The 56,153-nt window shown below is 65.1% G+C and carries 52 protein-coding genes, 1 tRNA gene and 1 riboswitch (2 of these 54 cut by a window edge); of the genes, 20 read left to right on the forward strand and 33 right to left on the reverse strand.

Annotated features, from left to right (window positions below):
• Nucleotides 1–292: the beginning of a diguanylate cyclase gene (locus I6F21_RS24880; protein WP_225127963.1), read on the reverse strand. It extends 1,412 nt beyond the left edge of the window; the window shows 292 of its 1,704 coding nt (coding positions 1–292); it begins with the start codon at nt 290–292; its stop codon lies off the left edge, out of view.
• Nucleotides 293–401: 109 nt separating this feature from the next.
• On the opposite strand from I6F21_RS24880, the gene I6F21_RS24885 reads away from it, so the two are divergent.
• Nucleotides 402–1,091, forward strand: coding sequence for a YggS family pyridoxal phosphate-dependent enzyme (locus I6F21_RS24885; protein ID WP_036003069.1), 690 nt, complete (start codon nt 402–404; stop codon nt 1,089–1,091).
• A 79-nt stretch (nt 1,092–1,170) separates the two neighbouring features.
• Here I6F21_RS24885 and I6F21_RS24890 read toward each other — a convergent pair whose 3' ends face one another.
• Nucleotides 1,171–1,740, reverse strand: coding sequence for a L,D-transpeptidase family protein (locus tag I6F21_RS24890; RefSeq protein ID WP_036003068.1), 570 nt, complete (start codon nt 1,738–1,740; stop codon nt 1,171–1,173).
• Between the two features lie 203 nt (nt 1,741–1,943).
• On the opposite strand from I6F21_RS24890, the gene I6F21_RS24895 reads away from it, so the two are divergent.
• Nucleotides 1,944–2,630 (forward strand): response regulator, encoded by a 687-nt coding sequence (locus tag I6F21_RS24895; protein WP_008142830.1) that lies wholly within the window; start codon nt 1,944–1,946, stop codon nt 2,628–2,630.
• Between the two features lie 58 nt (nt 2,631–2,688).
• On the forward strand, nt 2,689–3,132 hold the full coding sequence (locus I6F21_RS24900; RefSeq protein WP_025033074.1) for a cyclic nucleotide-binding domain-containing protein: 444 nt from the start codon (nt 2,689–2,691) through the stop codon (nt 3,130–3,132).
• 148 nt (nt 3,133–3,280) lie between these two features.
• Here I6F21_RS24900 and I6F21_RS24905 read toward each other — a convergent pair whose 3' ends face one another.
• The 8 genes from I6F21_RS24905 to I6F21_RS24940 all read right to left on the reverse strand — a co-directional run bounded on the left by I6F21_RS24905 (nt 3,281) and on the right by I6F21_RS24940 (nt 13,047).
• Entirely contained in the window at nt 3,281–4,096 is an 816-nt protein-coding gene (locus I6F21_RS24905; protein WP_036003067.1) for an exodeoxyribonuclease III, read from the reverse strand.
• A 160-nt stretch (nt 4,097–4,256) separates the two neighbouring features.
• Complete coding sequence (locus I6F21_RS24910; RefSeq protein ID WP_036003066.1) at nt 4,257–5,015, reverse strand: outer membrane lipoprotein carrier protein LolA; 759 nt, start codon at nt 5,013–5,015, stop codon at nt 4,257–4,259.
• Between the two features lie 152 nt (nt 5,016–5,167).
• On the reverse strand, nt 5,168–7,648 hold the full coding sequence (locus tag I6F21_RS24915; protein WP_225144173.1) for a DNA translocase FtsK: 2,481 nt from the start codon (nt 7,646–7,648) through the stop codon (nt 5,168–5,170).
• 9 nt (nt 7,649–7,657) lie between these two features.
• A complete protein-coding gene (locus I6F21_RS24920; protein WP_225183547.1) occupies nt 7,658–8,872 on the reverse strand; it encodes an aminotransferase class I/II-fold pyridoxal phosphate-dependent enzyme in 1,215 nt (404 codons plus the stop codon).
• A gap of 325 nt (nt 8,873–9,197) precedes the next feature.
• Nucleotides 9,198–10,646 carry an ammonium transporter gene (locus I6F21_RS24925; RefSeq protein WP_036003055.1) on the reverse strand — a complete coding sequence of 483 codons (1,449 nt, stop codon included), beginning with the start codon at nt 10,644–10,646 and terminating at the stop codon, nt 9,198–9,200.
• Nucleotides 10,647–10,683: 37 nt separating this feature from the next.
• The gene (locus tag I6F21_RS24930; protein ID WP_008142813.1) at nt 10,684–11,022 is read right to left on the reverse strand and encodes a P-II family nitrogen regulator; all 339 of its coding nucleotides are present in this window, start codon (nt 11,020–11,022) and stop codon (nt 10,684–10,686) included.
• Between the two features lie 309 nt (nt 11,023–11,331).
• The gene (locus tag I6F21_RS24935) at nt 11,332–12,633 is read right to left on the reverse strand and encodes an ammonium transporter (RefSeq protein WP_225183548.1); all 1,302 of its coding nucleotides are present in this window, start codon (nt 12,631–12,633) and stop codon (nt 11,332–11,334) included.
• Nucleotides 12,634–12,708: 75 nt separating this feature from the next.
• Nucleotides 12,709–13,047 carry a P-II family nitrogen regulator gene (locus I6F21_RS24940; RefSeq protein ID WP_008142802.1) on the reverse strand — a complete coding sequence of 113 codons (339 nt, stop codon included), beginning with the start codon at nt 13,045–13,047 and terminating at the stop codon, nt 12,709–12,711.
• Between the two features lie 260 nt (nt 13,048–13,307).
• Between I6F21_RS24940 and I6F21_RS24945 the strand changes: the two genes are divergently transcribed.
• The gene (locus tag I6F21_RS24945) at nt 13,308–14,186 is read left to right on the forward strand and encodes a DUF4339 domain-containing protein (RefSeq protein ID WP_225151910.1); all 879 of its coding nucleotides are present in this window, start codon (nt 13,308–13,310) and stop codon (nt 14,184–14,186) included.
• 30 nt (nt 14,187–14,216) lie between these two features.
• On the opposite strand, the gene tesB is transcribed toward I6F21_RS24945, so the two are convergent.
• Nucleotides 14,217–15,080 carry an acyl-CoA thioesterase II gene (gene tesB / locus I6F21_RS24950; RefSeq protein ID WP_036003028.1) on the reverse strand — a complete coding sequence of 288 codons (864 nt, stop codon included), beginning with the start codon at nt 15,078–15,080 and terminating at the stop codon, nt 14,217–14,219.
• 205 nt (nt 15,081–15,285) lie between these two features.
• On the opposite strand from tesB, the gene I6F21_RS24955 reads away from it, so the two are divergent.
• Entirely contained in the window at nt 15,286–16,506 is a 1,221-nt protein-coding gene (locus tag I6F21_RS24955) for a ubiquinone biosynthesis hydroxylase (RefSeq protein WP_036024268.1), read from the forward strand.
• 67 nt (nt 16,507–16,573) lie between these two features.
• On the opposite strand, the gene I6F21_RS24960 is transcribed toward I6F21_RS24955, so the two are convergent.
• Together I6F21_RS24960 and I6F21_RS24965 are read right to left on the reverse strand one after the other, a co-directional pair.
• Nucleotides 16,574–16,771, reverse strand: a complete 198-nt coding sequence (locus I6F21_RS24960; protein WP_036003042.1) for a Trm112 family protein — start codon at nt 16,769–16,771, stop codon at nt 16,574–16,576.
• Between the two features lie 57 nt (nt 16,772–16,828).
• Nucleotides 16,829–17,359 carry a TetR/AcrR family transcriptional regulator gene (locus I6F21_RS24965; protein WP_225127953.1) on the reverse strand — a complete coding sequence of 177 codons (531 nt, stop codon included), beginning with the start codon at nt 17,357–17,359 and terminating at the stop codon, nt 16,829–16,831.
• 91 nt (nt 17,360–17,450) lie between these two features.
• Between I6F21_RS24965 and I6F21_RS24970 the strand changes: the two genes are divergently transcribed.
• Both I6F21_RS24970 and I6F21_RS24975 read left to right on the forward strand, forming a co-directional pair.
• The gene (locus tag I6F21_RS24970; protein ID WP_036003036.1) at nt 17,451–17,801 is read left to right on the forward strand and encodes a hypothetical protein; all 351 of its coding nucleotides are present in this window, start codon (nt 17,451–17,453) and stop codon (nt 17,799–17,801) included.
• Between the two features lie 353 nt (nt 17,802–18,154).
• The gene (locus I6F21_RS24975) at nt 18,155–20,656 is read left to right on the forward strand and encodes an EAL domain-containing protein (RefSeq protein WP_225183549.1); all 2,502 of its coding nucleotides are present in this window, start codon (nt 18,155–18,157) and stop codon (nt 20,654–20,656) included.
• 136 nt (nt 20,657–20,792) lie between these two features.
• Here I6F21_RS24975 and I6F21_RS24980 read toward each other — a convergent pair whose 3' ends face one another.
• Complete coding sequence (locus tag I6F21_RS24980) at nt 20,793–21,470, reverse strand: LON peptidase substrate-binding domain-containing protein (RefSeq protein WP_036003016.1); 678 nt, start codon at nt 21,468–21,470, stop codon at nt 20,793–20,795.
• Between the two features lie 105 nt (nt 21,471–21,575).
• Nucleotides 21,576–22,499 carry a thioredoxin gene (gene trxA / locus I6F21_RS24985; protein WP_025033093.1) on the reverse strand — a complete coding sequence of 308 codons (924 nt, stop codon included), beginning with the start codon at nt 22,497–22,499 and terminating at the stop codon, nt 21,576–21,578.
• A 271-nt stretch (nt 22,500–22,770) separates the two neighbouring features.
• On the opposite strand from trxA, the gene I6F21_RS24990 reads away from it, so the two are divergent.
• From I6F21_RS24990 to I6F21_RS25020, 7 genes are all read left to right on the forward strand, one after another.
• Nucleotides 22,771–22,845: transfer RNA gene (locus I6F21_RS24990), tRNA-Gly, on the forward strand.
• Between the two features lie 272 nt (nt 22,846–23,117).
• Nucleotides 23,118–23,372 (forward strand): hypothetical protein, encoded by a 255-nt coding sequence (locus I6F21_RS24995; protein WP_036003012.1) that lies wholly within the window; start codon nt 23,118–23,120, stop codon nt 23,370–23,372.
• The gene (locus I6F21_RS25000; protein WP_225183550.1) at nt 23,369–23,710 is read left to right on the forward strand and encodes a hypothetical protein; all 342 of its coding nucleotides are present in this window, start codon (nt 23,369–23,371) and stop codon (nt 23,708–23,710) included. The genes I6F21_RS24995 and I6F21_RS25000 overlap by 4 nt, the downstream gene beginning before the upstream one ends.
• Nucleotides 23,704–24,012: a hypothetical protein gene (locus I6F21_RS25005; protein ID WP_225183551.1), complete on the forward strand. Its 309-nt coding sequence runs from the start codon at nt 23,704–23,706 to the stop codon at nt 24,010–24,012. The genes I6F21_RS25000 and I6F21_RS25005 overlap by 7 nt, the downstream gene beginning before the upstream one ends.
• A complete protein-coding gene (locus tag I6F21_RS25010) occupies nt 24,009–24,995 on the forward strand; it encodes an NAD(P)-dependent oxidoreductase (RefSeq protein WP_225183552.1) in 987 nt (328 codons plus the stop codon). Before I6F21_RS25005 ends, I6F21_RS25010 begins: the two co-directional genes overlap by 4 nt.
• A 381-nt stretch (nt 24,996–25,376) precedes the next feature.
• Complete coding sequence (locus tag I6F21_RS25015; protein WP_036003007.1) at nt 25,377–26,651, forward strand: PQQ-dependent sugar dehydrogenase; 1,275 nt, start codon at nt 25,377–25,379, stop codon at nt 26,649–26,651.
• 191 nt (nt 26,652–26,842) lie between these two features.
• Nucleotides 26,843–27,439 carry a c-type cytochrome gene (locus I6F21_RS25020; protein WP_225142298.1) on the forward strand — a complete coding sequence of 199 codons (597 nt, stop codon included), beginning with the start codon at nt 26,843–26,845 and terminating at the stop codon, nt 27,437–27,439.
• 86 nt (nt 27,440–27,525) lie between these two features.
• On the opposite strand, the gene panE is transcribed toward I6F21_RS25020, so the two are convergent.
• From panE to I6F21_RS25040, 4 genes are all read right to left on the reverse strand, one after another.
• On the reverse strand, nt 27,526–28,449 hold the full coding sequence (gene panE, locus I6F21_RS25025) for a 2-dehydropantoate 2-reductase (RefSeq protein WP_225183553.1): 924 nt from the start codon (nt 28,447–28,449) through the stop codon (nt 27,526–27,528).
• Between the two features lie 99 nt (nt 28,450–28,548).
• Nucleotides 28,549–29,157: a 2-hydroxychromene-2-carboxylate isomerase gene (locus I6F21_RS25030; RefSeq protein ID WP_193374950.1), complete on the reverse strand. Its 609-nt coding sequence runs from the start codon at nt 29,155–29,157 to the stop codon at nt 28,549–28,551.
• A gap of 101 nt (nt 29,158–29,258) precedes the next feature.
• Nucleotides 29,259–30,608: an MATE family efflux transporter gene (locus tag I6F21_RS25035; RefSeq protein ID WP_225183554.1), complete on the reverse strand. Its 1,350-nt coding sequence runs from the start codon at nt 30,606–30,608 to the stop codon at nt 29,259–29,261.
• An 88-nt stretch (nt 30,609–30,696) separates the two neighbouring features.
• Nucleotides 30,697–31,293: a DUF2239 family protein gene (locus I6F21_RS25040; protein WP_109141984.1), complete on the reverse strand. Its 597-nt coding sequence runs from the start codon at nt 31,291–31,293 to the stop codon at nt 30,697–30,699.
• Nucleotides 31,294–31,444: 151 nt separating this feature from the next.
• Here I6F21_RS25040 and I6F21_RS25045 point away from each other — a divergent pair, with 151 nt between their 5' ends.
• A complete protein-coding gene (locus tag I6F21_RS25045; protein WP_036002974.1) occupies nt 31,445–32,110 on the forward strand; it encodes a glutathione S-transferase in 666 nt (221 codons plus the stop codon).
• 30 nt (nt 32,111–32,140) lie between these two features.
• On the opposite strand, the gene ggt is transcribed toward I6F21_RS25045, so the two are convergent.
• Complete coding sequence (ggt, locus tag I6F21_RS25050; RefSeq protein WP_225183555.1) at nt 32,141–33,892, reverse strand: gamma-glutamyltransferase; 1,752 nt, start codon at nt 33,890–33,892, stop codon at nt 32,141–32,143.
• Between the two features lie 100 nt (nt 33,893–33,992).
• Here ggt and I6F21_RS25055 point away from each other — a divergent pair, with 100 nt between their 5' ends.
• Nucleotides 33,993–35,378, forward strand: a complete 1,386-nt coding sequence (locus I6F21_RS25055) for an MFS transporter (protein ID WP_225157718.1) — start codon at nt 33,993–33,995, stop codon at nt 35,376–35,378.
• Between the two features lie 121 nt (nt 35,379–35,499).
• On the opposite strand, the gene purH is transcribed toward I6F21_RS25055, so the two are convergent.
• The 3 genes from purH to I6F21_RS25070 all read right to left on the reverse strand — a co-directional run bounded on the left by purH (nt 35,500) and on the right by I6F21_RS25070 (nt 40,480).
• Nucleotides 35,500–37,092: a bifunctional phosphoribosylaminoimidazolecarboxamide formyltransferase/IMP cyclohydrolase gene (gene purH / locus I6F21_RS25060; RefSeq protein ID WP_225183556.1), complete on the reverse strand. Its 1,593-nt coding sequence runs from the start codon at nt 37,090–37,092 to the stop codon at nt 35,500–35,502.
• Between the two features lie 24 nt (nt 37,093–37,116).
• A riboswitch (ZMP/ZTP riboswitch) is annotated at nt 37,117–37,198 on the reverse strand.
• A gap of 59 nt (nt 37,199–37,257) precedes the next feature.
• A complete protein-coding gene (locus I6F21_RS25065; RefSeq protein WP_225183557.1) occupies nt 37,258–38,976 on the reverse strand; it encodes a heparinase II/III family protein in 1,719 nt (572 codons plus the stop codon).
• 157 nt (nt 38,977–39,133) lie between these two features.
• Nucleotides 39,134–40,480, reverse strand: coding sequence for a transcription antitermination factor NusB (locus I6F21_RS25070; protein WP_225183558.1), 1,347 nt, complete (start codon nt 40,478–40,480; stop codon nt 39,134–39,136).
• A gap of 188 nt (nt 40,481–40,668) precedes the next feature.
• Here I6F21_RS25070 and I6F21_RS25075 point away from each other — a divergent pair, with 188 nt between their 5' ends.
• Nucleotides 40,669–40,878 carry a DUF1674 domain-containing protein gene (locus I6F21_RS25075; RefSeq protein ID WP_036024240.1) on the forward strand — a complete coding sequence of 70 codons (210 nt, stop codon included), beginning with the start codon at nt 40,669–40,671 and terminating at the stop codon, nt 40,876–40,878.
• Between the two features lie 49 nt (nt 40,879–40,927).
• Here I6F21_RS25075 and cysN read toward each other — a convergent pair whose 3' ends face one another.
• The 4 genes from cysN to I6F21_RS25095 all read right to left on the reverse strand — a co-directional run bounded on the left by cysN (nt 40,928) and on the right by I6F21_RS25095 (nt 46,684).
• The gene (gene cysN, locus I6F21_RS25080; RefSeq protein ID WP_225183559.1) at nt 40,928–42,823 is read right to left on the reverse strand and encodes a sulfate adenylyltransferase subunit CysN; all 1,896 of its coding nucleotides are present in this window, start codon (nt 42,821–42,823) and stop codon (nt 40,928–40,930) included.
• Complete coding sequence (cysD, locus tag I6F21_RS25085; protein WP_036024260.1) at nt 42,823–43,785, reverse strand: sulfate adenylyltransferase subunit CysD; 963 nt, start codon at nt 43,783–43,785, stop codon at nt 42,823–42,825. The genes cysN and cysD overlap by 1 nt, the downstream gene beginning before the upstream one ends.
• Before the next feature lie 5 nt (nt 43,786–43,790).
• On the reverse strand, nt 43,791–44,810 hold the full coding sequence (locus tag I6F21_RS25090; protein ID WP_225144191.1) for a sulfotransferase family protein: 1,020 nt from the start codon (nt 44,808–44,810) through the stop codon (nt 43,791–43,793).
• 155 nt (nt 44,811–44,965) lie between these two features.
• The gene (locus I6F21_RS25095) at nt 44,966–46,684 is read right to left on the reverse strand and encodes a methyl-accepting chemotaxis protein (protein ID WP_109141992.1); all 1,719 of its coding nucleotides are present in this window, start codon (nt 46,682–46,684) and stop codon (nt 44,966–44,968) included.
• 202 nt (nt 46,685–46,886) lie between these two features.
• Between I6F21_RS25095 and I6F21_RS25100 the strand changes: the two genes are divergently transcribed.
• Nucleotides 46,887–47,474 (forward strand): thermonuclease family protein, encoded by a 588-nt coding sequence (locus I6F21_RS25100; protein ID WP_225183560.1) that lies wholly within the window; start codon nt 46,887–46,889, stop codon nt 47,472–47,474.
• A gap of 53 nt (nt 47,475–47,527) precedes the next feature.
• Here the strand turns inward: I6F21_RS25100 and I6F21_RS25105 are convergent, their stop codons facing one another.
• Together I6F21_RS25105 and acs are read right to left on the reverse strand one after the other, a co-directional pair.
• Complete coding sequence (locus tag I6F21_RS25105) at nt 47,528–48,043, reverse strand: L,D-transpeptidase (protein ID WP_036024233.1); 516 nt, start codon at nt 48,041–48,043, stop codon at nt 47,528–47,530.
• A gap of 442 nt (nt 48,044–48,485) precedes the next feature.
• Complete coding sequence (acs, locus tag I6F21_RS25110; protein ID WP_036024231.1) at nt 48,486–50,432, reverse strand: acetate--CoA ligase; 1,947 nt, start codon at nt 50,430–50,432, stop codon at nt 48,486–48,488.
• A gap of 392 nt (nt 50,433–50,824) precedes the next feature.
• Here acs and I6F21_RS25115 point away from each other — a divergent pair, with 392 nt between their 5' ends.
• Nucleotides 50,825–51,994, forward strand: a complete 1,170-nt coding sequence (locus tag I6F21_RS25115) for a DNA topoisomerase IB (protein WP_225113174.1) — start codon at nt 50,825–50,827, stop codon at nt 51,992–51,994.
• Between the two features lie 110 nt (nt 51,995–52,104).
• Here the strand turns inward: I6F21_RS25115 and I6F21_RS25120 are convergent, their stop codons facing one another.
• Entirely contained in the window at nt 52,105–52,560 is a 456-nt protein-coding gene (locus I6F21_RS25120; RefSeq protein ID WP_036002934.1) for an SRPBCC domain-containing protein, read from the reverse strand.
• Nucleotides 52,561–52,661: 101 nt separating this feature from the next.
• On the opposite strand from I6F21_RS25120, the gene I6F21_RS25125 reads away from it, so the two are divergent.
• Nucleotides 52,662–53,756: an adenylate/guanylate cyclase domain-containing protein gene (locus tag I6F21_RS25125; protein ID WP_225183584.1), complete on the forward strand. Its 1,095-nt coding sequence runs from the start codon at nt 52,662–52,664 to the stop codon at nt 53,754–53,756.
• A 92-nt stretch (nt 53,757–53,848) separates the two neighbouring features.
• On the opposite strand, the gene I6F21_RS25130 is transcribed toward I6F21_RS25125, so the two are convergent.
• The 3 genes in view from I6F21_RS25130 to tsaD are tightly spaced (at most 2 nt apart) and all read right to left on the reverse strand, a layout consistent with a single transcriptional unit that may run on beyond the window.
• Nucleotides 53,849–54,262 carry an EVE domain-containing protein gene (locus I6F21_RS25130; protein ID WP_036002930.1) on the reverse strand — a complete coding sequence of 138 codons (414 nt, stop codon included), beginning with the start codon at nt 54,260–54,262 and terminating at the stop codon, nt 53,849–53,851.
• A gap of 2 nt (nt 54,263–54,264) precedes the next feature.
• Complete coding sequence (locus I6F21_RS25135) at nt 54,265–55,245, reverse strand: NAD(P)H-dependent glycerol-3-phosphate dehydrogenase (RefSeq protein WP_225183561.1); 981 nt, start codon at nt 55,243–55,245, stop codon at nt 54,265–54,267.
• Between the two features lie 2 nt (nt 55,246–55,247).
• On the reverse strand, nt 55,248–56,153 hold the 3' portion of the coding sequence (gene tsaD / locus I6F21_RS25140; RefSeq protein ID WP_193375182.1) for a tRNA (adenosine(37)-N6)-threonylcarbamoyltransferase complex transferase subunit TsaD. It continues 162 nt past the right edge of the window; 906 of the gene's 1,068 nt are visible here — the last part of the coding sequence; the start codon falls outside the window, past its right edge; the stop codon is at nt 55,248–55,250.

The raw sequence follows: 56,153 nt of genomic DNA on the forward strand, positions 1-56,153 counted from the left end.
CGTCGCAGCTCTTGCTGATGCCGCCGGCGGAGGCGCGGATGAAGGCCTCCGATTTCAGAATGGTCTCGACCGACGAGATCACCTGGCGCTGCGCATCGGCGCTGTGCCTCGCCACCGTGGTGAATTCAGCCGCGGCCTGCGCAACTTGCCGCGCGCGCGTGTCTTCGAGGGAACGGATGCGCTCGATCATCAAGGGCGTCACGAGAATCACCGCGAGCAACGCAAGCCGCGCCCGGATACCGAGAACCTGCTTGAGTTTCGCGCGCTTGCGGTTGAGACTGACGCTTGCCATTTTCGCTACCCACCCCGCGGGCTAAGGTAAAGCGAAGGGTTCAAAAACTGTTTCTTGAACTCGGTAAAATTGGACCTAACTCGGGCTAAGGTCACAACCAAGAGACGTCATGACGGAAGCCAACGTCGCGCCGGTCACCGGCCATTCACCAAACGCGCTCGCCGCGGTCGAAGCCGAAATTGCACGCGCCTGCAGGGACGCGCAGCGTGACCGCGCCTCGGTCACGCTGATCGCCGTGTCCAAGACGTTCGCGGCGGATGCAATTATCCCGGTTATCGCCGCAGGACAGCGCGTATTTGGCGAGAATCGGGTGCAGGAGGCCAAAGCCAAGTGGCCGGCGTTAACGTCTGCTTACCCCGATATCGCGCTGCATCTGATCGGGCCGCTGCAATCCAACAAGGCGAAAGAGGCGGTTGCGCTGTTCGACGCCATCCATTCGGTCGACCGTCCGAGCATTTGCCAAGCGTTAGCCAAGGAAATCGAATCCCAGAACAGGCACCCGCAGCTGTTCGTCCAGATCAACACCGGCGAGGAGCCGCAGAAGGCCGGGATTGCCCCGGGCGAGGCCGATGCCTTCATTGCAAGCTGCCGCGACACCTACGGGCTGACGATCTCCGGATTGATGTGCATCCCGCCGGTCGACGAGCCGCCCGCCGCGCACTTTGCGCTCACCGCCAAGATCGCCGCGCGCAATGGCTTGACGAATCTCTCGATGGGCATGAGCGCCGATTTCGCGACCGCCATCATGCTCGGCGCCACCCATGTGCGCGTCGGCAGCGCGATCTTCGGTCATCGTTAGTTGCCGTTGGCGAGGGAGGATGCCGCCCGAACGCTGTCAATATCGTCGCAAGGGCTCCTCGCAATGACGGCGGTGTGCCTCACCCGATGATGATCTTTGTGCGCGGGCCCAGACGCCGCAGCAATTGCAGCATGGCGGATTTCGTCATGGAGACGCAGCCGGCAGTCGGGCCGAAATTGTCGCGGGCAAGGTGCAGGAACACCGCGCTGCCGCGGCCGGCGATGCGGGGCCGCGTGTTGTGGTCGATCTCGATGATGAAGTCGTAGAGATGGTCGGCGCGCCGGAGCCGGTCGCCGCCCTGCCCCTCGCCGAGCCGGATGCTCTGGTTGTAGCGGCGGTCCCGCGGATCCTCGCACCAGGCGTCCACGCCGGTGATCATCCGGGCCGGCAGGAACGTCCGGGGACGGCTGTGCCGGTCGCCCCGCCACCACAATTGCCTGGGCCGGAAGCTGCCTCTGGGGGTGCCGCCATCACCCTCGCGCTTGTTGGCGAGAATGCCGCCTCGCCCCAGCGCAACCGGAATGGTCAGCGCTCCCGCCGTCAGCCAGCCTCGGCGCGGATTGCCGGCAGCAGGCTTAACGCGGATCGCCGAGAGCGGCCCGGGGCCTCGATTCCTGATGTAACCGACTGAAGCTGCTTTGTTTTTCATGTGAACGTGCAATGTCGAATTCATTACAGGACATTCATCAAAACGTCCTGCTATTCTGAGTTAGAGTGCTTCTGGCTTGTGAATCGGTAACAGCCCACTACTTCAACACGAACAACAATAATCACGGCGACCTTAAACTTCCCCTCGCGGCTGGGTGCGGCATGGATGTGCCGCCGAGCCGGACCCCAAAAGGATGACCCCCCATGGCCAATGCCCGCAAGATCCTGATCGTGGATGACGATACCGATCTGCGCGACACGTTGGTGGAGCAATTATCGCTACACGAAGAATTCGAAGCCTCTGCGGTCGATACCGGCGCCAAGGGCGCCAGCGCCGCGAAGGCCAATTCCCCCGATCTGGTTCTGATGGATGTCGGCCTGCCCGACACCGACGGCCGCGAGGTTGTCCGCTCGCTGCGGAAGGGCGGCTTCAAGGCCCCGATCATCATGCTGACCGGGCACGACACCGATTCCGACACGATCCTGGGCCTGGAATCCGGCGCCAACGACTATGTGGCAAAGCCCTTCCGTTTCGCGGTGCTGCTGGCGCGCATCCGCGCCCAGCTCCGTCAGCATGAAGCCAGCGAGGACGCGGTGTTCTCGGTCGGACCCTACTCCTTCCGTCCCGGCTCGAAGATGCTCACCGCGGCCAATGCCCGGAAGGTCCGCCTCACCGAGAAGGAAACCGCGATTCTCCGCTTCCTCTACCGGGCCGGCCAGATGCCGGTGTCGCGCGAGACCCTGCTCCAGGAGGTCTGGGGCTACAATTCCGGCGTCACCACGCACACGCTGGAAACCCACATCTACCGCCTCCGCCAGAAGATCGAGAAGGACGCCGCCAACCCGGAGATCCTGGTGACGGAAGCCGGTGGCTACAAGCTGGTGCCGTGATACGCTTCGATGGCGTGCGAATCGTTTTAGATCGCACGCCTTCGAGCCTCGGACCTGAATGTCAATCGACGATGATGTAGCGCTTCTCGAGCGTGTCCCGACACTGCGCCTGTTGGGAGACGCCTCGTTGCGCATGCTGGCGATCGGCTCGGAGCAGCGTGATTTCGTCCGCGGCGACGTGCTGTTCAATCTCGGCGACGACGCCGACGCCGGCTTCGTGGTCCAGCGCGGCGCCTTCCGGGTTGAAGACGGCGCCGGCGCCGAAATGATCGCCGGTCCCGGCGCGTTGATCGGCGAGCTCGCGCTGGTGGTGCCGATGAAGCGGCCGTCGAGCGCGGTCGCGCTGGAGCATTCCTCCGTCATCCGCGTCGCCCGCAGCCTGTTCCAGCGCGTGCTCGAAAGCGATCCCGCTGCGGCGGTGCGCCTGCGCGACGAGTTCGCGGTGCGCTCCAGCCAGATCGCCAGCGATATTTTGATGGCGGGTGCGAAGCTGACGTCGTAGCTCTCTCCACTCGTCATTCCGGGGCGCGACGAAGTCGCGAACTATGGTGCGCAATTGCGCACCTGAGAATTCATTGAGCGGCAGAGTCAGTTGATGAATGGATTCCGGGCTCGCGCCAAGTGGCGCGCCCCGGAATGACGAGGGCGGCTCACACCTCCAGCGTCACCGTCACAGGCACGTGGTCCGATGGCCGCTCCCAGCTGCGCGCATCGCGCAGAATCCTGAAATCGCTGACTGCATCCTTCAGCGCGCGCGAGACCCAGATGTGGTCGAGCCTGCGGCCGCGATCGCCGATGGTCCAGTCGGCGGAGCGGTAGCTCCACCACGTATAGACCTTCTCCGACATCGGGATGCGCTCGCGCGCGACGTCGACCCATTCGCCGGCCGCGAGCGCCGCCTTCAGCTTCTCCGTTTCGACAGGCGTGTGCGAGACCACTTTCAGCAGCTGCTTGTGCGACCACACGTCGTTCTCGTGCGGGGCGACGTTGAGATCGCCGACCAGGATGTGGCGGTCCTCACCGCGCGGATGCAGCGGCTCGCACGCTTTCATCTCGTCGAGGAAGCGGAGCTTGTGGTCGAATTTCTCGTTCAGCGCGGGATCGGGAATGTCGCCGCCCGCGGGCACGTAGAAATTATGCAGCACCAGTGGTTTTGCGATGCCCGCCTTTTCACCGAACGACACCGAGATGTGGCGCGAATCCACCTTGTCGCAGAAGGTGCGGATGTCCTTCGATTCGAACGGGATCTTCGAGATGATGGCGACGCCGTGATAGCCCTTCTGACCGTTCAGCGCGACGTGCTCGTAGCCGAGCCGCTTGAAGCGCTTCAGCGGAAAAGCATCGTCGATGCACTTGGTCTCCTGCAGGCACAGCACTTCTGGCCGCGCGCTCTTGAGAAATTTCGCGACCAGGTCGATGCGTAGCCGCACCGAATTGATGTTCCAGGTTGTCAGGGAAAGACGCATAGGAAATGCGTCTTAGCATGGATTGGCGTGGGGAAAATGCTTGTCCACAGCGAGCTCTCGTAGGGTGGGCAAAGCGAAGCGTGCCCACCGTGATGGGCGTGAGGAGAGGTGGTGGGCACGGCGCAAGAGCGCCTTTGCCCACCCTACGGCAGCGGAGCGCTTAACCCCGCGACGGCGTGTTGTAATTGGTGAAATCGATCTTGAACATGTTGGGGTCGAGCTTCTTGCTCGAGTCCAGATTGTACACCGCAATCGTCGTGTCGTAGCCCTGCGGATCGGTGACGGTCCACTGCTTGAGCTGGCCGTCCTTGGCGCCGAACATCAGCAGCAAGCGGCTGGTGCCGACCAGGGCCTGCTTCTCCTCGATGGTGACGCTGACGAAGACGTCGTCGGCCGAGACGCCAACGACATTGGTGTCCCTCATCAGGTCGATGCGGTCGGACAATAGAAAGCGCAGCGGCGTCTGCGACAGCGGGTAGACGTCCTGGGTCGCGAGCTTGCGGTCGCGCACCACGAGCGAGGATCCGTCGGCGACGATGTCGATCGGGCTCGGCGCATCATATTCGAAGCGTACCTTGCCGGGTTTCTGGATGTAGAAGTCGCCCTGCGTCTTGCTGCCGTCGGGACCGACCTGGACGAAATTCCCGACCAACGTCTGCAGCGACGACAGATAGGCGCTGACCTTGGCCGCCTGCGCTTTCTGGTTGGCGTCGAAGGTCTGGAAGATGCTGCTCGGAACGTTGCGCCGCGGATCCGGGATCACCGGATTGGGCGGCGCCTGCGTCGCGCCGGTGACGGCCGGCCCACCGGCGGTCGCGCCGCCGTCACGCCCCTTCGGCGCGGGCTTCGGCACCGGCACGGTCTGCGCGAAAGACGCAGCGGTCACCATCGCGGCGGTGACGAGAAGCACGCCGGCCATGCGCGCGCTTCGCGCGGCGATCGTGGCAGCGAATCGAATGTCCGGATGTCTGATCAACGCGTCGTCCTGTGTGGCTGGGCGCCCTTTTACCGTGATTTCGGGCAAAAGCAGATATCGAATTTGCGTGAAATGTTGCTCAGAGGCTCCTCGCCTCACATATGGCTGTCTTCTTCCTCGACCAGAATCTCGCGCTTGCCGGCATGGTTGGCGGGACCGACGATGCCTTCCAGTTCCATGCGCTCCATCAGCGATGCGGCGCGGTTGTAGCCGATTTGCAGACGGCGCTGGATGTAGCTGGTCGAGGCCTTGCGATCGCGTTTGACGATCGCAACCGCCTGCTGGAAGAGATCGCCGCCGCCATCGCCGCCCATGCCGGTGGCGTCGAACACGGCACCGTCCTCGTCCTCGGTCGGCTCTTCGGCGGTGACGGCTTCGAGATATTCCGGCTGTCCCTGCGTCTTGAGGTGACGCACCACCTTCTCGACTTCCTCGTCGGAGGCGAACGGTCCGTGCACGCGGCTGATGCGGCCGCCGCCCGCCATGTAGAGCATGTCGCCCTGGCCGAGCAGCTGCTCGGCGCCCATCTCGCCGAGAATGGTGCGGCTGTCGATCTTGGAGGTGACCTGGAAGGCGATACGGGTCGGGAAGTTCGCCTTGATGGTGCCGGTGATGACGTCGACCGACGGACGCTGCGTCGCCAGGATCACGTGCAGGCCGGCGGCGCGCGCCATCTGCGCCAGACGCTGCACCGCGCCTTCGATGTCCTTGCCGGCGACCATCATCAGGTCGGCCATTTCGTCGACGATGATGACGATGTAGGGCAGCGGATCGAGCGAGAGCTTCTCTTCCTCGTAGATCGCCTTGCCGGTCTCCTTGTCGAAGCCGGTATGCACCGTGCGCGTCGGCTCCTCGCCCTTGGCCTTCAATTCGAGCAGGCGCGTGTTGTAACCGTCGATGTTGCGCACACCGAGCTTGGCCATGTTCTTGTAGCGCTCTTCCATCTCGCGCACGGCCCATTTCAGCGCGACCACCGCCTTCTTGGGGTCGGTCACAACAGGCGTGAGCAGATGGGGAATGCCGTCATAGACGGAGAGCTCGAGCATCTTCGGATCGACCATGATCAGGCGGCACTGGTCCGGCCGCAGCCGGTAGACCAGGCTGAGGATCATGGTGTTGATCGCGACCGACTTGCCCGAGCCGGTGGTACCGGCGATCAGCATGTGCGGGGTGCGCGCGAGGTCGATGATGACGGGGTCGCCGCCGATGGTCTTGCCAAGGCAGAGCGGCAGCTTCGCCACCGTGTCGGTCGCCTCCTTCGCCACCAGCAATTCGCGCAAATAGACTTTCTCGCGATGCGCGTTCGGCAGCTCGATGCCGATCGCGTTGCGGCCGGGCACGACGGCGACGCGTGCCGACAGCGCGCTCATCGAGCGGGCGATGTCGTCGGCAAGGCCGATCACGCGCGAGGACTTGATGCCGGGCGCCGGCTCCAGCTCGTACAGCGTAACGACCGGACCGGGATTGGCCTTCACGATCTCGCCGCGCACGCCGAAATCCTGCAGCACGCCTTCGAGCGAACGGGAATTGTTCTCCAGCTCGGCCTTGCTGAGCGGCTGGCGATCGCCTGCCTTTGGTGCGGCCAGCATGGAGACGGACGGGAGGTCGAACTTGTCGGAGGATTTCTTGGAAGCGGGCTTCGGCGCGGCTTTTTTCTTCGGGGCGCGCGCGGCGGGCTCCTCCTCTTCCTCCTCCTCGTCCTCCAATTCGTCTTCGTGCTCGTCCTCGTAGCCCTCGTCTTGAGACTGCGGCGAGATCGACGGCGCCGAGCGGCCGCCGCCGAGATTCGGCTCCTGCCGGCTGAACTGGGCGGCCTTGGTCTTCGGTCCGCTCGAGACCAGCGAGCGGTAGGCCGCACCACACAGCCAGATCAGCCGCGCCTTGGCGCTCATCAATGCATGGAACAGCCAGCCCAGCGAGACCGAACCCCGATCGCTCTCCTCGTCTTCGTCGAGCGGCTTGTCGTCATCGGCGACCTCAGCGATCTCGTCGTCTTGCTCGCGCGCGCCGAGGCCGCAGGCGATCAGGAAGGTCGCTGTCATCGCGGCGAACAGGATCGTGCCCAGCACGATGCGATAGATCGTACCGGCCGGCCCGAAGATCACCGCGGGCGCGCGCACCAGCGCATCGCCGACCACACCGCCGAGGCCGGTCGGCAGCGGCCAGGCCCCGCCATGCTGAAAGCAACTGACGAAGCCTGCCGCGATCACCGTGCAGAGAATCCAGGAGCCGAGCCGCAGCGCCTCGCGGTCGAACGGCCGATGCGTCATCATACGCCAGCCCCAGACCGCAACGGTCAGGACCAGCATGATCGCGCCGAGCCCCAGGATCTGCATGGCGAGATCGGCGCCGATCGCGCCGGCATAGCCGAGGATGTTGCGGATCGGCCGCGAGGTCGCGTGGCTGAGACTGGGATCCTGCACCGACCACGTCATCAGCGCCGCCGCGGCGATGCCCGCCAGCGCGATCAGGCCGAGGCCGGCGAGCTCGCGCATGCGCCGCGCCAGCCCCTCGCGGATCGAGGGCGGCAGATGGCCGACCAGAGGAATGACGCGTTCGATTGCCGACATGCTCACGGGCCCCGCCTAACCCAGAGTCTCGACCAGCCGGTGCAGCGCCTGCGCCGTGGTCTCGCCGTCCTGCACCAGTGCGAGGCGGATATAGCCTGCGCCGGGATTGAATCCGTCAGGCTGCTGTCGCGCCAGGAAGCTGCCGGGCACCACGCGCACGCCGGCTTCCTTGAACAGCTTGAGCGTCACCGACACGTCGTCGCCGATCTCGGCGGTGTTGAGCCAGACGCAGAAGCCGGCATCGGGGCGGCGATAGCCGTAACGATTGCCGATGATCTGGTCGGCGAGGTCGAACTTGATCCGGTACAGCCGCCGATTCTCCTCGACATGCGCCTCGTCGCCATAGGCGACCGTCGCGACATGCTGCAGCGGCACCGGCACCTGGGGCGCGGCGATGTTGCGCAGCTCGAGGAACATGCCGATGAACCTCTTGTCGCCGGCGGCAAAGCCGACGCGCAGGCCCGGCAGGTTGGAGCGCTTCGACAGTGACTGGAACGCGACCACGCGCGTGAAGTCGGGGCCGGCGCATTCCAGCGCGCTGCCGGGTGCCTCGCGGGTGTAGATCTCGGAATAACATTCGTCGCTGAGGATCACGAAGCCGTAGCGGTCGGCGAGCTGCTTCAAGCGTTTGAAATAGCCGGGCCTCGCGACCGAGCCCTGCGGATTGGCGGGCGAAGCCAGGTAGAACGCCACCGTGCGCGCCAGGGTCGCTTCGTCGATGGCGTCGAGGTCGGGCAGGAAGCCGTTCTCGACCGTGGTCGGCAGATGGACCGGCTCGCAAGCGGCCGCAAGCGCGCCCGCGCCGTAGACCGGATAGAACGGGTTTGGCATCAGGATCGCGGGCTTGCCCGGACGCGGGCCGACATAGCGCGCGGCCGCGATCGCGGCGAGGAACAGCCCCTCGCGGCTGCCATTGAGGACGAGAATCTCGCTCTCGGGGTCGAGCGGCCGCGGCAGCTTGAAGCGCGTCGACAGCCAGGCCCCGGCGGCGCTGCGGAACGGATCGGTACCCTTGTTCGCGGGATAACGGCCGAAATCGGCGATGTGCTTGGCCAGCACCGGGCCGACAAAGTCGGGTACGGGATGCTGGGGCTCGCCGACCGCAAGCGAAATCAAGGGCTTGCCCGGCTGATGCGGGGCCAGCAGCTCGTTCAGCCGGACGAAGGGCGAGCGTTCGGAATCGGAGCCATTACCGCCCTGCGGCGCACGGGATGAAGCGGTCAGAGCCATTCGTTGGGCGCCAGTACTCTTGGAACGGCCGGTCGCTACCAAAGGCGCCGGCGGGAAGCGGTTCAGTTCACCATAGATAGGGCGAGGTTAAGACGCGATTAACCATCGGCCGCCGCCCGCGTCCAGAGCGGGAATAATGGGGCCGGAGACAGCGGCGTGCATGGACGGTCCCCCCTCCCCCGGAGGCGCCTGCAGGCGGAGCGATCAAAAGAAAGGGGCTCCAGCTTGCGCTGGAGCCCCTCAACGGTCAGGGCATTGCCGGGTATGTGCCCGAACCGTAGTTGTGGACGCGGTCCTCGAAGAGACCGCGCCCGGGAGGAGAGGGTCACATGTTGTAGGCGCGCTCGGTGTGCTCGGTGATGTCGAGGCCTTCACGCTCGCTCTCGACATTGGCGCGGAGGCCGACGATCACATCGACAACCTTGAAGAGGATCGCCGAGCCGACGCCCGACCACACCAGCGTGGTGCAGACGGCCTTGATCTGGGCGAGCATCTGCGTGGCGAAGTCGTAATCGGCGACCTTCGGCGGGATCGCCGAATAGTCGATGATGCCGGCGCCGCCGAGCGCGGGGTTGACCAGAATGCCGGTGCCGATGGCGCCGACGATGCCGCCGATGCAGTGCACGCCGAACACGTCGAGGGAGTCATCGTAGCCGAGCGCGTTCTTCACCACGGTGCAGAAGAACAGGCAGACCACGCCGACGACGAGGCCGAGGACGATCGCTCCCATGACGCCGGAGAAGCCGGCGGCGGGCGTGACGGCCACGAGGCCCGCGACGGCGCCTGAGATCACGCCGAGCACGGAGGGATGACCCTTGATGATCCACTCCGCGAACATCCACGACAGCGCGGCGGCTGCGGTGGCGACGAAGGAGTTGGTCATGGCGAGCGCAGCGCCGCCGCTGGCCTCGAGATTGGAGCCGGCATTGAAGCCGAACCAGCCGACCCAGAGCAGCGAGGCGCCGATCATCGACATGGTCAGCGAGTGCGGGGCCATCAGCTCCTTGCCGTAGCCGACGCGCTTGCCGATCAGGAGAGCGCCGACCAGGCCCGCGATACCGGCGTTGATGTGCACCACGGTGCCGCCCGCGAAGTCGATCGCGCCCATCTTGAAGATCCAGCCGGCATCGGCGTTGAGCTCGTCGAGCTTGGCCTGGGCCGCGGTCTTCGCCGCCGCGTCAGTAGCGGCAGCCAACGCTTTGGCCGCATCCTGGATCAGGTCCGGACCCTGCCAGTACCAGACCATGTGCGCGATCGGGAAATAGACCAGCGTCACCCAGAGCGGAACGAACAGCGCGATCGCCGCGAACTTCATGCGCTCGGCGAAGGCGCCGACGATGAGAGCGGGCGTGATCGCCGCGAAGGTCATCTGGAAGCAGACGTAAATCAGCTCCGAGATGTTGGCGTCGACCGAGAAGGTCGCGGCCTTCGTGTCGGTGGTGACGCCCATCATGAAGGCCTTGGAGAAGCCGCCAATGAAGTCGGAGCCGCCGGTGAAGGTGAGGCTGTAGCCGTATACGGCCCAGATCACGCAGACGACGCAGACGGTGTAGAACACCTGCATCAGGACCGAGAGCATGTTCTTGGAACGAACCAGACCGCCGTAGAACAGCGCGAGGCCGGGGATCGTCATCAACAGCACCAGCACTGTCGATGTCAGCATCCAGGCGTTGTCTCCCTTGTTGACCGTTGGCTCGGCGTAGGCTGCGGTCGCAGCGAACAGGCCAACTGCGAGAGCCGCCAGTCCCGCGCCATAGGGACGCTTGAACGTCATATTGTTTACTCCTGCTTGGATAAGGTTGAGCGCGAAATCAGAGGGCCGCGGCATCGGCCTCGCCGGTGCGGATACGCACCGCGTGGTCGAGGTTGATGACGAAGATCTTGCCGTCGCCGATCTGTCCGGTTTTCGCCGCGGACGTGATGGCATCGATGGTCTTGTCGACCTGGTCGGAGGCGACAGCGACCTCGATCTTGATCTTGGGCAGGAAGCTCACGGCATATTCGGCGCCGCGATAGATTTCCGTATGGCCCTTCTGGCGGCCATACCCCTTGACTTCCGTCACCGTGAGACCGTGAACGCCGATGGCGGTCAGGGCGTCACGGACTTCTTCGAGCTTGAATGGCTTGATGATCGCCATAACAATTTTCATGGGTCCTATCCCCGCTTGGGCCCGGTCCGGACGTGGCCGGGCGTTCTCGACTGGTTCGCCACGAGGGAGAAGTTTCACTACGCGGGCACAGCCGGACCCCTAGAATCAAATGCCGTGCCAGATCAGGCGGATTGCCTAACGGACTATGAAGACGGGGGTTTTCGCCTTTGGGGGGTGTTGCAATGCAGTGCGCTATTACGTCGCGCTCAAAACGTGGTCACGCCTGCTGAAAATAAGGGCAAGACAGGCTCCCGACACAATGTTGCTCACGTGTCGGGCAGCGAGGCGGTATTCACGTAGCGTCGGGACCTATTGCAGGGCTTCACCGTGCTGCGAAATATCCAGACCCTCAAGCTCGTGCTCACGGGATACGCGCAAGGGTACGAACAGGCCGACCAGCTTGAGCAGGATGAAGGTGACGCCCGCCGACCAGACGAAGGTCACGGCGACCCCATAGAACTGGATCAGGAGCTGCTGCGGATTGCCCTCCAGCAGGCCGGCGGTGCCGCCGATGGCGCTGGTGGCGAACACGCCGCCGAGCAGGGTGCCGGTCAGGCCGCCGATGCCGTGGACGCCGAAGACGTCGAGCGAATCGTCGTAGTCGAAGCGGTGCTTCAGCCAGGTACAGGCCCAGTAGCAGAGTGCACCGGCAATGATGCCGATGACGATGCCGTGCCATGGCGCGACGAAGCCCGAGGCCGGCGTGATGGTGCCGAGACCTGCGACCGCGCCGGAGATCATGCCGAGCACCGAGGGCTTGCGCCGCGTCGCCCATTCGATCGCGCCCCAGGTCAGCGCGCCCGCGCAGGCGGCCAGATGGGTCGCGATGATTGCCATCACCGCGCGTGAGTTCGCTCCGAGCGCCGAGCCGCCGTTGAAGCCGAACCAGCCGACCCACAACAGGCCGGTGCCCATCACTGCGAGCGACAGATCGAACGGCGAGAGATTCTCGGTGCCGTAGCCGTGACGGCGTCCCATCACCTTGGCTGCAACGAGGCCGCCGGTGCCGGCCGACAGATGCACGACGAGACCGCCGGCGAAATCGAGCACGCCCATGCTGGCGAGGAAGCCGCCGCCCCACACCCAATGCGCCAGCGGAATGTAGACGAAGATGAACCAGGCGACCGAGAACAGGAGATAGGCGGAGAACCGCATGCGGTCGGCGACCGAGCCGGCGACCAGCGCCACCGTGATGATGGCAAACGTCATCTGGTACAGCATGAACAGCGATTCCGGGATCGTCTTCGCCGCGGGGTTGACGCTGTCCATGGTCATGCCGGCGAGAAACCAGCGATCGAGCGTGCCGATCCAGGGGCCGTCGCCGACGAAGCACAGCGAATAGCCGAACGCCACCCAGAGGATTGAGATCAGCGTCACCGCGGCCAAGCTCTGCGCCATGGTGGCGAGCACGTTCTTCTTGCGCACCATGCCGGAATAGAACAGCGCAAGCCCCGGGATCGTCATCATCAGCACCAGCGCTGTCGCGACGATCATCCAGGCGGTGTCGGCGGTGCTGATCTCGTTTGCCGCCGCGCGCGCCGGCGCAGCAACGAGCGACGCAAATCCGATCGGCGCAGCCATGGCGGCTGCGCGGCGCAAATATCCCGCCATGTCGTTTCCCCCAGCACAGTCGTTACGTCGCACGCTGTGGCGTCGTTGCCCGGTGCGATCGAAGAATAATTTGTGTTAAAGCGCGTCGCTGTCGGTCTCGCCGGTGCGGATGCGCAGCGCGTGGTCGATCGGCGTGACGAAGATCTTGCCGTCGCCGATCTGGCCGGTGCGCGCCGTCGCGGTGATCACGGCGACCGCCTTGTCGGCGACGTCGGAAGCGACCGCGATCTCGATGCGCAGCTTCGGCAGGAAGTTCACGACATATTCGGCGCCGCGATAGATCTCGGTGTGGCCCTTCTGCCGGCCATAGCCTTTCACCTCGGTCACGGTCATGCCGTGCACGCCGATCGCCGTCAGGGCCTGGCGGACCTCATCGAGCTTGAAGGGTTTGATGATCGCGACGACGAGTTTCATGGTCAGGCCTATTCCCCGGGATGCGCCGCGCCGTATGTCCCCGGCGCTGCGTCAATCTGGCATCTTTCCGGGCAAATGGCACAAAAAAGTTGCAGATTGAAGCGGAAAAACGTTTGGCCAAGGGCGATCATGTGAACGGCCGCCTCTGTACAGGGCAGCTGTTCATCATTCACAATGCATTTTTGGCATGGATGCGGTGAACCCAGGCGTGAACCGAAGCGTCCCGGCCGGTACATACCTAAGTTCGAGGGGGACGTTCCATGGCGAGTTGGTTCTACGCATCCGAGGGTAAGCAGCAGGGGCCCTTTCCGGAAGGGCAATTCCGCGACCTCGTTGCCCAGGGCGTCGTGCGTCCGGACACCTTGGTCTGGACCGAGGGCATGGCCGGCTGGCAGAAGGCCGCCGAAATTCCCGGCCTGATCGGCGGCGGTGCGCCGCCGATGGTCCCGACGGGCGGAAGTGGCTATGGCGGCGCTGCCGGCTATGCAAGCGGTGGATCGCTCTCGGTCGATTTCAGCATCCTTGAATTCACCTGGCGCAGCATCGTCCTGCTGATCGGAATGATCTTCGTCATCCCGGCGCCCTGGGCCTTCGTCTGGTACACCAGATGGATCGTCTCCTGCGTGAAGGTCCCTGGGCGGCCGAACCTCAGCTTCACCGGCAATGCGATGACATTGGTGCCGTGGTATTTCGGCTTCATCGTTCTCGCCATCGCGCTTGGCTTCGTCGGCAGCGAGATATTGAGCAACCTGCTGTTCATCGTGCAGATCGTGCTCTACTGGCTGCTGATCAAATGGATGGTCGCGAACCTCGCCTCCAACGGGCAGCCGCTGGGCCTCAGCTTCACCGGTTCGGTCTGGGCCTATATCGGCTGGAATCTGCTGTTCGCGATTTCCATCATCACCATCATCGGCTGGGCCTGGGTGGCCGCGGCTCAGATGCGCTGGTTCTGCCGCAACGTCGAGGGCACCCGGCGCGAGATCGTCTTCAAGGGCAGCGGCCTCGATATCCTCTGGCGCGGCATCGTGGCCGCCATCCTGATGTGCTTCATCATCCCGATCCCGTGGGTGTACCGCTGGATCATGAACTGGTTCGCCTCGCAGACCGAGCTCGCGCCGCGCGGCTCGCTCGGGGCATGATCTGAACGCTTCAGGCGCTGCTTGAAGCGATCAGGCCTTCCGTTCGCGCACCGAGCCTTCCTGCGCGACGGAGGCGACCAGCGTGCCGTCCGGCTTGAAGATCGAGCCGCGGGTCAGCCCCCGTCCCGATTGCGCGCTCGGCGAATCCTGCGCGTAGAGCAGCCATTCGTCGGCGCGGAACGGGCGATGGAACCACATCGCGTGGTCGAGACTCGCCGGCATCATGCGCTTGTCGAACAGCGTGCGGCCATAGCGCGCCATGATCGCATCGAGCAGCGAGAAGTCCGAGGCGTAAGCGAGCGCGCACATGTGCAGCGCCGGATCGTCGGGCAGCTTGGCGGCGGTCTTGATCCAGACGTGGATGCGGCCGTCGTCGATCTTCTGGCCGAAATAACGGCCGAGCTCGACCGGGCGCAGCTCGATCGGCCGATCGGATTCGTAGTAGCGGCGGATGAAGTCCGGCATCTCCTTGAACATCGGCTGCTTCGCCACCTCCTCCGCCGTGAGCTTTTCCGGCGGCGGCACGTCCGGCATCTTGTCCTGGTGGTCGAACGCAGTCTCCTCCTCGGCGTGGAACGACACCATGATCGAGAAGATCGCGTTGCCGTGCTGGATCGCGGTGACGCGGCGGGTCGAGTAGCTTTTGCCGTCGCGCAGGCGCTCGACCTGATAGATGATCGGGATCTGCGGATCGCCCGGCAGGATGAAATAGCAATGCAGCGAATGCGGCAGCCGGCCCTCCACGGTGCGGCAGGCCGCGACCATCGCCTGCCCGATCACCTGGCCGCCGAACACCCGCTGCCAGCTCGTCTTCGGGCTGTTGCCGCGGAACAGGTTCACCTCGAGCTGCTCGAGGTCGAGGATCCCGATGAGGTCGATCAGTCCTTTGGACATGATGGTGCTTTCCAGTGATGCCTCATTCCGGGGCGCACGCGGTGCGAACCCGAAAATCTCGAGCTGATAAACCTCCGGATTCCGGGTACGCGCGTTGCGCGCCCCGGAATGACGGAACGAAGGGCTAGCGGACCTCGTTTCACCGCACTGTTTCGCCCAGCTCAAGTCTGCTAGCAAGACCGAGAATTGTTCGGGAAGCTTTGGTATGTCGGTACAGGGTAGCATTGTCATCGGTGGCGGCGCGTTTGCCGGCCTTGCGCTGGCCTTGGCGCTACGCCAGGGGCTCGGGCCCGAGATCCCGATCATCGTCGCCGATCCCGCGCTCGGCACGCGGCCGAGCCGCGACCCCCGCGCCACCGCGATCGTCGCCGCCTGCCGCCGCCTGTTCGAGACGATCGGCGCCTGGGACGACGTCCGGGGCGAGGCCCAGCCGATCCTCGACATGGTCGTCACCGATTCCAAGCTCGAGGACGCCACCCGCCCGGTGTTCCTGAACTTCGCCGGCGACGTCGCGCCGGGCGAGCCCTTCGCGCATATGATCGAGAACCGCCGCCTGATCGACGCGCTGGTGGTGCGCGCCGAGGCCGACGGCATCGATCTTCGCGCCACCCCGGTCGCCTCCTACGATGCGCGCACCGACGGCATCGAGGTGACGCTCGGCGACGGCAGCGTGATCGCGGCGGGCCTCTTGGTCGCCGCCGATGGCGCGCGGTCGAAGCTGCGCGAGCGCGCCGGCATCGTCACTCATGGCTGGGAGTACGATCAGTCCGGCATCGTCGTCACCGTCGGCCACGAGCGCGATCACGAGGGCCGCGCCGAGGAACACTTCCTGCCGGCCGGCCCGTTCGCGATCCTGCCGCTCACCGGCAAACGCTCCTCGCTGGTGTGGACCGAGCGCCGCACTGAGGCCGCGCGCATCATCGCCCTCAGCGACGAGGAATTCCACGCCGAGCTCGAGCAGCGCTTCGGCCTGCATCTCGGCGAGGTCAAGGTGCTCGACAAGCCGCGGGCGTTTCCGCTGTCTTATTTCGTCGCGCGGTCCTTCATCGCCGAGCGCCTCGCGCTGGTCGGCGACGCTGCCCATGTCATCCACCCCATCGCGGGCCAGGGCCTCAACATGGGCCTGAAGGACGTCGCTGCGCTGGCGGAAGTGGTGGTCGATGCCGCGCGGCTCGGCCTGGATATCGGCGGGGCGGACGTGCTCGAACGCTACCAGCGCTGGCGCCGGTTCGACACCATGGCGATGGGCGTCGCCACCAACTCGCTGAACTTCCTGTTCTCCAACCAGTCGACGCTGTTGCGCACGGTGCGCGACATCGGCCTCGGCCTCGTCGACCGCGCCCCGCCGCTGAAGAACCTCTTCATCCGCCAGGCCGCAGGCCTCACCGGCGAGGTGCCGCGGCTGTTGAAGGGCGAGGCATTGTAAGGGCGAATGGTGAGTATCGAGTGGCGAGTGGACCCATTCGCCATTCGCCACTCCCCACTCGCTGTTATCAATCGATCTTGCGCGCCTCTTCCGGCAGCATGATCGGGATGCCGTCGCGAATGGGATAAGCGAGCTTGGCGCTGCGCGAGATCAGCTCCTGCCGCTCAGCATCGAATTCCAGCGGGCCCTTTGTCAGCGGGCAGACCAGGATCTCCAGCAATTTTGGATCGACGCTGGCTTCGGGACGTTCGGTGGGCGCGTTCATGGAAGTCTCCGGCACTTGCTTGCCTTTAGCATAGAAATTCGCGCCCGCCATCGCGCTTTAGGCGGAGACCATCGCCAGGAGCTCGTCGAGCATGGTCCGCAGCCGCGCGGCCGGGATTGACGGGCCTGACAGGGCGAAACCGAGAAATGTCCAGTACAGGATCTGCGCGCGGGCCTGCGCCGTTGCCGGGGCGAGTCCCCGCTTCTGCAGCAGCTCCTCGATATAATCGAGCCTGCGGCGATCGATGGCACGCACCGCCCCTTGCGCGCTCGCATCGAACGCCGCCCAATTGCGCACCGCGCGTTCGAGGTCGAGCCGCGCGCCGAAGGATCTCCGCAGCAGCATCTTGACCGGCTCGTCGCCGGCGGCTTCGACGTCGGCGATGATCCGCTCGGCCGCGATCTCGCGCCAGCGCCTCAGCACCGCGGCGTGAAACGCGGCGAGATCGGCGAAATGCCAATAGAAGCTGCCGCGCGACACGCCCATGGCCTTGGCGAGCGGCTCGGCCTTCAAGGCCGTGAAGCCGCTCTTGGCCAAGGCCTTGAGGCCCTGGCCAGTCCAATCGTCAGCGGAGAGCTGTTGGTTCATGTCGTTTCCCGAAAAGCGCACCATACACTAATGTATTGACAGGCGCTTGGCCAGACGCTATCGAAACATACATGAGTGTATGGAGGCGTCGATGCGGGATCTGCTGCTCCAATGTGCGGGCGTCGTGACCATCGCCGTTGCGCTCGTTCACGGCTACCTCGGCGAAGCCAAGGTCTTCGCCCGCGCGCGCATCGAGCCGGAGCGCCTCCGCACCTTGATCCGGCTGGTGTGGCAGGCCTCGACCGTGGCCTGGATCGGCGGTGGCGTGCTGCTGATCGCGGCGCCGTGGATGCAATCGGAGCCGGCTCGTCACTGGATCGTCGCGACCATGGCCTGCGTGTTCGGCTGCTCCGCCCTCGCCAACGCATGGGCGACGCGGGGCCGGCATTTCGGCTGGATGGCGCTCAGTGCGGTCGTCGTGATGTCGGTTGCCGGGTACTAGAACTCATCTAAAGCGGACCAGATCCGTTACCGATCGACCAGGCATTCTTCGGATGCCGTCATCGTCCTGGTCGTGCTCCACGTTGCTGGTGTGGCGCTGATAGGACTCCTGCAGCGCGATGATCACCGGACGCAAGCGCATCCGCGTCCATCTCCAGTAATCCGCAAACGCGCGCAGCGGGCTTCCGGCGCGACCGGCGCGCGGAACGTGTTAGCCCCACAGATCAAATTTTACGGACGGTGTTGGCAAGCCGCTAAGCATGCGATCAGGCGCGGCACAAAATTAACGCGAAGGGCGATTAGCCGGTCCAGCATCGACAAACATCAACAATATCGACGATGGGGCGAAACTGAATGTTCCGCGTTTTCTCCTGCCTTACGGCCGAACACGATTGGCGGCTCGTCGTGCTCGCTGCTCTGGTCTGCTTCGTTGCCAGCATCGTCGCGGTCAGCATCTTCCACCGCGCGATCGCAACGCGCGGGAGAACCCGGTGGATCTGGATCGCCATTGCCGGCGCGGCCATCGGATACGGCATTTGGGCTACGCATTTCGTCGCGATGCTCGCCTACGAGCCCGGGGTCACGACGGGCTACGGCATCGTATTGACGGCGTCCTCTCTCGCGGCGGCAATGCTGCTGACCTCGGTCGGCTTCGGCGTCGCGGTCGTCACGTCCGGCCCCTGGCGCGCGGCGGCTGGCGGCGTCATCATCGGTGGCGGCATTGCCAGCATGCACTATCTCGGAATGTGGGCGCTCGAAGTGCCGGGCCGAGTCTCCTGGTCCGTGGACCTCGTGCTCCTCTCCATCGTTCTGGGCATGTGTTTTGGCTACGCTGCGCTGGCGGCAGCGCTCACCCGTCAGGGTTATAGCGGCACGCTGGCAGCCGCCACCCTGCTGACGCTCGCCATCGTGTCGCATCACTTCACGGCCATGGGCGCCGTGCTGATCACACCGGATCCGGCGCTCGCGACCGATACGCTTTCGCTGTCTCCGGCCTTCCTCGCGCTCGCCATCGCCGGCGTCGCATTGTCCGTGCTGGGCATGAGCCTGATCGGAGTGCTGGCCGATCGTCGTCTGGCGACCAGAACCGCCAGGTTCGAGGAGATCATCAGCCAGCTCTCCATCGCCCGGCAGCAGCTCGAAGGGTCGCAGAACGAGCTCAAGGAACAGAAGCTGAGGCTGGACACGGCCATCAACCATATGGTCGAGGGCCTTTGCATGTTCGACGCCGGGAAGCGGCTCGTCATCTGCAACGAGCGTTACGCCCGTTTGTACCGGCTGCCGCCGGAACTGCTGCGTGCGGGAACTCCGCACCGCGACATCATCCGTCATCGCGTCACCAGCGGCATACTCGAAGGCGAGGCCAGCGATTTCGCCGCCGAACGGCAGATCGCCAGGCTCGAAGCACTGCCGATCCATGCCGTCTCGAGCCGCATCGATGCGTTCGCCGATGGGCGGCTGATCTGCGTGACGCGGCAGCCGATGGCCGGCGGCGGCTGGGTGGCTACGCATCTGGATGTCACCGAGCAACGCCGGTCCGAAGCGAAGATCACCTACATGGCGGAACACGATGCGCTCACCGAGCTGCCGAACCGCGTGCTGCTCAAGGCGCGTCTGGAGCCTGCACTTGCCGATACGCGTGGCGGAAATCTCCATCTGGCGGTTCTCCTGCTCGACCTCGACCGCTTCAAGGAGGTCAACGACACGCTCGGACATCCGGCGGGCGACCTGCTGCTGCGCTCAGTCGCGGCGCGCTTGCTGGATTGCATCAGGGAGACGACGTTCGTCGCCCGACTGGGCGGCGACGAATTCGCAATCGTCGACTACGTGACCAATCCGGCTGCGGACGCGGCCTCTCTCGCCGAGGCGATCCATGGCGCGCTCAGCGAGCCGTTCGATCTCGGCGATCATCAGGTCATTGTCGGCACCAGCATCGGGATCGCCCTTGCGCCCCGAGACGGCGCCGATTCCGACACGATCCTCAGGAGCGCAGATCTTGCCCTCTACTCGGCCAAGAGCGGCGGACGTGGTGCATTCCGCTTCTTCGAGCCGGAGCTGGACCGGCTCCTGCATGCGCGCCGCAACCTGGAGCGGGATCTGCGGAAGGCGCTTGCGAGGAGCGAATTCGAGCTCCACTACCAGCCGTTCGTCAATTTGAAGAGCGGCGAGACCTGTGGCTTCGAGGCGTTGCTGCGTTGGCATCACCCCGAGCGGGGTCTGGTCTCGCCCGGCGAATTCATTCCCGTCGCGGAGGAAACTGGCTTGATCCTGCCGCTGGGGGAATGGGTGTTGAGAACCGCCTGTGCCGAAGCGGCAAAATGGCGTTCCGACCTGAAGATCGCGATCAACCTGTCTCCAGCGCAATTCAGGAGCAAGGAGCTCGTGTCGACGATCGTGAGCGCACTGGCGGCGTCGGGGATTGCTTCAGACCGGCTCGAGCTCGAGGTCACCGAAACCGTCATCATGCATGACAGCGGGACCGTATTCGCAGCACTCAGCCAGCTGCGCGAGCTCGGGGTGCGGATTGCCCTCGACGATTTCGGCACCGGCTATTCGTCGCTCAGCTTTCTGCAGAAGTTTCCCTTCGACAAGATCAAGATCGATCGCAGCTTCGTCAGCGAGCTGTCCAGTCCGATGGAGGAGCCCCATCGGATCGCGCGGGCCGTGGTCCAGTTCGCCACGAGTCTCGGTAAGACGTCCACCGCCGAAGGCGTCGAAACCGCCGAGCAGCTGGACATCCTGCGCCAGGAGGGCTGCGTCGAGGCCCAGGGCTTCCACCTCAGCCCGCCGATACGGGCCTCGACGATCGCACGGCTTGCGGATCGAAAGGCCGAGGCCGGCGAGTTTGCCGCATAGAGCATGATCCGGACCCGAAGGGCCGCGTCAGCGCAAAGTGTGTAGCGGTTTTCCGAAAAGATCATGCTCAAACCAAAAAACCCAAAGCGCGATGAGGATTCATCCTAATCGCATCGCGCTTTGGGTCGCTTGACGATCACTGCAGCGGCGGGTCGCCGCTAGTGCGCTTCTTGGCGAGGTCCATCTCGGTGACGGCGATCAGGATCTCGGCGCGGGTCTTCAGGTCGGGCGCCTCAAGCATGGCCTGCTTTTCCGCGGGGCCGTAGGGCGACATCATCGCGAGCGCATTGACGAGGGCTTCATTGGGCGCGCTCTCGACGCCCTCCCAGTCGACCTTGAGGTTGTTGGCCTTCAGGAAGTCCGCCAGCACCGCCAGCAGCGCCTCGCGGTCGACCTCCTCCTCGCCGCGGCGCGCGGTGAAATCGTCGACGTAGGCGAAGAAGTCCACCTTGCACTGCCGATAGGGGGTGAGCACCTCGAGCTCCTCGACCACCTTGAAGCGCGAAACGCCGGTGAGCTCGAGGATGTAGCGGCCGTCGCCGGACTCGGCGAGCTGGGTGATGCGGCCGACGCAGCCGACGCGGAACAGCGCCGGCTTGTCGGAATCCTTCCGCGAGTGCGCGATGTCGGGCTGGATCATGCCGATCAGGCGATGGCCGTCGCGGAAGGAATCGTCGACCATCGAAAGGTAGCGCGGCTCGAAGATGTTGAGCGGCATCTGGCCGCGCGGCAGCAGCAGCGCGCCCGGCAGCGGGAAGACCGGAATGATCTCCGGGAGGTCGGCGGGCCCGCGATATTCGATGTTGATCGGCATCTGCCCGGTCCCCTGGCGTTGCTAGCGCATGATCCGGATCCGAAGGACCGCGTTAGCGCAAAGTGTGGAGCGGTTTTCCGAACAGATCATGCTCAAAAAAGGGCGTTACGAAAACAGGATCGTCGACAAACGTTTGCGGCCTTCGACGGTTGCATCATCCGTGCCGCCCCAGGCCTCGAAGAACTGCACCAGCTGCTTGCGGGCGCCGTCGTCGTTCCATTTGCGGTCGCGCTTGATGATCTCGAGCAGCTGCTCGGTCGCCGCCGCGCGGTTGCCTTGGGCGTTGAGCGCGGTGGCGAGGTCGAATCGGGCCTGATGATCGAGCGGGTTTGCGGCGACTTTCTGTTCCAGCTCGGCAACCGGTCCGAGCGATTTCGCCTGCTCGGCGAGATCGATCGCGGTCTGCACCGCCTTCACGGCCGGGTCGTTGCGCTTGGATTCCGGCACCATGGCCAGCGTCTGCTTGGCCTGCTCCATCGCGCCGGAAACGGCGTAGCACTTCGCAAGGCCCGCAAGCGCCGCGATGTTGGTGGAATCATGCTGCAGCGCCTCGGCATAGATCTGCGCCGCCGCCGCCGCGTCGCCCTCGGCGAGCACCGCGTCGGCCTCCTGCACGATCTCGGCGACGTTGACCTCGCCCGGCGCGGTGACGCCCTTGGTCAGCCGCTCGATGAAGGCGTTGACCTGGCTCTCCGGCACCGCGCCCATGAAGCCGTCGGCCGGCTGGCCGTTGACGAAGGCGATCACGGCCGGGATCGACTGGATGCCCATCTGGCCCGGGATCGCCGGATGATGGTCGATGTTCATCTTGACCAGCTTGACCTTGCCCTTGGCCGCCTTCACGGCCTTCTCCAGGACGGGGGTGAGCTGCTTGCAGGGGCCGCACCATTCCGCCCAGAAATCGATCAGCACGGGCTGGCGCTTCGATTCCTCGATGACGTCCTTCACGAAGGTCTGGGTGGTGGTGTCCTTGATCAGGTCGGCCGCAGCCGGGCCCGCCGCTCCGTTACCCTGGTCGATGATCGTCACGGGATTCCCTCGTCATGTCTGGAATGGCGGCTCTTTAGCACGCCGCCGCGTCATATGCTTGTGGTCGGCTCCTAAATTGGGCCGAATGGGCCGAATTTCAATCCAGGCACCCCGATTCCCCGGTTCCGAGACGTTTCCGGTCGATTTGGCCGGCTTCGGGCTCCATACGGGGTCCGAATTGCGAATTGAGGCCGCCTGTAGCTGTTGCATTCCCCTCCCGCTTTTGGCATACGACAGCCGTTGTCGGCGCGTCACGCGACCGACACAGGATGCGGGTGTAGCTCAGTGGTAGAGCACGACCTTGCCAAGGTCGGGGTCGAGGGTTCGAGCCCCTTCGCCCGCTCCAGTTTTTCCTAGGCTGGCCTAGGAAGCGCTCTCCAACCTCGGAGAGCATTGTATGAGCCTCAAAGACTCCAAAGGGCAAGCGCGAGCTGTTGTTGGGCATGAGCCGCCTCGTACGGCGATTTGCTGTCCGCGCTTGCGAGAGCGGCCTCAAACCGAGGCCGGAGCAATTTTGAAGGTCTTTCGGTAGTTTACGGGCAAGTGAAGACGCCGGGAAGGCAGCAACTCAATGGATTCTCAGGCCTTGGTTCACTATATTTGGGGAGAGGAGTTTCCATGTCTGCTCAGCGCTCCGCCACCAAGGCCCAGTATACCGCTGGTGTAATCCAGCGGTTGGCGGCCGCTAACAACGTGGCAGTGATCGCGACATCGAACGATGTCTTTGCCCATCACGTGACGCGGCTCTCCGGCGATGACGTGAATTTCGATCCTATCGAGAATACCATCGTCGCACTCCAGCGCGCCGGGATTTTGGATCGTGTCCAAGCGGTGCGTCTTCAAGCGCGCTATCTTCGCGAAAGCCGTCTGTGACGTTTGATCCGTTTGGAGATTTTGCGACGCGCGGTTATTTGCGCAACGTCGCGAAGGCCAAAGATCCCGGAATCGTTCAGCGCCTCCTGCACAATTCCTTTCTGACCGGCATCGATGCAGCCTTGGATCATCTCAAGGCGCAGCCTTCCCTAAGCTACGCCGATGTCCTCCAAACACACAAAACGCTCTTTGAAGGAGTGTTCCCCTGGGCTGGAGAGGACCGTCATACGAACGCGTCCCACACCTTCGTAAAGAAGGGCTCTGTGATCTTCGCCCATCCCAATGACATCCGCAAAGCTATCGACTACTGGACGGCAATGGCCGCACTATCATGCTGATCCATGCGGAACTTGCGCGGCGTGCAGGCATCAGCATCGATTGGGCCGCCACGGACAAAGTTCAGTATCTCGCAGCCCTGACGCAGGAGCTCGAAGAGCCGGGCAAGGGCAAACTTGATGCTTACCTTAAGCCATTCATCCGCAAGGGCTCGGAGAGCAACATCGCCGACGGGATCAAGGCCGCGCCGGGCCTGGACGGCGGCAACGCAGACACAGTCGCAGGCGAGACGAGCAATCCAATGCTCCAGGCGCAATACGAAGAGCAAAAAGCCAAGCGCAACGGCGGGCGAGACTTGCAATGACAATCCTGGTCACCGGTAGCGCTGGCCATCTCGGGGAGGCGGTCCTGCGGACGCTCCGTGGGCGCGGGTCGCCCGCCCGCGGCGTCGATCTCAAGCCCTCCCCCTTCACCGATGCCGTCGGCTCCATCGTCGATCCCGCCTTCGTGCGGCGCCAGATGGACGGCGTCACCGCCGTGGTCCACACCGCGACGCTGCACAAGCCGCATGTGGCGACCCATTCCAAGCAGGATTTTGTCGACACCAACGTGTCAGGAACGCTGAACCTGCTCGAGGCGGCAGTCGCGGCCGGCGTGAAGAGCTTTGTCTTCACCAGCACCACCAGCGCATTCGGCTCGCAGCTGCGGCCCGAGGCGGGACAGGCGGCGGTGTGGGTCACCGAGGAGCTGCCATCGGTGCCGAAGAACATCTACGGCACGACCAAGCTGATGGCCGAGAACCTCTGCGAGCTGTTCTTTCGCGAGCGCGCGCTACCGATCGTGGTTCTGCGGACCTCGCGCTTCTTTCCGGAGGACGACGACGATCCGGCGATGCGATCGGCCTACACGCTGGACAACGCGCAGGCCAACGAGCTGCTCTACCGCCGGCTGGATATCGCGGACGCAGTGAGCGCGCATCTGCTCGCCGTCGAGCGTGCGCCCGGCATCGGCTTCGCCCGCTACATCGTCTCGGCGACGAGCCCGTTCGAGCAACGTCATCTCGGAGCGCTGGCGCGCGATGCCGCCGGCGTCGTGCGCGAGCTCTATCCGGAGTGCGCGCAGCTCTATGCGGCGCGCGGCTGGCGGCTCTTCCCCGCGATTGACCGGGTCTATGTCAACGAGCGCGCGCGGCGGGAGCTCGGCTGGCGACCCGAATTCGACTTCACGCATGTGCTGCGCAGCCTGCGCGATGGCCGCGACGTCCGCAGCACGCTGGCGCGTGAGGTCGGATCGAAAGGCTACCACGACACGCTGTTCGACGACGGACCCTACCCCGTCGCCCCGTGAGCGCCGCGATTATTTTACTCGACGCTTCAAATGATTGTCCGGCGTCACCGCGCGCGGATCAACTTGCGCAGTTCTACTGTGCATGGGGTTGTTTTCGCACTTTTGTATGCCCACCCCGGCGGACCGCCTGACGACGTTGCGCGCGCGCTGTTGATTCCGCGTTGCAGCGCGAGGCGCGGTCGTCGCAGCGTTCATCCGTTCATTGACATTCCGTCTCAATTTTTGCTGCGCGCAGCCGCGCTGCATCCGGCGCGCTTCTCACGATGGGCAGATGTGCTACCCTTTTTGCGTCTGTCGTCCCGACGGGCTCAAGACTTCGCCTCTCGACTAGCAAAACAAAATAACGCGCAGCCCTGACGGCTGCCTTAGGGGAGTGATGCGATGACATCGATGTTCCATCGATCCGTGTTGGCGCTTGCAGCCGTGGCCCTTCTCGCGGGGACCGGCGCCGGCAACGCGCAGCAGCAGGACAAGAACAAGCCGCTGAAGAAATACGATTCCAGCACCAAGGAGTTCTGGACCCATCCGCCGGATGACTGGTTCCTCGGTGACGAGACCGAGGCGCAGAAGGGCCTCGCGCCGCCGTCGGGCCCGCCGACCGGCGCCTCCGACGCCGAGCTCGCCAACATCGTCAAGAAGATCAAGCTGCCGCCGGGCTTCAAGATCGAGGTCTACGCCTCGGGCGTGCTGGCCGCGCGGCAGATGGCCTGGGGCGACAAGGGCACGTTGTTCGTCGGCTCGTTCGGCCTCGGCAACGTCTATGCCATCAAGGACAACAACGGAAAGAAGGAGGTCAAGACCGTCCTCAAGGGCCTCAACATGCCCACCGGTCTCGCCTTCAAGGACGGCGCGCTCTACGTCATCGCCGTCGACAAGCTGATCCGCTACGACAACGCCGAAGCCAATCTCGACAATCTCGGCCAGGGCAAGGTCGTCTATGACGACATGCCGTCCTATGCCGCGCATGGCTGGAAATACATCGCGGTCGACAAGGAAGGCTGGTTCTTCCTGCCGTTCGGCCCGCCCTTCAACATCGGCATTCCGCCGACCAGCGTGTCGCAGATCCGGCGCGTCGATCCCAAGACCGGCAACGCCGAAATCTGGGCGCTCGGCGTCCGCAACTCGGTCGGCGGCGACGTCGATCCGCGCACCGGCAAGCTCTGGTTCACGGAGAATGCCCGCGACTGGATCAGCGATGATCTGCCCTCGGACAAGCTGAACATGATCAACCGGATCGGCGAGCATTTCGGCTATCCCTATTGCCATCAGGGCAATCTGCCTGACGACAAGTTCGCGATGGGCCACAAATGCTCCGAGTTCACGCCGCCCGTACTGAACCTCGGTGCCCATGTCGCACCGCTCGGCATGAAGTTCTACACCGGCGACCAGTTCCCCGCCGACTACAAGAACAACATCCTGATCGCGGAGCACGGCTCCTGGAATCGCCACAAGTACCAGGGCGCGCGCATCGTGCGGGTGATCGTCGGGCCTGACGGCAAGAACCCGAAGCGGGAGGTCTTCGCCTCCGGCTGGCTCGAGGGTGACCAGGGCTATCTCGGCCGTCCCAACGACATCATCATCGCCAAGGACGGATCAATCCTTGTGGCCGACGATTGGGCCGGCGCGATCTATCGCATCAGCTACAGCAAGAAGTAGCGCGACCTGACGGAGAAAGCTGCGACCGGGTGACGGCCGCAGCTTCTTCCGTTTCAGTGCCTCATGCTGTCGTTCCGGATTGCGCTGCAGCGCAAGTCCGGAACCCATAACCCCGGCTCGTGGTTATGGATTCCGGGCTCGTGCTCCGCACGCCCCGGAATGACGAGCTCGATAGATCGGAATCCTCCCCCATGCGCCGGCAGATCATTTCGCACGCAATCAGCGCGGTTGCGCTCCTGACGCTCGACGCCTTCATCCCGGCTACGGCCGCCGACAATGCCGCGATCAAGGAGAAGGCCGCCGCCTGCTCCGGCTGCCACGGCGAGAACGGCATTTCGCAGACCGAGAACATCCCCTCGCTCGCCGGCCAGCCCGATCAATTCCTGCAATGGCAGCTCGTGTTCTTCCGCGCCGGCGCGCGCAAGAACGATCAGATGCAGCCGATCGTGGAAGGGATCACCAACGAGGACATCCGCAATTTCGGCGCTTACTTCGCCTCGCTGGCGCCGCCGAAGGGACCCGAAGACGGGGATCCCGACCTGTCGAAGAAGGGGGCGCAGGTGGCCGCCGGCCGCCGCTGCGCCTCATGCCATACCGACAGCTATGCCGGCACCAAGGCGGTGGCGCGGCTCGCGGGGCAACGTGAGGAATATCTCGTCAAGGCGCTGCACGATTACAAGGCCGGCCAGCGTGTCGGCGGCGGCGTCGCCGCGATGGCCGACGTCGCCTATCACATGAGCGATGAGGAAATTACCGCCGTGTCGCACTATCTCGCGCATTTGAAATAGCGCTGAGCTGTTTCGGCAATCGCAGCTCGTCATCCCGGGCTCGCGCGGCGCGCGCCCCGGGACGACACCGAATGTGTGGTTACGCCCTACCCCGCCCGCTGCCTCTCATATGCCTTCAGATGCGTATACGCGATGCGCAGCTTCGGCACCGGCACCTTGGCCGCGTCGGCGCGCGCGATGAGATCGCCGATGACGTGGTCGGCCTCGACAGGCAGGCCCGCCTTGATGTCGCGGAACATCGATGCCGTCAGCGGCGAGCCCTCGGTGGTGAGATTGCCTTTGACGCGATCGAAGAACGGGCCGCCCGGCGGATAGCCGGACGCCGTGGCAACCGCGCTGGTCTCATCCAGCATGCCGAGCAGGAACTCCCGGCCGCCGGGCGCGGCGAGGATATTGCCGACGGAAGTCCGCATCAGGCTGGTGCTTGCAGCGAGCGAGGACAGGAACACCCACTTCTCCCACATGTCCTGCATGATGTTCTGGCTGGCGCTGGCGCCATGGATGCCGCTCTTGAAGGCCTCGTCGATCGCCTTCACCCGGTCCGACATCCCGCCGTCGCGCTCGCCGTAGCTGAGCGACTGCATCGGCTGGAGCTGCACCACCTCGCGCTTCTCGTTCAGCGTGGCCGCAATGGCGCAGAGGCCGCCGAGTACGCGCTCCTTGCCGAACTTCGTGTCCAGCGTGTCGAGATGCTTCATGCCGTTGAGCATCGGGATGATTGCGGTGTTCGGCCCCACCGCGGGGGCGAACGACTTGATGGCATCGTCGAGGTCGAATGCCTTGCAGCTGAGCAGCACGACGTCGAACGTGTCCTTGATTGCGTCGGCCTGAACCGTCGGCGGGTTCTTCAAGGTCACATCGCCGTTCGGGCTCTTGATGACGAGGCCAGCGCTCGCGAGCTCGCCGGCTCGGCGCTGCCTAACCAGGAAGGTGACGTCGCGGCCGGCCTGCAACAGCCTGCCACCGAAATAGCCGCCGATGGCGCCGGCGCCGACCACGAGGATGCGCATGGGAGAACTCCGCTTTTACTATTGGCGAATGGCGAATAGGGAGTAGCGAATAGTGGGCGCGATTTCCACTCGCTATTCGCTACTCGCCATTCGCGCGCTTCACTTTCCCGACACCATCTCCTCGACCTCGCGCAACTGCTCCTTGCCGAAGAACATTTCATTGCCGACGAAGAAGGTCGGCGAGCCGAAGGCGCCGCGGGCGACCGCCTCCTCGGTGTTCTTGATCAGCTTGGCCTTCACCTCGGGTTCCCCGGCGCGGGCGAACAGCTTTTGCGCATCGAGACCAGACGACGCCAGCGCCTTCGCCGCGATCTCGGGATCGTCCATCTTCTTCGGCTCGCGCCACATGTGGTGGAAGGTGGCCTCGACATATGTCTCGAACACGCCCTCGAGCTGCGCTGCGATCGCTGCGCGCATCAGGTTCAGCGTGTTGACGGGAAAGTGCGGATTCCAGACATAGGGCTGGACATGGAAGCGTTTGATGAAGCGCTCGGTCTCGACCTGCTGGAACTCCCGCTTGTTCTTGATGCCGGCGAGCGTCTCGGCCGGCGACTTGTTGTTGGTCGACTTGAAGATGCCGCCGAGCAGGATCGGCACATATTCGAACTTGACGCCGATCCGCTGTTCGATGGCTGGAATCGCCAGATGGCTGAGATAGGCGTTGGGGCTACCGAAATCGAACAGGAATTGCGGGGCGGTGCGGGTCAAAATCATTCTCCCTGGCCTGGCTTTCTGAGCGGCTTTTTCTCATTGTGGCGCAGGCCGCGCCACAGGTCTATCGTTTAATGACGGTCATAATACTTTGACCGTCAGATCAGGCGCTGCATCGCCCGCTTGCGCCACACCAGATGGTAATAGCCCATCTGCAGAATCAACATGGCGCAGAACACGATGGGATAGGCGGCCCACACGCCGGTCAGGCCGACCGTGTGGCTGAGGATGATTGCAGCCGGCAGCTCGATTGCGGCGATCGCGAAGATCGACAGCAGCATCGGCGTCAACGCGACGCCGGCGCCGCGCATTGCGCCCGAGAACACCGTGGCGAGCCCGAACGGCACCGAGCTCCACAAGGCGATGTTGAGCAATCCCTTCGCCAGATCCAGCACGGCGCCCTCGGTGATGAAGATACCGAGCACCGCGCGTGGCGCGAGGTAGATCAGCGCCACCAACCCGCCGGTCAGGACGATATTGAACGCAAGGCCCATCCGCACGATGCCGTCAAGCTGGGCCCGGTCGCCGCCGCCGACGGCCTGGGCGCCGAGGATCGAGACCGCGATCGAAATCGACATCGCCGTGAACTGGGTGTAGCCCATCACCTGGTTGACGGCGCCATAGGCCGCGGTGGCATTCGAGCCGAAGCCGTTGACGAGGCCGAGCAGCACAAGCTCGGCGATCGCCATCACCACCATGCCGATCGCGCTCGGCAGGCCGATCCCGAGGACTTTGCCGAGCACGGCGCCGTTTAGTCGGAGGTGACGCAGCAGCGTCGCATCCGGCGCGAGCGCGTGCTTTCTCCGCAGCAGATAGGCAGCCAGCACGATCAGCGTCAGCGTGTTCGCGATCGCAGCCGCCCAGGCAGCACTGGTGATGCCGACGGCCGGCAATCCGAACGTGCCGCGGATCAGCATCGGCGTCAGGATCAGGCCGATCGCCGTCGACAAGGCCAGCGCCAGCAGCGGCGTCACTCCATCGCCGACGCCGCGGATCATCGCCGTCATCAGCAGGAAGATGAAGCCGAGCGGCATCGTCAACAGCATGATGCGCGCATAGGCGCTGGCTTCATCGAGAATGTCCGCGGGCGTGGCGAGCATCACCATCAGGGGCCGGCTGAAGATCCCGCCAACGAGTGCAGTCGCTATCGAGAGCAGCAGGCCGACGGCGAGTGTCGTGCCGACGATGATCTTGATCCGGCCATGCTCGCCGGCGCCGAAGGCCTGGCCGATCAGCACGGTGGCGCCGGTGCTGAGGCCCATGACGAAGGCGAACAGGAAGAACATCACCGGGAAGAACGCCGAGACCGCGGCGAGCGCGCCGACGCCGACCATCTGGCCGAGATAGACGTTGCTGACGGTGCCGAACAGCGATTGCAGCGCGTTGCTCAGCATCAGGGGTGCGAGAAAGCGGAGGAATGTGGTCCAGAGCGGCTTTGCGGCAGACATGGCATTGGCCTTTCATCAGGGCGTGCGAAGCCGTTGCCGCGCAATGCGCGGCTCGGCCGTCGATGGGGCGCGAGAAGCGGCGCGCGGTTTAAGCGCGGTCGCTGTAGGCGAGCTTGACGATGTGGTCGCGGATGTCGGTCGGCCAGTCGGCGATCAGGCCGGTGAAGCGTCGCCGGTCATCCGCGAACAGGGCGCGCGAGGCTTCCTCGAACTGCGGCAGATCGCCGGCCATGGTCGACATGAAGTGGTAGGCCGCATCGCGCGCCTGCCGCTCGCGGTCCTTGTCGCCGCTGGCGCGCCTGGCTTCGTCGACGAGCTTGCGCAGCGCGACCGAAGCGCCGCCGGCCTGTGCGTTGAGCCACTCCCAGTGCCGCGGCAGCAAGGTCACCTCGCGCGCGACCACGCCGAGCTTCGGCCGGCCGCGACCGCGCGGCTCTGCGGGTGCTTCGGTCGCCTCAGCCGACGGCGGGACAAGCTTCGCCAAGCGCGCCAACACCTCGCGATCTCCACCACGCAGATCGAAGTCGATCGATCGGCCCGTGGCGTCCTCGAAGATGATGATTGGCTCGTCCGGCTGTGACGCCACCCGCTTGACGACCAGCGCAACCTCTCCAGCCGGCCCGGACACCAGGCGGCGTTGTCCCTGGAAAGCGGTGAAAAATTTCTGCATTGGAATCATTGCCATTTTGACGATGCTGGGTTTCTTAATACCCGGGTAAATTACTCGCGTCAATATACCCGGATAAAAATCTCAGCAGCGACGGCTCGACAATGTGTTCCCGGGCTGGCACCAACGGCGCGGCCGATGACCACGACCAAGCCTTGAGGACCCCGCGATGCTGACCGTTCACCACCTCAACAATTCCCGCTCGCAGCGCGTGCTGTGGCTGCTCGAGGAGCTGGGCGTTCCCTACGAGATCGTGCGCTATCAGCGTCAGCCGGACATGCGCGCGCCGAAGGAGCTGCGCGCCATCCATCCGCTCGGCAAATCGCCCGTCATCACCGACAACGGCAACACCATCGCCGAATCAGGCGCGATCATCGAATATCTCATCGCCACCTACGGCAACGGGCGGCTGATCCCGCCGCCGAACACGCCGGAGCGGCTGCGCTACACCTATTGGCTGCACTATGCGGAAGGATCCGCGATGCAGCCGCTGCTGCTCAAGCTGCTGTTCACGCTGATGCCGAAACGTGCGCCGGCCTTGCTGCGCCCGCTGGTGCGCAAAGTCTCCAACCAGGCGCTGACCGCGCTGGTCAATCCGCAGCTGAAGCAGCACATGGACTATTGGGAAGGCGAGCTCGGCAAGAGCGAATGGTTCGCCGGCAGCGAGTTCACCGCGGCTGACATCCAGATGAGCTTTCCGCTCGAAGCCGCCCAAGCTCGCGGCGGCCTCGAGCAGGGCCATCCCAAGGCGATGGCGTTCCTGGAGCGCATCCACGCCCGGCCTGCATATGCGCGCGCGCTGGAGAAGGGCGGGCCGTATCAGGTCGGGCGGTAAGCTCCCTTACTCCGTCATTCCGGGAGCAGGTTACTGCCCCGCCGCCTCCGCGCCGCGCGTGCGCGGATCGGCTGCGCCCAGCGTTCCGTTCGGCGTCACCAGAATCGAGTTGGCAGATGTCTGGCCCATCGGCTCGACGACGAGGTGCCCCATCGCCTTCAGCTCGAGCAGCACGCCCTCGGGAAAGCCGCGCTCGACGCGCACTTCATCCGGCAGCCATTGGTGGTGCAGCCGCGGCGCTGCGACCGCGGCCGCAACATCCATCTCGTAGTCGAGCACGTTCACGATCACCTGCAGCACGGTCGAGATGATGCGGCTGCCGCCGGGCGAGCCCGTCACCAGCACCGGCTTGCCGTCCCTCAGCACGATGGTCGGTGACATCGACGACAGCGGCCGCTTACCGGGACCGGGAAGATTCGCTTCGAAGCCGACCAGGCCATAGGCGTTGGAGGCGCCGATTGCCGCGGTGAAATCGTCGAGCTCGTTGTTGAGCAGCACGCCGGTGCCGTCGGCGACGAGGCCGACGCCGTAGCTGAAGTTCAGCGTGTAAGTGTTGCTGACGGCGTTGCCGCGGGCATCGACGACGGAAAAATGCGTGGTGTTGCTGCCCTCACGCGGCGCGGCAGGAGAGGCCACGAGCTCTTTTGACGGCGTGGCGCGTTCGGGGGAAATGTGCGCGCGCAGCTTCGCGGCATAGTCCTTCGCAATGAGGGTCTCGATCGGCGCGTTGACGAAGGCGGGATCACCGAGATAGCGGGCGCGATCGGCATAAGCGCGCTTCATGGCTTCGATCAAGAGATGCAGCGACGCCGCCGATCCCTGCTTCAGATCGGCCAGAGGGAAGCCCTCGAGGATGTTGAGCGTCTCCATCAGCACGACGCCGCCGGATGAGGGTAGCGGCATCGACACGATGTCATAGCCGCGGTAGCTGCCACGCACCGGCGTGCGGATGACCGGCTGATAGGCCTTGAGGTCGGCCGGCGTCATGATGCCGCCGGCATCGGTCACGGCCTTGGCGAGCTTCTCGGCGACCGGCCCCTCGTAGAATCCCCGCGGCCCCTGTGCAGCGACGGCCGCCAGCGTTTCGGCGAGATCGCCCTGCACCAGCCGATCGCCTTCGCCCAGCGGCGTGCCATCCGGACGCGAGAATATCCTGGCCGAAGAAGGCCAGCGTGCCAGCCGCCGGTGCCAGCCCGGCAACGTATCGGCCATGTCGTCGCTGACGATGAAGCCATCGCGTGCGAGCGCGATCGCAGGCGCCAGCAGTTGCGCCAGCGTGAACTGACCCGAGCCGTATTTCTCGAGCGCGAGCGCAAGGCCGGCGACGGTGCCGGGCACGCCGATGCCGAGCGCGGAATCCCGTGACTTCGTCGCGTCGGGCTTGCCGTCGGCGCCGAGGAAGATCTGCGGCGTGGTCGCGGCCGGCGCGGTTTCGCGATAGTCGATCGTGATGTCTTCATTGCGATCGGCGGAATGGATCACCATGAAGCCGCCGCCGCCGATATTGCCGGCACGCGGATAGGTCACGGCCATCGCGAAGCCGGTCGCGACCGCAGCGTCGATGGCATTGCCGCCGCGCCGCAGGATGTCGGCGCCGATCTGCGCGGAGATCTTCTCCTGCGCCACCACCATGCCGTGCTCGGCGGCGACGGCGCGCACTGCCTCGCGTGCGGGCGGAACATAGCCCTGCCGTGCATCCTGAGCGGTCGCAGGGGCGAGACCGAGCACCAGGACGGCAATGGCGGCTAAAAATCTCCGCCGTGTCGAATATGACGACATCATCGAATTCCCGCCGTGGCGTTGCACCGGTTCACACCCGTCACTGTAATGCTATACCGTTTGCTCTAAGAGAGGCAAAACTGTTCGTGATGGGTGCTGCGTGATGACGACAATCGCTCCGGATGCGCGCATGGCCGGCGTGGCGCGGACCTATCCGCCGCGCGCCGCCGTCGTGAGTTGGATCTTCTTCGATTGGGCCGCGCAGCCATATTTCACGCTGATCACGACCTTCGTGTTCGCGCCCTATTTCGCGACGGCCATTGCGCCAAATCCCGCCGCCGGTCAATCCTTGTGGGGCTTTGCGATGGCGGCCGCGGGCCTTGCGATCGCGCTGTTGTCGCCGGTGCTCGGCGCCATCGCCGACGCTTCGGGCCGCAGGAAACCGTGGATCGCAGGTTTCGGTACGGTGCTGGTGCTGGCGTCCTGCACGCTCTGGATCGGCAAGCCCGGCGATCATGCGGTCATTCCGCTTGTGCTCACCGCAGTTGCGCTCGCCAGCGTTGGTGCGGAATTTGCCACGCTCTTCAACAACGCGATGATGCCGACGCTGGTGCCGCCGGAGCGAATCGGTCGTCTCTCCGGCACCGGCTGGGCCACGGGCTACATTGGCGGCATCGTCAGCCTGATCATCGTGCTCGGCCTGCTCGCCGCCAATCCCGAGACCGGCCGCACGCTGCTCGGCGTCACGCCGCTCTTCGGCCTCGATCCCCTCACACGTCAGGGCGATCGTGCCGCGGGGCCGCTGACTGCGCTGTGGTTCATCATCTTCGTGACGCCGATGTTCCTGTTCACGCCGGATTATCCGGCGAAGCGCCCGCTGGGCGAGGCGTTGCGCGAAGGCCTGTCGGAGCTGAAGCAGTCGATCAAGAGTCTGCCGAGGCAGAAATCGCTCGCGGCATTCCTGCTCGCCAACATGATCTACACCGATGGTCTGGTGTCGCTGTTCGCCTTCGGCGGCATCTATGCCGCGGGCACCTTCGGCTGGCACACCATCCAGATCGGGACGTTCGGCATCATGCTCGCGATCGCCGGCGCGCTCGGCGCCTGGTTCGGCGGCAAGCTGGATGATCGTCTCGGGCCGAAGCGCGTCATCGCCGGCAGCCTGCTGGTCCTGCTGCTGTCGGTGGCCGCGATTCTCCTCGTCGACAAGGACAGCGTCCTGTTCGTCAAGACCGCGCCGCCGCAAGCGGGCGCTGCCCTGTTCTCGAGTACGGCCGAGCGCGCCTATCTCGTGCTGGGCTGCCTGATCGGTGCAGCCGGCGGCCCGCTCCAGGCCGCTTCCCGCACGCTGCTGATCCATCTCGCGCCGAAGGATCGCATCGCGCAATATTTCGGCCTGTTTGCGCTGACGGGAAAGGTGACGTCCTTCATCGGCCCGCTCCTGATCGGCCTGGTCACCGCGCTGACCGCCAGCCAGAAGGCCGGCATGGCCGTGCTGGTGGTGTTCTTCGTCGCGGGACTGGGGCTGTTGGTGCGGGTGCGGGATTAGCCCGCATCATGCAACTCTATCCTCGTCATTGCGAGGAGCACTTGCGACGAAGCAATCTAGACCTTCCTTGCGGAGACAGACTGGATTGCTTCGCTTCGCTCGCAATGACGAGTCGATGGACTCAATGCCTGAAGTGCCGCGTTCCCGTGAACACCATGGCGATGCCGTGCTCGTCGGCGGCCTTGATCACCTCGTCGTCGCGCATGGAGCCGCCGGGCTGCACCACGGCGGTGGCGCCGGCTTCGATGCAGGCGAGCATGCCGTCGGGGAACGGGAAGAACGCATCCGAGGCCACCACCGAACCCTTGGTGAGCGGTTCGGCGAGCTTCAGCTCGCTAGCAGCATCCTGCGCCTTGCGTGCGGCAATCCGCGCTGAATCCACCCGGCTCATCTGACCCGCGCCGATACCGACGGTGGCAAGATCCTTGGCGTAGATGATGGTGTTGGACTTGACGTGTTTTGCCACCCGGAACGCAAACTTCAGATCACGCATCTCCGCATCCGTCGGCGCGCGCTTGGTGACGACCTTGAACGTCATGTCGTCGACCACGGCGTTGTCGCGGCTTTGCACCAGCAGGCCGCCGGCCACCGTCTTGGCGGTCAGGCCCGGCGCACGCGGATCGGGCAGGCTGCCGGCGAGCAGCAGGCGCAGGTTCTTCTTGCCGCCGATGATGGCGATCGCCTCTTCGCTGGCGTCGGGCGCGATGATGACCTCGGTGAAGATCTTGGTGATCTCGCGCGCGCTATCGGCATCGAGCGCGCGGTTCATCGCGATGATGCCGCCGAACGCGGACGTCGAATCGCAGGCCAGCGCCCTGCGATAGGCCTCGACGAGGTTCGGACCTTCGGCGACACCGCAGGGATTGGCATGCTTGACGATGACGCAGGCCGCGGTGCGCTTGGCGTCGAACTCGCCGATGCACTCGTAGGCGGCATCGGTGTCGTTGATGTTGTTGTAGGAGAGCTCCTTGCCCTGGAGCTGCCGCGCGGTGGAGACGCCGGGGCGCTTGTCCGGGGTCGCATAGAACGCGGCGGTCTGGTGCGGGTTCTCGCCGTAGCGCAACGACTGGATCAGCCTGCCGCCGAAAGCGCGGAAGTCGGGCGCGTCGATCTCGAGCTGACGATTGAACCAGTTCGAGATCGCGGCGTCATAGGCCGCAGTGCGGGCATAGGCCTTCGCGGCAAGCCGCCGGCGAAGCTTTAGCGTGGTCGCGCCCTTGTTGGCGGCAAGCTCGTCGAGCACGGCCTGATAGTCCTGCGCCTCGACCACGACGGCAACATCGTCGTGATTCTTGGCGGCGGCGCGGATCATCGCGGGGCCCCCGATGTCGATGTTCTCGATGCAATCCTCGAAGCCCGCGCCTTTGTCGACGGTGGCCTCGAACGGATAGAGATTGACGACGAGCAGGTCGATCGGCGCGATGCCGTGCGCCTGCATCGCCTCCGCATGGTCCTTGTTGTCGCGGATCGCGAGCAAGCCGCCATGCACCTTCGGATGCAGCGTCTTGACGCGGCCGTCCATCATCTCGGGGAAGCCGGTGAGGTCGGAGACGTCCTTCACCTTAAGGCCGGCCGCGGCGATCGCTTTCGCGGTGCCGCCGGTCGAGACCAGCTCGACATCGTGCGCGGCGAGCGCCTTGGCGAACTCGATTAGGCCGGTCTTGTCGGAGACGGAGAGAAGGGCGCGGGTGACGCGGCGGGGATGGTCAGTCATGAGCAAGATCCTCTGTTCAGGGAGTGTCTATGCCCAGGCGCGCGGCTTATATGTCCCGCGCTTCCCGATGGTGCTCCATCCAAGGTCGCCAGTCGCGCGAGCGAGCGCTCGATAGCAGCTTTTGGCGTCGCTCTCAACGGGTAGATAGGGCCGGATCGCGCCTGTTTACAACGGAAGTTCCGGCTCGCGCCGGGCGTTGCGGCGGGCATTGGTCACTGCGGGCGAGGCGGTGGAGCGGACAAAGCTCCAGCGGATCGACGGCGCCTGGCGGGCGTTCTGACGGATCACGATCTGGGCGGTGCGGCGCGGGCCGTCATTGCCGGCCAGGAACACGCTGTCCTCGAGATCGACCTTGTCGTCCAATGCCTCGAAGGTCCAGACGTCGCGGTTCGGCAGCACCAGCATGACGCCGCGCGCATCCGACAGCCGGCTCGCCTTCACCGCCGGATGCAGATGGAAGCGCAGCGCGAAATCGGCATCGGCACCTTTGAAGCGTCCGCCCTGCGGCGGCGACAGCGAGTCCTCGCCATCGATGCGCGCGCCGTCATTGGCGATCATCAGCACGCGGCGGTGGATTGCGCCGAACTTGGCGAGATAGCCGTCATGTGAGGTCGTGAGCAGCGTGCCGTTCTGCACGACCTCGCGATAGCTCTCGACCTCGACCGGGCCGCTGGTGACGGGCGCGCCGTGCAGGAGCCGCTTCATCGCCGACATCTCGACGAACTGGCATGACGACGTCTCGTGATAGGTCAGGGTCGAATGCGCCGCCGTGCTGCGTGCGAACGGCCGCCAATTGTCGCGGCCGGTGGTCGGCATGCCGCAATTGGTGACGATGCGGCTGATGCCGGACGACAATTCGAACGAGAGGCAGCCGGCATGGGCGTCGTGACTGACGCCGGCCGGCGGCGGCGGGCCGGTGTCGATGATCACAGTGGTCTGGCCGGCATCGAGGCGCTGAAAGCCTGTATGCGGCATGTTCGCCATCGGCACGCCGTGGGTGTCGTCATAGGCGAGCAGCGTGGCGAGCAGGTCGGATGAGGTCGCGCTCATGCCGTTGAACAGGGCGAAATTGCCGTCACCGTGCCGGAAGAAGCGCAGCATCGGCATCATGCGGTCGATCGCATTGAGCAGCGCCGGCGGCGGCGCGATATTGCGCGCGGCAAAAGTCTGCCGCAGCGGCAAGAGGTCGATCAGGAGCTCGATCAGCGCCCCCGGATTGCGCGAGATGTGGCCGCCATCGGGCAGGATCTGCCGCTGCAATTCGTCGGACAGCTTCTTGGAGGCGGTGCGGATGTGACGCGTCTGGTTGGCGAGGCACAGGGACGCATAGCACAGCGCGATCAGCACCTGCAGCTTCGGCACCCCGTCCGGAATGTCGACCATGGTATAGCGCAGGAAGCGGATCTCGCGCGCCAGCGCCCGCAAGTAACGGCGGTAGAACTTGTTGTCGGTCTCGCTCAGCACCAGCGGCGCCTGCGACAGCAGCGAGATCACGCGCCGCGCCAGCACGTCGGCACGGCGCGCGACGGGGCGTCGCTTGTTGGCGGGATTCGAGATCCAGTCCTCGATCAGCGCGCGCGCATTCGCCCGCGTCAGCGCCGTATCGGCGGCGCGCAAGTGCCGCAGCCAGCCGAAGCCGAGCAGCGCAACCTCCCAATCCTCCGACGGCGGCTCGAGGTCGAAGATCGAGCGGCCGTGGCAATTGACGATCTTGCCGGCGAAGACGAAGCGACCGGCATAGATCTCGGCAGCGCGAGTCGCATCCGCGGTCCGCAGGTCATGCGGCGCGATGATCAGCCGGTCGGTGCGGCCGGGCCAGACCCGCGACAGCACAACGGAACCGCCGCTCGCGCGCGCGAGCATGTTCCGCGCGAAGCGGTTCATGACCAGCGTCGAGATACGTCTGCGTTGAGCGACCGACACGCCTTGCCTTGATGGGGGAGAGGATCAGTGACGAATCCTTATTAATCCCAAAATCGGACGTCTAACACCACCTTGAACGGCGCGAATCAGCGCCGCGGTCGCAAAATCCAGTGCAAAATCAGGATTTAACGAGCCGAGCCGCAAAAAATCCGTCGAGCCCGCCGAGCCTGGGATCGGCGTTCGGCAGATGGCAGGGCAGGGTGCGCAGGTCGCCGTCCCGGTTGAGGATTTCGTCGAGGCCCGCAACCTCCGATGCCATGATCGGAGCGCGGCGAAGCGCGGGCTCGGCGGCGAGCAGTGCCGCCACCGCCTGCTCGCCCTCCTCGGGTTCCAGCGAACAGGTGCAATAGACCAGCGTCCCGCCCGGCTTGAGCAGCGACACCGATTTGCGCAGCAGCCGCTGCTGGAGCGCGGCCAAGGTAGCGATGTCGGAGTCCTGCCGCAGCCATGCGACGTCGGGATGCCGGCGGATCGTGCCGGTGGAGGTGCAGGGAGCATCAATCAGAATACCGTCGAACGCCTCCGCCGGGCCGGCCCATTCCACGGCGTCAGCGACGACGGTCTCGGCTTGCAGCGACAGCCGCGCCAGGTTTTCGCGCAAACGCGCCACCCGTGCCGGCGAGCGGTCGATCGCCGTGACCTGCGCGCCCGAGAGCACCAGCTGCGCGGTCTTGCCGCCAGGGGCGGCGCAGAGATCGGCAATGGACTTGCCTTTGACATCGCCGAACAGCCGGGCGGGCAACGTGGCGGCGGCGTCCTGTACCCACCATTGTCCTTCGGCGAAGCCGGGCAGCATGGTTACCGCACCATGCAGCAGCATCCGCACCGTTCCCGTCGGCAGCATCTCACCATGCAGGCGACTTGCCCATTGGGTGGGATCCGATTTCACCGTGAGATCGAGCGAGGGCTCGTGGCCGAGCGCCGATGCCATGTCTCGTGCGGTCGCCTCGCCATAATGAGCGCTCCAGCGCGCGAGCAGCCATGGCGGCAGATCCAGCGATTGCGTCGCGACCTCCTCGACCAGCGCCTTGCCCTCGCGCGCACAGCGGCGCAGCACGGCGTTGACGAGCCCGGCATAGCGCGCGGCGCGGCGGTCGGATTGCACGAGGCGGACGGAGAGATCGACCGCGGCGTGATCCGGCACGTCCATCCAGAGGATCTGGGCGGCGCCGATCAAAAGTGCGCTCTGCGCGCGTGGCGCGTCGGAGGGAACGCCCTTGTCGAGCAGGCGGGACAGCACATGGCCGAGCGTGCCGCGCCGGCGCAGCACCGTGGCGACCAGGCGCCGCATCAGCGCGCGGTCGCGGTCGGCCAGCGTCTTCAGTCCGGGATGGGCACCGCCGCCGTCGAGCTGGTCGTCGAGCGTGCGGTGCTTGTGCAGCACGCCGTCGACGATGTCGGCGGCAATCCGTCGCGCCGCAAGGCCGGGCACTTCGGACGGAGGGACGAAACGTTGAGATGGCATGCGGAAGCAAGGTTCTGAACGAGCGGCAGTTCCGCCGCGATGGGCGCATGCCTTGAGAAGGCGATCTCTGACACGCGAATATGCCAAATGTAAGAATCGCTTGCGGGTTTTTCAGCGCTCCGAGCCGATTTCAGGAATGCGTTATTGGGCATCGCGTTGTGCCCGGTCCTGCGCTAGAAAGCGCGGCGATGAGTGACCCCGTTCCCGATCGCAAGCCGCTGTCGCCGGCCGCCCAGCGCGCGCTGGCCGAGGCCGAGGCGCGCCGGCAGGCTGCGGCCGCCAAGGCCAAGGATGAGGCCAAGAACAAGACCAAGGCGAAGGAGCTGCAGGGGCCGAAGGGGCCCGAGCCCACCCGCTACGGCGATTGGGAGCGCAAGGGCATCGCTTCCGACTTCTGAGCTTGCAGTCGGAGCGGCTGGATAACGCCGGCAGATCTCGTCCCGGTCGTCACAGGTAGTTGTGCGCTCGCAAGTAGCGGATGATGCGTTCGCAGGCCGCCTCGCTCGACAGCTCCGAGGTGTCGATGGTGATGTCGGGCGCCAGCGGCGCTTCGTAGGGGGCATCGATGCCGGTGAATGCCGGCAGCTGGCCCGACCTAGCCTTGCGATAGAGCCCCTTGGGATCGCGGCGCTCGCATTCGGCAAGCGGCGTCGCGACATGGATCTCGATGAACTCGCCCGCTTCGAGCCGCTGGCGCGCCAGCTCCCGCTCGCTGCGGAACGGCGAGATCAGCGCCACCAGCGCGATCAAGCCGGCCTCGACGAACAGCCCCGCGATCTCCGCGACGCGCCGGACGTTCTCCGTCCTCTCCGCGTTGGAAAAGCCGAGGTCGCGGTTGATGCCGTGACGAAGATTGTCGCCGTCGAGCAACGCGGCATGGCGCCCGAGCTCGGCGAGCCGGCTGTCGACGAGATTGGCGATGGTCGATTTGCCGGCGCCGCTCAGCCCCGTGAACCAGAGCACGCAGGGCCGTTGCTGCTTCAGCCGGGCTCGCACGGATTTGTCGACCGCAAGCCGCTGCCAATGAACGTTGGTGGCGCGGCGGAGCGACATGTCGATCATTCCCGCCGCGGCAGTGCGATGGCTGATCGGGTCGATCAAGATGAAACTGCCCATCTCGCGGTTGTCGCGATAGGCCTCGAACACCAGCGGGCGGTCGAGATCGAGATGGACATAGCCGATCTCATTGACGTCGAGCGTGGCGGCGCTTTCCCGCGCCATGGTGTCGATGGCGATCCGGTGCTTGAGTTCCGTGATCACCGCGCCGGTCGAGGCGGTACCGCACCGGAGCAAATAGCGCCGGCCGGCGACCATGGCCTCGCCATCGAACCAGACGAGATGGGCCGCGAGCTGATCCGCCACCGGCGCTGCAGATCCGGCGGTCAGCACGTCGCCGCGGCTGACGTCGATCTCGTCGGCGAGCGTGAGGGTGATGGACTCGCCCGACCTTGCGTGATTGCGCTCGCCGGCGGGCGTGAGAATGCGCGCGATGCGGGTCTGGTGTCCCGACGGCTGCGCGCGAACGGCATCGCCCACTGCGATCGTTCCACTCGCGATCCGTCCGCAGAAGCCGCGAAAATCCGCATGCGGCCGACTCACCCATTGCACCGGCAGCCGGAACGGCTGCTGCGAGGCGTCCCCGGCCACGTCCACGGATTCCAGATAGGCCGTAACGGTCGGTCCCTCGTACCAGGGCATGCGCGTGCTCGCGGCGACGATGTTGTCGCCGTCGGGCGCCACGACCGGGATGCACTGGACCTGAGAGATCCCGAGCTGACCGGCCAGAGTCAGGTATTCGGCGGTGATGGCAGCGAAGCGATCGCCGTCGAATCCGATCAGGTCCATCTTGTTCACGGCGAGCACGACGTGGCGGATGCCGAGCAGCGACAGGATGTGGCTGTGACGCCGCGTCTGCGTGATCACGCCCTTGCGGGCGTCGACCAGCACCACGGCGAGCTCAGCATTGGAGGCACCGGTCGCCATGTTGCGCGTATATTGCGCATGTCCCGGCGTGTCGGCGACGATGAAGCGGCGCAGCTTCGTGGCGAAGAAGCGGTAGGCCACGTCGATGGTGATGCCCTGCTCGCGCTCGGCCTGCAACCCGTCGACCAGCAGCGCGAAGTCGAGGTCGCCGCCGGTGGTGCCGGCGGTCCTGCTCTCCGAGGCGAGCGCGTCGAGCTGGTCGTCGAGCAGCGTCTTCGAATCGTAGAGCAGCCGACCGACCAGCGTGCTCTTGCCGTCGTCGACGCTGCCGCAGGTGACGAAACGCAACGTCGGGCGATCGTCTTGCTCGAGCTGCGGCGCATCGGCGGCGGCGATCGCCGGTGCCTCGTGATAGGACATCAGAAATAACCTTCCGCCTTCTTGCGCTCCATCGATGCGGGACTGTCCCGGTCGATCATGCGTCCCTGTCGTTCGGAGGTGCGCGACGCCATCATCTCCTGCACGATCTCGGGCAGGGTTGCCGCCGTCGAGCTCGTTGCACCGGTGAGGGGATAGCAGCCGAGGGTGCGAAACCTGACGGAGCGCGATTGCGGCTCCTCGCCGGGCTGCAGCGGCATCCGGTCGTCGTCCACCATGATCAATGCTCCGTCGCGCTCGACCACGGGGCGCGACGCTGCGAGATAGAGCGGAACGATCGGGATGTCCTCGAGCAGGATGTAGTCCCACACGTCGATCTCGGTCCAGTTCGACAGCGGAAACACCCGCATGCTCTCGCCGGGCGCGAGCCTCGTGTTGTACAAGCCCCACAGCTCCGGCCGCTGGTTCTTCGGATCCCAGCGATGCGCAGCGCTGCGGTGTGAGAACACGCGCTCCTTGGCGCGCGACTTCTCCTCGTCGCGCCGCGCGCCTCCAATCGCGGCGTCGAAGCCGTGGAAGTCCAGCGCCTGTCGCAGCGCTTGCGTCTTCATCACGTCGGTGTAGCGGGCCGAGCCGTGGGTGAAAGGGTCGATGCCCTGGCTCAATCCGTCATTGTTGGTATGGACGATCAGGTCGAGGCCGAGCTCGCGCGCGCGTCGGTCCCGAAACGCGATCATCTCGCGAAACTTCCAGGTCGTATCGACATGCAGCAGCGGAAACGGCGGCTTGCCGGGATCGAAGGCCTTCATCGCCAGATGCAGCAGCACCGAGGAATCCTTCCCGATGGAATACAGCATGACCGGCTTGCGGAACTCGGCCGCCGTCTCTCGCAGGATGTGGATGCTTTCCGCCTCCAGACGGCGGAGGTGGCTGGCGACGTGACGCTGCTTGCCGCCAGCACCTTCACGGAGTGCGGAATCGGCTCCGGTGGGAACGTCCAGCATGACCATCACGCAGCCGCAGCAAACCAGTCGCCGAACAGACGTTGCGACAGTGCCGCATTCAGGCCGAGATCGCGAACACAGGCGGCGACCGCGACGCGATAGGCATCATTGACCCCGCAGCGCTCCAGAGCCTCGCGTTGCGCTTCGCTCAGAGAGGCCGTCGCACGGCGCTGGTAGCGATAGGCACTGTCGGAGGTGTGCAAATTGGGCACCTTGTAGATCGTCGCTTCGCTCGGGAAGATGACGCGCGCATTGTTCGCGTGCGAGTCTCCCGGCTCACGCCAGGACGTCACGGCATTCTCGTTGAAGCTGCCCGAAAGGCCGATCCGTTCGAACAGGACACGAACCGAGGACACGGCCTCCTTGCTCACCTCGTAGACGTAGTGAGTGACGGCAACGCCCTGTCGCTGGGCGTAGCTTGCGACTTGAGCCGCGCTGAGCGCGGCGACGACATAGTGCCGCAGCAATACATCTTCAGGCGCGCGCGAGATCAGCTTGTCGAGCCACGATGCCAGTGAACTCGCCGGCTCACGGTCGAGCATGATGAGATGCAGCCGGTGCCGCGGATAGCCCGCCTCAATCAGCAGCTTGAGCGGATTGAACAGGCTCTCGGCGAGCACGTAGGGCCCGATCGTTTCCTTGCTGAAGATGTGCGGCTCGTCGTCTGCCGACGGCACGGCCCACGGCGCCGGCCTCTTGCCGACGAGCGCATCGCGCAGCATGGCCTTCAAAGGCTGATAGTAGGAAGGCATCCCGGTCATGCCGAACAGATTGCTCAGGGCCGTCGATCCGACGCGCGCCTTGCCGCATGCAAAATAGAGCATGGGAAAGTCTTGCGGCGAGCGATGCCGGAAGCCGTCCGCCAGGCACTCCGTCACCTCGCGCATCAGTGTTTCGAGCGCGACGGTCCTGGTTTGGAACCCCTCCACCGGCGGAAGCAGCGTGGTGTCGAGAGAACTATCTTGCCGACGAACGAGTTCGGCGATTCGCTCGAGCGAATCGGGGGACGACGCATCGATATTCATGGCGGGGGACTCGCTGAACAAGTTCCGCAAGCGAGTTGCTTACGGCTCAATGTTCAACCTAGTGTTGATTACGACCCCGGTCAAACCCGGGAAATCCCGGGGGCTTCATAAATGTCCGGCGAGCACGGCAATCGTGCTCGCGGCTTCGTTGTGCATTACGCAGCGCGCACGGTGCTGAGGAACTTCTCGACCTCCGTCTTCAGGAGGCTGCTTTCGCTCGACAGTGAACGCGCCGACGCCAACACTTGTCCCGACGCCGCGCCGGTCGCGCTCGCGCCATGGCTGACCTGGGCGATCTTGTCCGCGACTTCGACCGTTCCCTTGGCGGCTTCGCTGACGTTTCGCGCAATCTCGGCCGTCGCTGCGCCCTGCTGTTCGATCGTCGCGGCAATGGTCGTCGAAATATCGGAGATGCGGCCGATAGTCGTTCCGATTTCCTTGATCGCTCCGACGGAGTCCTGCGTTGCCGATTGCATGCCGGCGATCTGCGCGCTGATTTCCTCGGTCGCTCGCGCGGTTTGCGCCGCGAGCGCCTTGACCTCGCTCGCCACGACCGCAAAGCCGCGGCCGGACTCGCCGGCGCGCGCCGCCTCGATCGTTGCGTTTAGCGCCAGGAGGTTGGTCTGTTCGGCGATCGCCGTGATCAATTTGACGACGTCGCCGATGCGGCCCGCCGCCTTGAGCAGCTCGTTGATCCGGGCATCGGTGCGCTCGGCCTGCTTGACCGCATCGCCGGCGATACGGCTGGAATCGTGCACCTGACGGCCGATCTCGACGACCGACGTGCTCATTTCCTCGGCCGCGGACGCCACGGCCCCGACATTGGTCGAGGCTTCCTCCGAGGCGGCGGCGACCATTCCGGAGAGCTGCTGGGTTTGTTCGGCCGTACCCGACAACGTGCCGGCCGCGGATTCGAGCTCCTGGGATGCGGCTGACACCGAGTTGATGATGCCGCCGACCGCAGTTTCGAACGCGTTGGCAAGCCGCGTCATCTCCTGCTTGCGCTGAGCGGCCGCAGCGGCTTGATGGTTCTTCTGCTCGGCTTCCATCTGCTCGATGCGGATCAGATTGTCCTTGAAGGTCTGTGCCGCGCGGGCGTTGTCGCCGACCTCGTCGCCACGGCGGGTGTAGGGAATTTCGATCGCCTTGTTGCCTCCGGCGAGCTGCAGGAGCACATCGCCGATGCGACGGATCGGACGGGCGACGTTCGAGACGGAAAAGACTGCGGAGCCGACCAACGTCAGGACGACGAATAGGCCGACGATCAAAGCGAAATTGGCGACGCGGTCCAACTCGGCCAGCATCTCGCCCTTGCGGCGCGCGGCGAATTCGTTGGCGACGCCGACGAGATCGTCGATGCGCTTGCTGACTTCCTGCGCTGCCGGACGCATATGCTCTGCGAGAATACTTGCCTTGGCCGACTCTGCTGCAAGCTTGGCGCCACCCGCGGGGGCGGCGATGACCGCCTTTTGCGCCGCGGCGAGCTCGACGCCGCTGGCCAGATACGCATCGACGAACTTCTTGGCCTCGCGGTAAGCGTCCTGTGTGACCTTGCGGGTCGCCCGCTCTCTCGCGGCATCGATTTCGGTGCCGGCTTCGCCGGCCCGGGTACGGAGAAGCTCGAGGAGCCTGTCGACCTCTCCGGCTGACGGTGCCGAGCCGAGTTCGAGAGCGGCGAGCTGCGCGCGTGCCATCGCCGTCTGAGCCGCCTGCGCATTGCCCTTGTTGAGATAGTTGATCGTGACGAGGCGATTGGATTCGGCAATGGAGCGGTTGCCGAGCATCTGATTGGTCAGCATGCCGCCGACCAGCACGACGCTCACGCCCGTCACGATGCCGAGCTTTGTTCCAATGCGAAACCTGAATGACCTCACGGCAATCTCCCCTCGGTTTGTCGTATAACAGCTATTCGCAACCAATGATTGAGATTTGGAAAATATTCGCGGATCCCCAGTAGAACTACGGCTAACCTCTTTGACAGACGGAACTTTCGTGCATGGCCTCCGGCGCATTCGGCGTCGTTTATGGACACGCTCGTGCTTGTGAGTTCCCCCGACTCAGACATAGCGTGAGTTGATGCGTTTCCAGGATCGCCCCAATTCCTACCGGCCGCAGTTCAGCGGCTCGCCGCTCGGCCGCCGCTTCTCCGGTCTATTGCCCTGGATGTTCGTGGTGGGCATAGCGCTAGCCATCGTGCTCACATTCCGTCATGGAACGCACTGGCTTGTTCCCGATACCGATCGCAATGGAGATGCCGAGATCGTTCTTCAGCAGACCGGCCACGCGGATGTGCGTCCCGTCGAATTCATCCGCGCCATCGATGGCGACACTTTTCTCGCCCGTGTTCGTCTGCACGGGGGACGCGATCATCCCGTGGTCCGCATTCGGCTGCGCGGCATCGATGCGCCCGAATTGAAAGCATCTTGCCAGGAGGAACTGGACAAGGCCGAAGCGGCGTCCCGTGCCTTGCGCGATCTGCTCGGCCAGGGCGGCGTGACCATCACCAATCTCGCTCCCGACAAATACGGCCGAGTCCTCGCCGACGTCGCTACCCGGCGGACTGTGAACGTCTCGGCGGCACTGCTCGCCGGCGGCTTCGTGCGCAGCTACAATGGCGGCCATCGCGACGGCTGGTGCGCGCGCGGCTGGCGGTTCTGGCAATAAAAAGGCCGCGTCGAAGACGCGGCCTTTCATTTCATCTCGGCTGATTCAGGCGATCAGCGCGTCACGACCACCGTCGTGCCGACGGAGACGCGGCCGTAGAGATCGGTGATGTCGTCGTTGAGCATGCGGATGCAGCCATAGGAGACGAAGCCGCCGATCGAGCCCGGCACGTTGGTGCCGTGGATCGCATATTCGCCGCCGGCGAGCGTCATCGCCGCAACGCCCATCGGGTTGCGCGGCGAGCCGCCCGGAATGACGTCGGGGATACCAGGCTTGTCGCGCTTCACCTCGGCGGGCGGCGCCCAGGCCGGATTGAGATATTTGCCGTCGATCTTCGTGGTGCCGGCCCACTGCTTGCCGGCTTTGCCGACGCCGACCGGATAGCGCACGGCCTGGCCGTTCCCGAGGATGAGATAAAGCCGCCGCTCGCTGGTTTTGACCACGATGGTGCCCGGCGAATAGTCGGCCAGGTGCGCCCCCACCATTTCCGGCCGCGCCTGCGCCGCCGTCGACGTCAAGGCCCCAGCCGCGATGGTGGCGGCCAGCGCCACCGCAATCCTCATCGACATCGATGCTTCCCCTTGCCCAAAACGGATCGTCCAAAATGACGCAGAACCGGCAATCGTCGCCGCACCAAGCCCTCGTCGATGCTCATTCTTAACCGCGCCCGTTAACCCAATGGTTTCCAGCCGCGGCTGCCGAGGGCCGGCCAGCAGGGGGAACAAAGAAAATGTTCGAAATAAAGTAAATGACCTGAAAACAACACTCGGCGGGAAAGATGCAGGCGCGCTGCCGCGCCCGCTGACAACAGCGTGAGGGTGTGAATGGCCGTTGGTTGAGAGGGCGCGCTGACGCGAAAACTAATCGCGTGTCCCGGATGCGCTGCAGCAGGAAACGCTGCTGCGCAGAGCCGGGATCCAGGAAGCTACACGTTCTGACGTTTAGATGGGCCCCGGCTCAGCAGCGCACCGCTGAAGGAGCGCTGCGCTGCGTTCGGGGCACGAACTCGCCTTACGCCGACTTCTTGTTCTGCCGGTTCTTGACGAGATCATCGACAACGGCGGGATCGGCGAGCGTCGAGGTGTCGCCGAGGCTGCCCGGCTCGTCCTCGGCGATCTTGCGCAGGATGCGGCGCATGATCTTGCCGGAGCGGGTCTTGGGCAGGCCCGGGGCGAACTGGATCTGGTCGGGCGAGGCGATCGGGCCGATCTCCTTGCGCACCCACGTGACGAGCTCCTTGCGCAGCTCGTCGCTCGGCTGCACGCCGGCCATCAGGGTGACATAGGCGTAGATGCCCTGACCCTTGATGTCGTGCGGGAAGCCGACGACGGCGGCTTCCGACACCTTCTCATGCGCGACCAGCGCGCTCTCGACTTCGGCGGTGCCCATGCGGTGGCCGGAGACGTTGATGACGTCGTCGACGCGGCCGGTGATCCAGTAATAGCCGTCGGCGTCGCGGCGGCAGCCGTCGCCGGTGAAGTATTTGCCCTTGTAGGTCGAGAAGTAAGTTTGTTCGAAGCGGGCGTGGTCGCCGTAGACCGTGCGCATCTGGCCGGGCCAGGACCGCGTCAGGCAGAGATTGCCTGATGTCTCGCCTTCCAGCACCTTGCCGTCGGCATCGACGATCTCAGGCACCACGCCGAAGAACGGTTGCGTCGCCGAGCCGGGCTTCAGCTTGGTCGCGCCCGGCAGCGGCGTGATCAGGATGCCGCCGGTCTCGGTCTGCCACCAGGTGTCGACGATCGGGCAGCGGTCGTCGCCGACGACGCGGTGATACCACTCCCAGGCTTCGGGATTGATGGGCTCGCCGACCGAGCCGAGCAGGCGGAGCGAGGCGCGCGAGGTCTTCTTCACCGGTTCGTCGCCGGACTGCATCAGCGCGCGGATTGCGGTCGGCGCGGTGTAGAAGATGTTGACCTTGTGCTTGTCGATGACGTTCCAGAACCGCGAATTATCCGGATAATTCGGTACGCCCTCGAACATCAGCGTGGTCGCGCCGTTGGCGAGCGGCCCATAGAGAATGTAGCTGTGGCCGGTGACCCAGCCGACGTCGGCGGTGCACCAGTAGATGTCGCCGTCGTGATAGTCGAAGACGTATTGATGCGTCATCGAGGCGAACACGAGATAGCCGCCGGAGGTGTGCAGCACGCCCTTGGGTTGGCCGGTCGAGCCCGACGTGTAGAGGATGAACAGCGGATCCTCGGCGTGCATGTGCTCGACCGGGCATTCCGTGGTCACCATCGCCGCGGCCTCGTGGTACCAGAGGTCGCGCGTGGGGTTCATGTCGACCTTGGCGCCGGTGCGCTTGACCACGACGACCCAGTCGACGCCGTCGGCCTTGCTAAGCGCCGCATCGACATTGGCCTTCAGCGGCACCTTCTTGCCGCCGCGTAGGCCTTCGTCCGCGGTGATGATCACCTTGGATTGGCAGTCGTTGATGCGTTGGGCGAGGCTGTCAGGTGAGAAGCCCGCGAACACCACGGAGTGGATCGCGCCGATCCGCGCGCAGGCCAGCATTGCATAGGCGGCCTCGGGAATCATCGGCAGGTAGATGGTGACGCGGTCGCCCTTCCCGACGTTGCGGGTGCGCAGGATGTTGGCCATCCGGCAGACCTCGTCATGCAGCTCTTTGTAGGTGATGTGCTTGGACTGCGAGGGATCGTCGCCCTCCCAAATGATCGCGGTCTGGTTGGCGCGTTTGGCGAGATGCCGGTCGATGCAATTGTAGGCGACGTTCAGGATGCCGTCCTCGAACCATTTGATCGAGATGTTGCCCGGCGCGAACGAGACGTTCTCGATTTTCGTCGGCGCCTTCATCCAGTCGATGCGCTTGGCCTGCTCCGCCCAGAAACCGTTCGGGTCCGAGATCGAACGGGCGTACATCTCCTTGTACTTGGCCTGGTCGACCCAGGCGCGCTTCGCCCACTCCGCGGGGATATCGTAGATCTTCTCGGACATGCTTCCCTCCACATGCGGCAAGCTCAGGCAATGCCGACATCATCATTTGATGGATTATGCGTCGGGCTAACCGGACCCGACAAGGAGCACAAGCTGGACCTTCGACGGGCAGCCGGCCATGCGGAGAATCAAGCTCCGGAAGGCCCGCTGTCGCAAATCTGAAACAGGGCCGACGAGCACTTTCCGGCTCTCTACCCAAACCGCCAGAACAGAGACCGCAGAGCCCCCATGCGCCGAGGAGAGGTATTTAGCAACCTCTTGTCACTGATTCGGGACTCGCAATCGTGTTCGGAACACCCTAAATGGCCAACCCGGGTCCAAAGAGACTCCTCGGAACAAAAATCACAACAGCGGCATTGATCGACAACAGGACAGGGCTAAGGCGTAAGACCATGATGGATCAGCAGAATCTCGGGACGATACGGCCCGCTTCAGCCGATCCTGCAGCCATTGCCCTGGCCAAGGCCCTCGGACAATGGCCGAAACCGACCGGTTTCAGGCGCCCGAGCCCCAAGAAGACCTACGACGCGGCGCCTGCGGCGACGGTCGAGGCCCTCGCCAAGGAGCTCGGCTTGCGGCTCGGCGACCAGAACGAGCTGACCATCCGTCGTATCAGGCGCGGCAAGGGCTATTCCTTCGTCCGCCCCAACGGTGCGCATATCCGCGACGCCCGCACCATCCGGCGGCTGCATTCCATGGCGGTGCCGCCGGCCTATCGCGAGGTGCGCTACTCCGCCGACCCGAACTCGCATCTGCAGGCCGTCGGCCGCGATGCCGCGGGCCGGCTGCAATACCGCTACCACGCCGACTGGGAGAAGGTCCGCGAGCAGCGCAAGGCGCATCGCCTGGCAAAGCTCGTCGGCGCGCTGCCGAAAATCCGGCGCAAGGTCTCGGCGTTCCTGTCAGGGGACGAGCCGACGCGCGAGTTCGCGCTCTCGGCCGTGATCGAGCTGATCGCGCGCACCGCGATCCGCCCCGGCAACGAATCCTACGCCCGCCTCAACGGCACCCGCGGCGCGACCACGCTGCTGAAGTCCAACGTCACTCTGGAAGACGATTGCTTCGTGCTGACCTTCAAGGCCAAGGGCGGCAAGGCGGTGCGCAAGGAGTGCGACGCCGCCAAGCTGGTGCGCGCCATCGGCATTTTGCAGAGCGTTCCCGGCAAGCGCATGTTCCAGTATCGCGATGCCTCCGGCATCGTGCGCGCGGTCAATACCACCCAGGTGAACGCGTTTCTGCGCGAGATCGCCGGCATCAAGATTTCCCTGAAGGATTTCCGCACGCTGATGGCGTCCGCCGTCGTGGTGGAATCGCTGTCGCGGATCACGCCGGCGAGCAGCCAGCGCGGCCGCAAGAAGCAGGTGCTGGATGCGATCCGCGCCGCCGCCGACCAGCTCTCCAACACGCCGGCGATCTGCCGCAAGAGCTACGTCCACGACACCATCGTCACCGCCTTCGAGGAGGGCATCCTCGAGCGCTTCGCCGCGACCATGACGGGTCAGCGCTCGCAGGCCAGGCGCGAGCAGCTGCTGGCGCAGGTGGTGGCGACCGCGGCGGTGTAACGAAGCGCCGCTCTCGTAAGGTGGGCAAAGCGAAGCGTGCCCACCATTTGCCCATGGTGACGGGTGGTGGGCACGGCGCGAAGAGCGCGCCTTTGTCTACCCTACGAGAGCTACTTCTTATCTGACACACCCTTGTCAGGACCGGGGTCGCCGCCTGCGGCTGCGATCGTGAGCCGCTCAAGGTAGTGCGCCCAACCCGTTGCATGAGCGGCCGCCTGCGCTTCGTTCGGCAGGCCGCTATGGGTCATGCGCAGCAGCGTGCCGCCGTCCTGCTCGATCAGGTCGATCTCGATCAGGCTCGAGCCGGGCGGCACTTCCTGACCACCCTCCCAGCCGAACGTATAGGCCAGACGATGCACCGGCACGACCTCGCGGAACGCGCCGCGGGCGGCGGCGCCGTCCGGGCTGACGCCCTTGAGCAGGTAGAGCCCGCCGGGGTAAGGCTCCGTGGTTGCGTCGGAGCCCATCCAGCTCAGGATCTTTTCGGGGTCGGTGAGGTAGGCGAAGACAGTGGCGCGCGGGGCCGCGATCTGGGTCTCGCGTCGCACTATGAATGGTTCGGGCATCGGCGATCATCCCTGGTCTGACGATGGGACATGGCGGTGGCTCTGCGCTCCGTCAAGGATTGCCCGTGGCAAAGACGGCCCTGTTTCGCCATGATCGCCTCATGCAGCTCTCCCCGACCCTCGCCTGGCTCCTCGATGCGGCCTCGGATTGTCGCGGGGCCGACCACCTGCTCGCGGAGCTCGGCGCGCATCTGGCCGCCGATGGCGTGCCGCTCGCGGCAGGCGCCCTGACGCTGGAGGTGCCGCATCCGCTGATCGCGAAGCGGACCTGGCTGTGGCGTGCCGACAGCGGCCAGGTGATCGAAGCGCTCGGCTTCGCGCCGGGCGGCCTCGCGCCCGATCCACCCGACGACGCCGGCCGCCGCTGGCTGCGCGATATCGCCGGCGGCGATGTGCATGAAGATGTCGCCGGACGGCCCAATGGCCCGCTGCTCGGCTGGATCGGGCCGCGTCCGTTCACGGCGGATGAGATCGAGCAATTGCGTCAGGCCGCGCGTTTCGCCGCAACGCCGCTGGCCGTGCTCGCCGCGCGCGCCACCTTGCGGGCAACGCTCGATGCATACCTTGGCACGCGCAGCGCGGAGCGGGTACTGGCGGCGCCTCTGCGCCGCGATCTCGGCGAGACCATCCAGGCCGCACTGCTCTATGCGGATTTGCGCAATTTCACGACCCTGTCGGAGACGACACTGCCGGCCGATGTCATTGCGGCGCTCGATGCCTGGTTCGATCGCATCGCCGGCGCGGTTCACGCCTTCGGCGGCGAGGTGCTGAAATTCATCGGCGACGGCGTGCTCGCGATCTTTCCGGTGCTCGAGGCGTCCCCGCGCCGCGCCTGTGACGCTGCTTTGCGCGCGGCAAGCGCAGCCGAAGCCGGGATGGCGTATCTCAACAAGGAGCGCCGCGCGCAAGGGCTGCCGCCTTTGTCGTTTGGCGCCGCGCTCCATCTCGGCGAGATGCTCTGGGGCAATATCGGCGCCGCCAACCGGCTCGACTTCACCGCGATCGGTCCCGCCGTCAACCTCGCCAGCCGGCTGGAGGGATTGTGCAAGCCGTTGGGCCGGACGGTGCTGGTGTCGGGCGCGCTCGCCGCCGAGACGGAGATGCCGCTGGTCGCGCTTGGGACGCATGAGCTGCGCGGCATTGCCGCGCCGTGCGAGGTGTTTGCGCTGGAGGAGTCGCAAGCCCGGATATCGTAGCCCGGATGGAGCGAAGCGTAATCCGGGATCGGGCTTCAATCGAGACTTTCCCGGATTGCGCTGCGCTCCATCCGGGCTACGACACGACGTAACTACATCCCGCCCATCTTGCAGACGAGCTTCCACTCCTCTGCCGTCACCGGCTGCACGGAGAGGCGCGAATATTTCACCAGCGCCATATCCGCGAGCTTCTTCTCCGCCTTGATCGCGGCCATCGTCACCGGCGTCTTCAGGGGCTTGTCGGCCTTGATGTCGACGCAGACGAATTTGCCGGTCTTGTCGGTTGGATCGGGATAGGCCTCCTTGATGATCTCGGCGATGCCGACGATCTCCTTGCCCTCGTTGGAATGATAGAAGAACGCCTTGTCGCCCTTCTTCATGCTCACGAGATTCTGACGGGCGGTGAAATTGCGCACGCCGGTCCAGGCCTCGCCCTTGGCGCCCTTCGCAACCTGCTGGTCCCAGGACCACACCGACGGTTCGGATTTCACGAGCCAGTACGCCATGCTTATTCCTCTGCCTTGAAGGGGCGCGTCATCAGCGCCGAGATCGCGGCATCGATCGTGCTTTTGCCGCTCAGGATCGATGCGACCGCCTCAGATACCGGCAACTCGATATTTTGCGAAGCGGCGAGCTCGATCAGCACGGGGGCGGTGAACTCGCCCTCGGCGAGCTTGCCGGCGGGAGGCTGCTCGCCGCGTCCGAGCGCGAGGCCGAGCGCGAAGTTGCGCGATTGCGGGCTCGAGCAGGTCAGAATGAGATCACCGAGGCCCGACAGGCCGGTGAGCGTCTCGCTGCGTGCGCCGAGCGCACGGCCGAGGCGCGTCAGCTCGGCAAAGCCGCGGGTCGTGAGCGCCGCCTGCGCGGAAGCGCCGAGCTTGCGCCCGACCGCAATGCCGACCGCGATCGCCAGCACATTCTTGGCGGCGCCGCCGATCTCGACGCCGCGAATGTCGGTGGAGTGATAGGGGCGGAATGTCCGCGAGCCCAGCGCCTGCACCAGGCTGCTGGCGAGCGCCTCATCGCTTGCCGCCAGGGTCACTGCCGTCGGCAGGCCGCGTGCGACGTCGTCGGCAAAGCTCGGCCCCGACAGGATCGCCGGCTGCGCGTGCGGCGCGGCCTCGGCGATCACGTCGGTCATGAACTTATGGGTGCCGTGCTCGATACCCTTGGCGCAGGCGACGATCGGCACCGCCTTCGTGATGTGCGAGGCCAGCATGTTGACCGCACCGCGCAAATGTTGCGCCGGCGTCGCAATCAGCAGCATGTCGGCACGCGCGGCGAGCGCCAGATCGCTCGTCACGACGAGCTCAGGCACGATCCGAATCCCGGGCAGCCGCGGATTGTCGCGCGTCGATGCGATCCGCGCGGCGTGCTCGGCATTGCGTGCCCACAGCGTCACGTTTCGCCCTGCTCGCGCCGCCACCGTCGCCAGCGCCGTACCCCAGGCGCCCGCGCCGATCACTGCGACGGATTGGAGAGCGGTCATCCCTAGAATCCCGCCCGAGTCTTGCCGTAGCCCGCGGGCGCGGTCGCGTTGGCATCGAGCAGCCAGCGTGCGCGCGGCTGCGCGTCCATCGTGTCGGTCAGGCCAAGCGCCAGGCGCTCGGCGCCGGCCCAGGCGATCATGGCGCCGTTGTCGGTGCACAGCGCGGGCGGTGGCATGATCAGCTGCGTCCCGGCCTGCTTCGCGACATCGTCAAGCGCGCCGCGGATCGCCTGATTGGCGGCAACGCCGCCGGCGGCGACCAGCGCGCGCGGTGCGCCGAACTGCTCGCGGAAAAGCTTCAGGCCGACGCTCAGCCGGTCGGCCGTTGAATCGAGCACGGCGGCCTGGAAGCTCGCGCAGAGATCGCTGATGTCCTGCGGCATGAGCTCGGCCAGCCGGCTCGCTTCGGTGCGCACCGCCGTCTTCAGTCCCGACAGCGAGAAATTGGCATCGGGGCGCCCCTGCATCGGCCGGGGAAACGCAAAGCGCGTGGCATCGCCACCTGCCGCCGCGCGCTCGACCTGCGGGCCGCCGGGATAGGGCAGGCCCAGCATCTTCGCGACCTTGTCGAAGGCCTCGCCGATGGCGTCGTCAACCGTGGTGCCGAGCCGCACATACTGGCCGACACCGGTGACTGCGACGATCTGGGTATGGCCGCCGGAGGCGAGGAACAGGCAATAGGGAAATTCGATGCCGTCGGTGAGACGCGGCGTCAGCGCATGCGCTTCGAGATGATTCACCGCGACCAGCGGCGTGTCGTGCACCATCGCGATCGCCTTCGCGGTGGTGAGTCCGACGATGACGCCGCCGATCAGCCCGGGCCCCGCGGCCGCCGCGACGCCGTCGAGCTGAGCATAATCGATGCCGGCCTCGTTCATGGCGCGGTCGATGATCCCATCGAGCACGTC

It is taken from the genome of Bradyrhizobium sp. NBAIM03, assembly GCF_020194055.1.
GTDB classification, from domain to species: Bacteria; Pseudomonadota; Alphaproteobacteria; order Rhizobiales; family Xanthobacteraceae; genus Bradyrhizobium; species Bradyrhizobium yuanmingense.

Bases quoted from the DNA above. Each gene is read 5' to 3' on its own strand.
- I6F21_RS24885 (WP_036003069.1), top strand. From the start codon at position 402: ATGACGGAAGCCAACGTCGCGCCGGTCACCGGCCATTCACCAAACGCG.
- I6F21_RS24890 (WP_036003068.1), bottom strand. From the start codon at position 1,740: ATGAAAAACAAAGCAGCTTCAGTCGGTTACATCAGGAATCGAGGCCCC.
- I6F21_RS24895 (WP_008142830.1), top strand. From the start codon at position 1,944: ATGGCCAATGCCCGCAAGATCCTGATCGTGGATGACGATACCGATCTG.
- I6F21_RS24900 (WP_025033074.1), top strand. From the start codon at position 2,689: ATGTCAATCGACGATGATGTAGCGCTTCTCGAGCGTGTCCCGACACTG.
- I6F21_RS24905 (WP_036003067.1), bottom strand. From the start codon at position 4,096: ATGCGTCTTTCCCTGACAACCTGGAACATCAATTCGGTGCGGCTACGC.
- I6F21_RS24910 (WP_036003066.1), bottom strand. From the start codon at position 5,015: ATGGCCGGCGTGCTTCTCGTCACCGCCGCGATGGTGACCGCTGCGTCT.
- I6F21_RS24920 (WP_225183547.1), bottom strand. From the start codon at position 8,872: ATGGCTCTGACCGCTTCATCCCGTGCGCCGCAGGGCGGTAATGGCTCC.
- I6F21_RS24925 (WP_036003055.1), bottom strand. From the start codon at position 10,646: ATGACGTTCAAGCGTCCCTATGGCGCGGGACTGGCGGCTCTCGCAGTT.
- I6F21_RS24930 (WP_008142813.1), bottom strand. From the start codon at position 11,022: ATGAAAATTGTTATGGCGATCATCAAGCCATTCAAGCTCGAAGAAGTC.
- I6F21_RS24935 (WP_225183548.1), bottom strand. From the start codon at position 12,633: ATGGCGGGATATTTGCGCCGCGCAGCCGCCATGGCTGCGCCGATCGGA.
- I6F21_RS24940 (WP_008142802.1), bottom strand. From the start codon at position 13,047: ATGAAACTCGTCGTCGCGATCATCAAACCCTTCAAGCTCGATGAGGTC.
- I6F21_RS24945 (WP_225151910.1), top strand. From the start codon at position 13,308: ATGGCGAGTTGGTTCTACGCATCCGAGGGTAAGCAGCAGGGGCCCTTT.
- tesB (WP_036003028.1), bottom strand. From the start codon at position 15,080: ATGTCCAAAGGACTGATCGACCTCATCGGGATCCTCGACCTCGAGCAG.
- I6F21_RS24955 (WP_036024268.1), top strand. From the start codon at position 15,286: ATGTCGGTACAGGGTAGCATTGTCATCGGTGGCGGCGCGTTTGCCGGC.
- I6F21_RS24960 (WP_036003042.1), bottom strand. From the start codon at position 16,771: ATGAACGCGCCCACCGAACGTCCCGAAGCCAGCGTCGATCCAAAATTG.
- I6F21_RS24965 (WP_225127953.1), bottom strand. From the start codon at position 17,359: ATGAACCAACAGCTCTCCGCTGACGATTGGACTGGCCAGGGCCTCAAG.
- I6F21_RS24970 (WP_036003036.1), top strand. From the start codon at position 17,451: ATGCGGGATCTGCTGCTCCAATGTGCGGGCGTCGTGACCATCGCCGTT.
- I6F21_RS24975 (WP_225183549.1), top strand. From the start codon at position 18,155: ATGTTCCGCGTTTTCTCCTGCCTTACGGCCGAACACGATTGGCGGCTC.
- I6F21_RS24980 (WP_036003016.1), bottom strand. From the start codon at position 21,470: ATGCCGATCAACATCGAATATCGCGGGCCCGCCGACCTCCCGGAGATC.
- I6F21_RS24995 (WP_036003012.1), top strand. From the start codon at position 23,118: ATGTCTGCTCAGCGCTCCGCCACCAAGGCCCAGTATACCGCTGGTGTA.
- I6F21_RS25005 (WP_225183551.1), top strand. From the start codon at position 23,704: ATGCTGATCCATGCGGAACTTGCGCGGCGTGCAGGCATCAGCATCGAT.
- I6F21_RS25010 (WP_225183552.1), top strand. From the start codon at position 24,009: ATGACAATCCTGGTCACCGGTAGCGCTGGCCATCTCGGGGAGGCGGTC.
- I6F21_RS25015 (WP_036003007.1), top strand. From the start codon at position 25,377: ATGACATCGATGTTCCATCGATCCGTGTTGGCGCTTGCAGCCGTGGCC.
- I6F21_RS25020 (WP_225142298.1), top strand. From the start codon at position 26,843: ATGCGCCGGCAGATCATTTCGCACGCAATCAGCGCGGTTGCGCTCCTG.
- panE (WP_225183553.1), bottom strand. From the start codon at position 28,449: ATGCGCATCCTCGTGGTCGGCGCCGGCGCCATCGGCGGCTATTTCGGT.
- I6F21_RS25035 (WP_225183554.1), bottom strand. From the start codon at position 30,608: ATGTCTGCCGCAAAGCCGCTCTGGACCACATTCCTCCGCTTTCTCGCA.
- I6F21_RS25040 (WP_109141984.1), bottom strand. From the start codon at position 31,293: ATGGCAATGATTCCAATGCAGAAATTTTTCACCGCTTTCCAGGGACAA.
- I6F21_RS25045 (WP_036002974.1), top strand. From the start codon at position 31,445: ATGCTGACCGTTCACCACCTCAACAATTCCCGCTCGCAGCGCGTGCTG.
- ggt (WP_225183555.1), bottom strand. From the start codon at position 33,892: ATGATGTCGTCATATTCGACACGGCGGAGATTTTTAGCCGCCATTGCC.
- I6F21_RS25055 (WP_225157718.1), top strand. From the start codon at position 33,993: ATGACGACAATCGCTCCGGATGCGCGCATGGCCGGCGTGGCGCGGACC.
- purH (WP_225183556.1), bottom strand. From the start codon at position 37,092: ATGACTGACCATCCCCGCCGCGTCACCCGCGCCCTTCTCTCCGTCTCC.
- I6F21_RS25065 (WP_225183557.1), bottom strand. From the start codon at position 38,976: ATGAACCGCTTCGCGCGGAACATGCTCGCGCGCGCGAGCGGCGGTTCC.
- I6F21_RS25070 (WP_225183558.1), bottom strand. From the start codon at position 40,480: ATGCCATCTCAACGTTTCGTCCCTCCGTCCGAAGTGCCCGGCCTTGCG.
- I6F21_RS25075 (WP_036024240.1), top strand. From the start codon at position 40,669: ATGAGTGACCCCGTTCCCGATCGCAAGCCGCTGTCGCCGGCCGCCCAG.
- cysN (WP_225183559.1), bottom strand. From the start codon at position 42,823: ATGTCCTATCACGAGGCACCGGCGATCGCCGCCGCCGATGCGCCGCAG.
- cysD (WP_036024260.1), bottom strand. From the start codon at position 43,785: ATGCTGGACGTTCCCACCGGAGCCGATTCCGCACTCCGTGAAGGTGCT.
- I6F21_RS25090 (WP_225144191.1), bottom strand. From the start codon at position 44,810: ATGAATATCGATGCGTCGTCCCCCGATTCGCTCGAGCGAATCGCCGAA.
- I6F21_RS25100 (WP_225183560.1), top strand. From the start codon at position 46,887: ATGCGTTTCCAGGATCGCCCCAATTCCTACCGGCCGCAGTTCAGCGGC.
- I6F21_RS25105 (WP_036024233.1), bottom strand. From the start codon at position 48,043: ATGTCGATGAGGATTGCGGTGGCGCTGGCCGCCACCATCGCGGCTGGG.
- acs (WP_036024231.1), bottom strand. From the start codon at position 50,432: ATGTCCGAGAAGATCTACGATATCCCCGCGGAGTGGGCGAAGCGCGCC.
- I6F21_RS25115 (WP_225113174.1), top strand. From the start codon at position 50,825: ATGATGGATCAGCAGAATCTCGGGACGATACGGCCCGCTTCAGCCGAT.
- I6F21_RS25120 (WP_036002934.1), bottom strand. From the start codon at position 52,560: ATGCCCGAACCATTCATAGTGCGACGCGAGACCCAGATCGCGGCCCCG.
- I6F21_RS25125 (WP_225183584.1), top strand. From the start codon at position 52,662: ATGCAGCTCTCCCCGACCCTCGCCTGGCTCCTCGATGCGGCCTCGGAT.
- I6F21_RS25130 (WP_036002930.1), bottom strand. From the start codon at position 54,262: ATGGCGTACTGGCTCGTGAAATCCGAACCGTCGGTGTGGTCCTGGGAC.
- I6F21_RS25135 (WP_225183561.1), bottom strand. From the start codon at position 55,245: ATGACCGCTCTCCAATCCGTCGCAGTGATCGGCGCGGGCGCCTGGGGT.